The following is a 57,671-nucleotide window of genomic DNA, read 5'->3' as shown; positions in this document are numbered from 1 at the left end:
CCTTCGGATTCCAAACCTACTGCATACAAGCCTTTAACCGGTACACGTTTGTCGTTAAGCACTTGGAACTTGGTGTTAACAATCAAGCCGCCAACCGAACCCAGATTGTTGATTTCAGCTTTAATCGCATAGTAAGGACCATTGCCCATTGGGAGCAAGTAATCTTTGGATTTGCCAAATTCGGTATCAACGCCTGTCTTTGTAGCTTCATCATAGTTCTTGAAGGCATCTTTGAAAACTTGTACATCCATGCCGGCGTTTTTAGCCAATTCTTCGATCGAATTGCCTTTAAACCCGTCGCCATTTTTCACCATGGAATCGAATACTTTTTGCGCATCTTTCCAAGGAGTATCTACTTTGTACTGATCTTTGAAGCTTGCATAGAATTCTGGAGGCATACCTGGCACTTTAGCTGTATTTAATCCAGCCATGCCTTTAGCCGTCAGAGCATCGATTTGCGATTGCGAAACGATAACCAAATGGTAAGGTCCGTTAAATGCACTAGTGTTAGCTGCAGCAACTGGAACTAAAGTAGCCGCTTCATCCCGGAATCTAGCGCCGGAAGGACCAACGTTCATCAAGGTTGGAAGATATGTGAGCATCAAAGGATAGCTCGATTCAAAAGGAGTATATTCTTTCTTCAACTGAGCTGTAGCTTTTGCCAACGTTTGGTGCAGCATTTGTCCGCCGAAGTTGTCAGGAACTTTAGCGCCTGCAGCCCAAGCCATCTTCAAGCCTTCGCCGATGTTTTGAGCCAATCCGCCGTTCACGCCTTCGAAACCAAAGGCTTCTTTAACCATTTCTTTGTTGCCTGCGTAACCACCTGTTGCCATTACTACGCTTTTAGCCGTAATTTCAACAGTCGTTCCGTCTTCTTTTTCTGCAACTACGCCGGTAACAGCACCCGCAGCATCCTTAATCAGCTTTTTAGCTGTAGTTTGCGTGAGGACTTTACCGCCGTTCTTTTCAACGGAATCAGCCAGCATACTGCGCAGCGTTTGTTCGCGAGTGTCATAAGCTGGCAGCAAATGCAGCTGTTCTCCGCCAAAATTCATGAACTTAGTAACATAACCTTTGTTCTTCAACCAATCATAGGTTTCGCCGGATTTCGTCACATATTGACGAAGGTCGGCAGCATCAACTCTGTAGTGGTTGTTTACGATCCAGTTTGCAATTTCTTTCTCAACGTCGACTTTCAAGCCGCCTGCCACTGCAGCGGAGGAATTGTAGAATTTGCCTGCCCAAGACAGGTTGCTTGCTCCGCCGATCGTAGCTGTTTTTTCCACGAGGATAACTTTAGCGCCTTTGTCCGAAGCCGTAACGGCTGCCGAAACACCGGAGGCACCGGCGCCAACAACTACGACATCAGTCGAATATTTCTCCGTTTTACCGGCACCCGGTTTTTTAACGGATTTCGTTTTCAAGGCAGCAACATCGCCGCCAGCTTGCTTCACGGCGTTTTCCACCGCTTTCAAAATCGCATTACTAGTAATGGTTGCACCACTTACTGCATCGACTTTCAGCGTTTGGTTAGCCAGAATTTGAGCTGTGATTTGTTGGATCGCCTTATCGCCAAGGCCTTTTGTTTCCGTTTGTCCGAGGACTTTAATAGCCTTGATTTGATCTGCTTTCTCCATCGTTACTTGGACTTTAACAACTCCGTCCTTGCCATCAGCTTCCCCGGTATATGTACCTGCTTTGAAGGTACTTGCCGCTTTAGTTGACGAAGCAGGCGCTGCCAACTGTTTTCCTGGTTCCATACAGCCGCTTAGCATGGAAACCAAAAGCACGATGCAGACGGAAAACATGAGCATTTTGTTCAGTTTTTTGTGTTTTCGCATCTTCACTCTTCTCCCCCTACAGCATATTCGAAGCCTTTTTTGTGATACTTTTCACATTATCAAAAAGGAGGCTTCACTTTGAAGTTTAAACCTTGGTGCTGCACCAAGGTCAATCATTTTTCCGCGTCAGCCCCCTGGCAAATCGGTATGTTGACTTGTAAGTAGGATCGCTTATTCCCGTCATTATTTTCCGTCAAAATCAGCTTGCCGACTACATCACCTGATATCGTATACTGGTGCTCGTCCAAATAATCAAGCATAAATTGCAGGTACTCCTTTGACAAATATTCTCCGCAAGGCGAGGTGATGACGGCCGATACGCAAGTGGATGGGGCTATGTATTCCAGATGGTCGCTGATTTCAACCTTCAATTTGGGCAGATCATCCTCCGACAGGGTGAGGCCCCAACTGTAATCAAAACTGTCCGCACCCTCCATCAGCATTTGATCCATTCCGATTCGGAAACAGTAAAAAGTAAACGGAAGCTGCTCCATCAAGCTGTTTACGATGTTTTCCAGTCCTTCGTTTTTTAGCAGATCATTTCTGTTCGTTTGCTTGAATCGATAAAGCCCAGGCACCTCTGTAATCTTACATTGGTACAAGGAGCCTTCGATTGAGTGGATCTCCTGATTCAGCTCCTCCAGCTTGTTTAAAAGCATGGTGCTTCTCTGAATTTCCTCTTCTAGTTGTTCTATGCTTTCCCCGATTTTCTCAGTAATCGTTTCCAAAGAGGAGCTCTTCATTAGACCTGCTACATCATGCAGTGGGATTTGCATGCTCCGATACCACCGGCTCATCAGCAAGTCTCTGGCATCCAAATCGTTAAAATATCGATATTTATTATGATGATCTTTTATGGGCTTGACGATATCGTGCTTTTCGTACAATCTGAGCGTATCTCTTGTAATTCCGAGGATTGAAGAAAATTCACCAATACAATATTTCACTTTGCTCCCTCCAATCTGTTTGGCTCCTAATTAGCCATATCATGATCTTGCACTATGCTTAAAATGATACGGGTCGAAGTGAAATAAAAATATGGATTTCTTCACAAACCGCGATGTTTGATGGAGATTTTTACCTGATGAAAAAAAATAACAGGCAGTACGTTTGAACAATAAGTTTGGCATTATATGTAAATGACAGCACCGAAAGAGAAATGAAGGTGCAATAAAAACGGTCCCCGCAGGGACCGTTTATTTAAGACTTCACATGTTTTTGCATTTGTAAAATGGCGGATTTCTCTAGCCTCGATACTTGTGCTTGGGAGATTCCAATTTCATCGGCAACCTCCATTTGCGTCTTGCCTTCAAAGAAGCGCATGGAGAGAATCATTTTCTCGCGGCGGCCCAGTCTTTGCATCGCTTCACGCAGCGCGATTTCCTCGATCCAGGAGACGTCCTTATTCTTATCATCACTGATTTGATCCATCACGTAAATCGGATCGCCTCCGTCGTGATAAATCGGTTCAAATAAGGAAACCGGGTCTTGAATTGCGTCCAAAGCGAACACCACGTCCTCCTTTGGCAAACCAAGCGCTTCCGATATTTCAAAAATCGTTGGTTCCCGCGAGTTTTTATTGGTCAAGCTGTCCCGCATTTGCAGCGCCTTATAGGCGATATCTCGAAGACTGCGGGAAACGCGAATCGGATTGTTGTCCCGCAAATAGCGCCGGATTTCACCGATAATCATCGGGACGGCATACGTGGAGAATTTGACGTTTTGCGATAAATCAAAATTATCGATGGCTTTCATGAGTCCGATGCAGCCAACCTGAAACAGGTCGTCTACATACTCCCCCCGATTGTTGAACCGCTGGATGACGCTCAGCACGAGTCTCAGGTTGCCATTCACTAACTTTTCTCTGGCTGATCTTACGTGGTCTTGCTGCAGCGAGTGGAACAATTCACGCATTTCTGCATTGGTTAGAACGGGCAGTTTTGCAGTGTCGACACCGCAAATTTCGACTTTGTTTCGGGTCATCGTGTCTTAACCTCCCAAGGAGAAACATTAATGATCATTATCTCCTCGGACTGTATTTTTATTCCTATACAACGTTAAGCTGGGGGTGACCTACACCATCTTATTGAATTCCTTGCGGAGCCGTTTGATGATCCGTTTTTCCAAGCGAGAAATGTAAGATTGCGAGATGCCTAACAGGTCAGCAACGTCCTTTTGTGTCTTCTCGTCGCCGTCGACGAGGCCAAACCGCAGCTCCATAATCATCCGTTCCCGCTCGCTTAGCTTATCAAGCGCCTTATGCAGCAGCTTTCGGTCAACCTGCTCTTCAATGTTGCGGTAAATTGTATCGTTCTCCGTGCCGAGAACGTCGGACAAGAGCAGCTCGTTACCGTCCCAATCGATGTTCAACGGCTCATCGAACGAGACCTCGGTGCGAATTTTACTGTTGCGCCGTAAATACATCAATATCTCATTTTCGATGCAGCGCGAGGCGTATGTCGCCAGCTTAATCTTTTTCTCCGGGTCAAACGTATTGACCGCTTTGATCAGGCCGATCGCCCCAATTGAGACGAGATCCTCGATGTTGATTCCCGTGTTTTCAAATTTTCTGGCGATATACACGACGAGCCTTAAGTTTCTTTCGATCAGCATAGCCCGTATCGCCGCATCACCACTAGACAGCCGCTGCAGCAAGTATTCCTCTTCTTCGCGCGTCAATGGAGGCGGCAGCGCTTCGCTTCCGCCAATATAATAGATTTCCTCGCTTTTTAGTCCAAAAATAAACAACATTCGGTAGTACTGAAGCTGCAGCATCAGTTTCCATTTTACACGCATGTTCTCTTTCCTCCCATATTACGTTCCCGTTTTACTGATAGAGTCCGAACGGTTCTCTGTGCCCGATGCCCAAGCGGGGCTCATATCCGTATCCGTATGCAATGTGGTCTGTTCCGTCGAAACTGCTTCCGCCCCTTCTGTCAGCGCCGGATGTACGATAGCCTCATAAGAGCCTTCTGCCGATAATCGTCCCCCGTCCAAACCGATAAGGACTTTCGCCGTACGATATTCCCGACCATCCCAACTGATAGTAACCTCATCAGGCTTTAGTGCCAGCATAAACTGCGTACCTTTGTTAATTCCCCGATAAGGCACTAGCCGCAGCCGATCAGGCCACGGGAAAGAGCCGGCCTCCGCCGCCCACTCCAAAATAAGGTTGTCCGCACGTTCTGCGGTAAGCTGCCCACGGAGTGCTGCCGGGAAGTGCTTTTCCCACAGCTTAGCTTCCATCACCATAACTGGCAATCGGCTTAACGGGTCGGTCAGTTGATTCCCCGTATCGATCAAACCTTTGCAGTGAACTACTGCCTCCCCTAAGATCGCCTGAACATCAACCAGATAAGTGGCCATCTTTTCCTGCCTTTGCCGTGTGCCAATGACCCTTTTAAACCAAAACAATACGACAAAGAACAGAATGAGCGTAAATAGCGTGCCAACTTTTAGCGAAAACCCAAGTCCACCGGATGCCGTGTACCACATTCCGTTCCAAAGTTCTCCAGCATCCTGCAGCAAATAATGCACACCCAGGATACCGCCGGCCGCTGCAAAATTTACGATATAAAATGCGCCCATATTTCTTAAATAGTGCTGCAAGCTCTCAAACCCAAAAGCGATCCACAGCATGACAACGGAAAACAGAAATTTTACGAGAAACGTAAACATGAAGCTGAGCTCAGGCATAAACATCATCACCACGTATAGTGCACCCACTACCGCGGAAACAATAATCCGCCAAATGATAAGCTTATGCTTCCGCATCCATGCCGTCACGAGCAGAAGGCTAGCATCAATAACCAGATTCAGTAAAAATACAAGATCAATATAAACAACCACCCGCATTCACCTGCCTGGGGAGATGGTTATCAGTATAAAGATGTCTCGCTATGAAGTCTGTCTAATAATGGGGGCAGAATCCCACTAGTTTTGTCGACCTCTCCCGCCCAAATCCAAGAACATTCAGGTTTCATAGAGTTTCTGCGATTTTTGGCAAAAAAAGACCTTGTCCTATTTAATAGGACAAGGTCTTTGGGGAAGACGTACGTCTAAAATTTTCGATTACTCGTTATTGTGCCGTGAACGGTTACGGAGAAACGTAGGAATATCTAGCTGATCTCCACTAGGCTGATTGCCGAAAGGTCTCAGAGTTGAAGCAGACCGCGTATCTTGTGGTTCTGGAGCACCCGGGCCCGGAGCAGCCGTCGGCTTACGGCTCGGGTGAATCGTTGCTTTACTCTCAAAACCTGTAGCGATGACAGTTACTTTGATTTCTTCTTTCATATCTTCCTCGATAATAGCACCGAAGATCATATTCACATCCGGATCGGAAGCCGAAATGACGATTTCAGCCGCCTCATTAACTTCGTACAAGGACAGGTTTGCTCCACCTGTGATATTCATAATGACCCCGCGAGCTCCCTCGATGGAAGTTTCGAGCAACGGGCTCATAATTGCCTTGCGTGCAGCTTCGGCTGCACGATTCTCGCCGGTTGCCATGCCGATCCCCATCAAAGCGGATCCGCGCTCTGTCATGATCGTCTTCACGTCGGCAAAGTCAAGGTTAATCAGACCCGGTACTTTAATCAAGTCCGAAATCCCTTGAACCGCTTGACGAAGCACGTTGTCCGCTTCGCGGAACGCTTCCAGCATCGGCGTCTTCTTATCGACGATTTCCAGCAGTCGATCGTTAGGAATTACGATCAGCGTGTCTACCTTTTCTTTCAAAGCTTCAATTCCTTGCAAGGCTTGGGAGGAACGCTTCCGACCTTCAAAAGTAAACGGTCGGGTTACCACACCCACCGTAAGCGCACCGCATTCTCTGGCGATTTCGGCAATCACCGGAGCTGCGCCAGTTCCTGTACCCCCGCCCATACCGGCAGTAACGAATACCATATCTGCGCCTTTTAACGTATTCGCAATCATATCGCGGGATTCTTCGGCCGCTTTTTTCCCGACCTCCGGATTAGCTCCGGCGCCGAGTCCGCGGGTTAATTTATCGCCAATCTGTAATTTATGTTCGGACTTGGCCAAATGAAGCGCTTGGGCGTCCGTATTCACCGTAATGAATTCAACCCCCTTTACGCCGTTCTCGATCATTCGGTTTACAGCGTTGCTTCCCCCACCGCCTACACCGATGACCTTAATTTGAGCCAAGCTCTCCATATCGAAATCAAATTCCAACATACTCTTCCATCTCCCCCTCAATGTGCAAGGATGGCCCGTTCATCATCCCTGTACCCACTATATAAATTCGCTGAATAGATTTTTTAGGCGTTCTATCAAACCAGGTTTCTTGACAGTCTCTTGGTTGCTAGTGGCTTTGCTTCGATTTGATGACTTTTTAGTTCCTACATTGCGGACACGAATATTTTTGATGACTTTATACAAAATGCCAACGCCACCCGTAAACCCAGGATCACGAACACCGATATAATCCGGCACCGCAATCCGGACGGAAGCGGCAAGCTCTTCCTGCGCTATCTTAAGCAACCCCGGCATCGAGGCAGTCCCACCGGTCAAAATATAACCTCCAGGCTGTTCCCCGTATCCAAGCCGCTTGACTTCCTGGCAAATAAGCTGAAAAATCTCCTGCACCCGCGGTTCCGCAATAGCAGCGAGATCCTCCTGCGTAAATTCTTTATCAACATTGCTGCCGATCCGCGTAACCTTAAAGGTGACGTCAGCCGCTGCATCTTCAATACAAGCACAGCCGTATTTAAGCTTGGCTTTCTCGGCCTGATCGGTTAGAGTGCGGAGTCCGTAAGCAATGTCATTCGTTATAAATTCTCCCCCTATCGGAAGCGTAGATGTCGCCACGATCGTGCCGCTTTCAAAAACAGCGATCGTTGTGGATCCAGCACCGATATCCACCAGTACAGAACCCATCGTCTTTTCGTCTTTTGACAGGGCAAGTTGACCTGCACCAAGCGAAAGTAATACTAAATCCCGGACTTTTAGACCAGATTTCTCTACACAACGGAGTAGATTGTGTATTGCCGTTTTCGCTCCGGTAATGATGGTGGCTTCGACCTCAAGACGAACCCCGATCATTCCCCGAGGATCCTGAATCCCCTCTAACCCGTCCACCACATACTGCTTAGCAACAACATCGATAATTTCGCGTTCCGGTGGAAGCGCAATCACCTCTGCAGCCTTCATCACACGGTCGATATCCTCTTCGCTAATTTCACGATCCTCATTCTGTACAGCTACAACTCCGTGGCTCGTTTGGAGTCCGATGTGGTTTCCCGAAATGCCGACATATACTTCCGATATTTGAATACCTACCATCCGTTCCGCATGATCCACAGCGCTGCGGATCGATTGAACCGTTTGGTCAATATCTACAATCGCGCCTTTTCGAATTCCTTCCGAGTCGGCAGATCCAACCCCAATAATATTAAAGGTTCCATTATTAATTTCCCCAATAATAGCACGAACTTTGGATGTACCGATGTCCAAACTAACAATGATGTCATTGTTGCTCAAGCCCCTGGCACCTCCTATTTCCCATTCAAAATATACTTACCATGTTAGATGCACTCTCTACATATTCAACGCAGTTCAATCTTTCCCTCTTTTTTCTACAAATTTTTTGGCTTCCAACTTTTACATGGAATTAGGCAAAAGGGACCTAAAAAATACGAAAGTAGACCTGTTGCCCTACGCAAAAATAATAAGAAAAAAGAGGGAGTCAGGAAACTAGTCCATAAAACGTATTTTAACATTGTTTTTCACTCATGAGTAGTATCATTTTGCTCGTTATCTTCGGCCTTAGGCGGGTTATACGGAACATAAGAATCAGCATCAAGCATCGTCAGTTTTCCGGGATCCTGAGACTCCAAAATCTCGTTCATATACTCCGCTTTTTTAGCAAGGAGCGAGATCGCCGAAGTAATCTCAAAGCGTGACCGGGTGTACATTTTGATACGGTCCGGATAGGACAATGACGGCGAAGGAACGATCTCGGATATGTCTGCAGTGAGCGTATCCGGAATTTGGGACAACGTTGCACATAGCTTGGCTAAATTCGGATCTTTCGCCTTCCATCCGGTCAATATAGGCTTGTCCACCTGAAGAGAATCGTTATGCAATGGAATCTCCGTTCCGTTTGCCAACAGACCTGTCATTTTCCCGTCTTCCTTGAGTTCAAAAGCAGCCAGCGGATACTCCTCAATCTTAATATCCACGTTTCCGGGAAACGTTTTGTTCACGATAGCATGTTCAACTGAAGGAACGGCCTCCAATCTTAGCCGAATATTGTCCGCGCTCAGAGCAAAGTACGGAGAACCCACCTTTAATCCGGCTACGTCCAACAACTGCTGATCCGTTGAATACGTATTGCCGTGAAAGGTAATGACGGATATTTTACTGAAAGAGGAACGAAAAAAAAGGACGCTAAGTAAAGAGAGAAACAGCAAAAGGAGAATAATCCTAATTTTTCGCCCATGCTTCTTTTTCGGTTTCGGATTTGGCTCCTTCAAGGCAGGCACATTCGTTTTTGGCATGTCATTACTCCGCAACTTTCTGAATAGATATTACAAAGCCTATTATCCCCTCCAGTGGAGGGGACACATAATATGGGCAAAATAGAATCGATATAAAAACGAAGTATCAACTCAGGCTAAATCAAGCTGCTTCAGTGCGGGGGATTCGCGATGCATAGCCCCTCCCAGACGTTGAAACATCATTTCAATGCGATCATAGCCGCGGTCGATATGGTGGACCTGTTCAACGATCGTTTTCCCCTGAGCGGCCAGACCGGCAATCACGAGCGCAGCACCAGCCCTTAGGTCAGTCGCCTCGACAGTGGCTCCGTAAAGCCTAGGCACTCCCCGTATATACGCGGAATTTAGGTCTACAGAAATGTCGGCTCCCATACGGACCAATTCATCCACATGCTTAAATCGGCCCTCAAATACGGTTTCCTTCATCAAGCTAAGTCCGTCCGCCAAAGCTAAAAGAACCATAATTTGGGATTGCAAGTCAGTTGGAAAAGATGGGTAAGGCGAGGTAACAATCCGCTCTACTGCCTTCGGACGGCCAGAACTGATTATCGTTATTATATCATTTGTGGCTCCTATTTGAATACCAGCCCGCCTTAGTACATGAAGCAGCGCTACTAAATGCGCGGGATTGCAATGTGTGAGCGTTACGGTACCACGGGTTGCAGCCACTGCAATTAGTGCGGTTCCGGCCACGATCCGATCCGGAATGATTTCATAGTCGCATGGCTGAAGACGTTTTACTCCCCGAATCGTAATCGTATCTGTTCCAGCTCCGATCACACTTGCCCCCATAGCGTTCAAAAAATTTTGCAGGTCTTGAATTTCCGGCTCGCGCGCAGCATTGGAGAGAATTGTGGTGCCTTCGGCCAGAGCAGCTGCCATCATGATATTTTCTGTAGCACCAACGCTGGGAAAATCCAGATGAATGTCAGTGCCGACCAGTTTACTGGCCCTGCACCAAATCTGCTGGTCTTTCTCTTCAATCTTAGCACCAAGTGCTTCTAGCCCTTTTAGATGCAGGTCGATTTTTCGCTCCCCAATCGCGCACCCTCCAGGCTGGTAAATGCATACCTCCCCGAACCTGGCTAACAACGGTCCCATGAGAAAGATGGATGAGCGCATCTGTTTCATTAGATCCTCTGGCACGTGGCTCGAGTCTGCGCTCCCCGTATCGATGGTTACGACGTCCCCTAGGTGGACGGCTTTACAGCCCAGCCTGGCGAGTATGCCCAGCATGACATCAATATCGAGCAGACGGGGGACATTTCGAAGTTGCATCTTGCCTTCGGCCAGCATGCTAGCCGCCAGAATCGGCAGTGCTGCATTTTTAGCTCCATGGATACGAATGGTTCCTGATAGGGGGGTCCCCCCTTCGATCACCAATTTGTCCAATGTATCACCTCCGAGTTTACCGTTCACCCACGAAGAAGACCTCAGGCACCAGATTTACGCCAAATTTAGCGGCAACGGTGCCTTTAATTTGCTCCATGAGCGCTAGAACGTCCTCTGCTGTCGCTTGCCCGGTATTGACGATGAAATTGGCGTGTAGCGTGGAAACCTCGGCCCCTCCGACCCTTAGGCCCTTCAGCCCGGCCGCTTCAATCAATCTTGCCGAATGATCTCCAGGAGGGTTGCGAAAAACACTGCCAGCACACGGCTGCTGCAGCGGCTGCGTTTTGCGGCGACGATCTTTATAGGCCGCCAGGGCCGCAGCAATCTCCAGCCGATCTCCCTCTGCAAGCTTGAAGGTGGCTTTCGCCACAATGCCACGCTTTTCATGCAGGATGGAATGTCGATAGGCAAATTCCATTTCCTCTGCGGTATAAGTGACCAACTCACCTGTCTCCAGAACAATGTCAGCGGATTTAAATATACGTGACACATCGGACCCGTGAGCACCGGCGTTCATATATACGGCGCCGCCTACCGAACCCGGAATGCCGCCAGCAAACTCAAGGCCGGTTAACCCCTGTTTGCCCGCCATTATGCTCAGTCTCACGAAAGGAGCGCCTCCACCAGCTTCTACCTCTACTCCATTAAACTCAATTTGCTCCAGCTCAGCGCCTAATCGGATGACGGCCCCCCGTATCCCTTTGTCGGAGACAAGCATGTTTGAACCCTTGCCGACCACCATCCAAGGAATTTGCGCTTCGTGAAGCAAGTGAATGAGCTTCGTTAGCTGCCGGGCATTTTCTGGTACGATCATGGCGTCAGCGGGACCGCCGATTTTCCACGTTGTATATTTTGACATCGGCTCGTTAGGGATAATTTCCCCGACTTCCTGCCGATTCAAATTCGATATCCACTGCTGCATCGTAAAATCCCCCCCTTGACTTATATGGCAAATAGTAACCGCCCGACTTAACGTTTGCCGGCCATCCGGTTACCGCCGCAAACAAAGCCGGTTGCCCGGGTCCGTTGGAGCATCAGGACATTAGCTTTCCTTTTCTTGCTCCACATGGATTGTCACGAATTATAAAGTATCTTATGCCTTCCTTACGAAGAATGTGACAATCGCCCAGGTCCAAAACCGGCTGCTGTTTTCAAGCAATTTCTCGTTGCTTTCCGGCAATTACCGGCTTTGAATCAACCTCCGCATCTCCTCGACTACCAAATGGGCGGAGTCCGGTTTGCCAAGACGGCGTGAAGCCTCCGACATGGATGCATGCACCTCTAAGTCGCCCATAATGCGTTTAATTGCGTCAAACAGGCTTTGCCCCGTTAACTCCGGCTCCAAAATAACCTTAGCTGCTCCGGCCCGCTCCAGCGTCCGTGCATTTTTCTCTTGGTGGTTGTTCGTTACGTTTGGCGATGGAATAAGAACCGACGGAATCCCGAGCGCCGTAATTTCGGCCAAAAAAGATGCGCCGGCGCGATTGACGATCAGCGAGGTGCTGGCCAGCACCTCAGGCATATTGTGCACGTAAGGAAGAACTAGCAAGTTATCGGGCAGTTCCCCCACCTGGCTTTGAATCGTGTTCATCGTCGAGGCATAATAGCTCTCTCCGGTTACATAAACAAAACGCAAATGCTCCGCCTTGTTTAACAGGGGAGCCATTTGGATCATCGCTTCATTGATTGCTTTAGCGCCCCGGCTGCCCCCAACGACAAGCACGACGGAGCTGCTTTTCGGCAGTCCAAGAGAATCGTAGCCTTTATTTTTATCGGCCGCAAATACGGTTGTGGCACGCGGGTTTCCGGTGTAGACAATATTTTTGGCACCGGGAAAGGCCGAATTCATATTGTCAAAGCTGACTGCAACGGTCGATACATACTTGCTTAAAAAACGATTCGTCAAACCCGGAATGGCATTTTGCTCATGAATGATGCTTGGAATGCCAAGTTTGGCCGCAGCGTAAACGACCGGACCACATACGTAGCCTCCGGTGCCGATGACCACATCCGGTTTAAATTCACGGAGCAGCTTTTTGGAGGTTCGAACCCCTTTAAGAAACCGCATGATCGTTTTTACATTTTCTAAAGATAGCTTTCGACGAAAACCGGTGATATCTATTGCTTCAAAAGGAATATTTTCTTTGGGTACCAGCGAGCTCTCCAAACCTCTTTGTCCGCCGATGTACAAAAACTTGGAATTTGGAAATTCCTCAGCGCATTGGCTTGCGACGGCCAGCGCAGGATAAATATGTCCTCCGGTTCCGCCGCCGCTTAGTACGACGCGCATATTCTCACCTCGCATAACGTGATAAATTAAGTAAAATGCCTAATGCCGTAAGAATGAGCGTAAGCGAGGAGCCCCCATAGCTGATCAAAGGCAGTGTAATTCCGGTAACCGGCATCATTCCAATGACAACGCCGATATTAATGACCACCTGCACCCCGACCATTCCGACGATCCCCACAGCCAGCAGGCTGCCAAACGTATCGTCAACGGTCATCGCTATCCTCATGCCACGCCAAATTAAAATTAGAAATAGCAGTAAAACTAGGAGTCCCCCAATAAAGCCCAGCTCCTCCGAAAGGATCGAAAAAATAAAATCCGTTTGGGGCTCAGGCACATAGCTGTACTTCTGCCGGCTCATACCGAGCCCAAGTCCGGCCAAGCCGCCCGGACCGATCGCATACAGGGATTGAATGATCTGATAGCCGGCCCCGAGTGGATCCGACCACGGATCGAGAAAAGCGGTAATCCGCTGCAGCCGATAAGGCGCTGCCAGGATCAGCCCTATAAAGCCAACCACGCCAATTGCGGCAAGCCCCGCCAAATGCTTTATTCTCGCACCAGCGGTAAAAACGATAAATAATGATGCCCCTAACATCACCGTGCCTGTCCCTAAGTCGGGCTGCAGCATAATGAGTCCAAACGCGGCCCCGATACAGCCGAGCGGAGGAAGCAGGCCCTTTGTAAAGTGCGTAATCTTGTAATCTTCCTTGCTTAAGAGATAGGACAGAAACAAAATCATGCCGAGCTTCATAAACTCGGAGGGTTGGATCCCAAAAGAACTGATACCCAGCCAGCTTCTTGCCCCGCCCCTTACATCCCCAATACCGGGAATCAGCACGATTACTAGCAAGCCAAAGCAAATGATTAGCGCTAGCTTGGCGTAATTTCGCAAAAGCCGGTAATCGAAGTTCATCGTAAAAAACATTGCAATCAGGCCTAGCACGGCGAACAGCAGCTGCCGCTTTACGAAATAGAAAGAATCGCCGTAATCATGAAAGCCGAGTACCGAACCCGCGCTGTAAACCATCACAATTCCGATCGCTAGAAGCCCGAGTATACTGGCTAGAAGCCAAAAGTCCGGTGCCGTACGGGTCTTGCTCATCGTGGATGCCACCTCTTAACAGAAAGTAGGGGCTTTTCCACCCCCCTACTTAAAGGGTATGCACCGCCTCTTTAAAAATGCGTCCACGCTCTTCATATGACTTAAACATGTCCCAACTAGCGCATGCTGGAGAGAGCAAAACGACATCCCCAGACACCGCCAGACTGGACGCCTCCTTGAGCGCAGTCCGCAGCGTTTCCGCGGCGCTGTCTTCAGTATCGACAACCACAATATCGCTTAGACCCGCAAGTCTTGCGACATGAGCTATTTTTTCCTTCGTTTGGCCCATGACAACTAGAGCCTTTACCTTTCCTTTGAGGAAAGGAACGAGTTCCATATAATCTGAACCTCGGTCAAGTCCTCCGGCGATCAGCACAATTGGAGCCTTCAAAGCACCAAGGGCCATGATGGTCGCTTTCGAGTTGGTCGCCTTTGAATTGTTATAGTAAGCAACTCCCTGCTTCTCTTCCACATATTCCAAACGGTGCTCTACGCCCCGAAATGTTCGTAGAGGCTGCACTAGTGCTTCAGGAGCAGCCCCTGCGGCAATCGAAGCCGCAATCGCTGCGAGGGCGTTCCCTACGTTAAAGCGACCAGGCAGCGCAATTTCATGTACATCGACAATTTTCCGCTCGTTGCCCTCGGAATCGCGATAAACGATACTCCGTACAAGCTCATCATCCTGCCCACGCACATAAGACGGACGGACATACACACTTTCCATATCCAGCACTTCGGTCAGGGAGAAAGGAAACAGCTTCGCCCGAATATCGGGAATGAGCTTGCGGCAAACAGGGTCGTCCCAATTAATAACAGCCGTATCGGTCTCATGTTGATTGGCGAAGAGCTTGGCCTTGGACGTTATGTAGTCCTCCATAGATCCATGGTAATCCAAATGGGTCTCCGCCACATTTAGCAAGCAAGCGATCGCTGGACGGAAGTCTTGCGTCCCCTTGAGCTGGAAGCTGCTTAGCTCAGCCACCAGCCACTCTTCCGTACTGGCGTCCTCCGCAGCCTGGCAAAGCGGGGTACCAATATTACCTGCTACAATGGGGTGGAGTCCAGCGGATTCCAGCATCTTTCCGATCCACGTCGTTGTCGTCGTTTTCCCGTTTGAGCCGGTAATGCCTATTATCGGGGCATGCGTAAGCAAATAGGCAATTTCCACTTCGGTCACAACGTCGATGCCGAGCTCCAAGGCCTTGGCGACAGGTGCTACAGTATATGGAATGCCAGGGTTTTTCACGACAAGCGCTACGTCCTCATGAATGAGGTCGTCCGGATGACCGCCGCATACAACAGAAATTCCCAAAGCCTCCAGTTCGGATGCTTCGGGACATTGTTCCCTTTCCTTCTTATCGTTTGCCGTCACGACGGCTCCATGCTTATGCAGGGTTTTCGCGACCTGAACGCCGCTTTTGGCTAAACCGAGGACGACCACCTGCCGTCCCCGGTATTGATCTGGATGTTTCATCTCTACAACCCCTTGTTCAAATAAAGTCCGATGCCCGCCAGCAAAAGGCCGACAGTCCAAAATGTTACCACGACGCGCCACTCCGACCATCCCGACAATTCGAAATGGTGGTGGATCGGGGCCATTTTGAAAACACGTTTCCCCCTCGTTTTGAAAGAGACGACCTGTATGACGACGGACAGCATTTCTATAACGAAAATTCCCCCAATGATGAGGAAAAGAAGCTCGCTTTTCGTGACGATGGCAATAGCGCCAATCGCTCCGCCGATGCCGAGCGAGCCGGTATCGCCCATGAACACTTTGGCCGGGTGGGCGTTAAATACGAGGAAGCCCAGCACTGCCCCGATCATGGCCGCAGCACATACAGCTGCCGGAAGCGAGGTGGCCTGCATGGCGATGACGGCATAAGCGCCTAATGCGATTGCACTAACTCCTGACAGCAAACCGTCGAGTCCGTCCGTAAAGTTGACAGCGTTGCTGATTGCCAGCAGCATAACCACAATAAAAGGATAATAGAACCAAGGGCCAAAATCAAAGGAGAACGAGGTCCCCGGAATGCCGATTGCCGTACTGTGCCCTTCCCAGATCAGCAAGGCGCATACAATACCGGAAAACAGCAGCTGACCGATCAATTTTTGCTGAGGCGTAAGCCCAAGTGATCTTTTAAACACAATCTTTATATAATCATCGAGGAAGCCAACTAGACCGAAGCCAAGTGTAGCAACCAACATTACGTAAAAATCGGTGTTAATGACCGAAAACTTCAGAAAGGAAAGTGTAAAAGCCAAAATGATGATAATACCGCCCATCGTTGGCGTGCCTGCTTTTTTAAGATGGCTTTGCGGTCCATCCCCGCGAATTTGCTGCCCAAACTTCAGTCTTCTGAGCAGTGGGATAAGCAGTGGTGCCGAGATGACGGCCAGAATGAAAGATACGCCGATCGCTAACAAAATTAGTCCAAAATCCATGAGATCACCCTCCTTTCGCCGGTTTTAGTGTTCAAGTGAGCTTTGTTTTACCGCATCTACGACTTCTTCAAGCTTCATCCCTCGGGAGGCCTTAATCAAAACGATATCTTTAGGATGAAGTATTGAGATGAGGTGACGGATCAACTCAACCTTATTAGTATATGCATGAATGGTTGCAGGTTCCAAATGTTCCGCAGCTCCATCTGCAATGTGCGCAGCCAACTCGCCATACGCAAACAACTCATCCACTTGACTCGGCATCAAGGAAGCACCAATTTCGCGGTGATATGCCTCTTCAGAGGTTCCAAGCTCAAGCATATCCCCAAGGACTGCGATTTTTCGCCGGTATCCCTTCATTTTTTCCAGCACGCCAATAGCGGCTCTCATCGACGTAGGGCTGGCGTTGTAAGCATCATTTAAAATTGTTACGCCATTATTACCGGTGATTAACTCGATTCGCATCCCGGTAAGCTCCACATGGCCTAGCCCTTCACGGATGGAGGCTTCGCTAACCCCGTAATGACGGGCAACGGTTAAAGCTGCCAACGCGTTCAAAACGTTATGTTCTCCGAGCAAAGGCAGCTCCAAAGGCTCGCCACCTCCAACGTGTGAGGTAAACAGCGTGCTGCTTGCCAAAAACATGATCCCGCTAGGATATTCATCGTTGTCTGATTCCATGCCGAATGTCGTGGTTTTCATCTTGTCCGGCTTCTTCGTCTCAGACTCTCCAAGCACCTGACGGATCAAAGGTTCGTCCCCATTGTAAATGAACAATCCCCCGGGTTTCATTCCCGTGAGAATTTCCAATTTCGCCCGAGCGATTTCCTTCCTGGACCCGAGCTGCAGCAGGTGAGACTCACCGATATTGGTGATCACTGCTGTTTCGGGCTCCGCCAGCTTCGAAAGTAATTCTATTTCATAGCGACCGCTCATTCCCATCTCCAGGACAGCGATATCCGTGTCCTCTGGCATCGATAAAATGGTCAGTGGCAAGCCGATGTGATTGTTGAAGTTTCCTTGCGTCTTGTGAACCTTATATGTCGTGGAAAGCAGCGCATACACGAGATCCTTCGTCGTCGTCTTCCCGTTGCTTCCCGTGATTCCGACGACCTTGATCCCGGTTTGGCCAAGATAAGACTTAGCCAGCATCTGCAACGCCACAAGAGTATCGTCTACGATCACGGCAGGACCGGGAGGAGTTCCTTTCGTTTTCTCCCATAACGTTGCGCCTGCTCCGGCAGCGAGACAATCGCCGGCAAAATGATGGCCGTCGAACCGTTCTCCTGCCAAAGGCACAAACAGGCATCCCTTCGTGATGTGGCGTGAGTCGGTGACCACGCCTTGTAATTGAATGTCGGAATCGCCCGCACTCTTGAGCTGTCCGCCGCACATCGCGGCAATTTCCCCTAAGTTTCTTGTAATCACTTTGTCAAACCCCTTATCGCTTCTTTTGCTACGATCCGATCATCGAAATCGAGCACTTCGGTTCCGATCAATTGATAGGTTTCATGACCTTTCCCCGCAATCAATACTACATCGTCATGGCTTGCCATTTCAATAGCCTTTTGAATGGCCTTATGCCGGTCCACAATAAGCTCGTATTGGCTCTTATCAACCCCGTCTTCAATCAGTCCGCGTTCAATATCTACTAGAATCGAATCGGGATTTTCCGTTCGCGGGTTATCCGAGGTGACGATGACGTGCTGCGAATATTTGGCGGCGATTTTCCCCATAATCGGACGCTTCGTACGATCCCGGTCTCCACCGCAGCCAAAGACGCAAATGACGCGGCCCTGAGCGAATTCATTCACCGTTTTCAGCACATTTTCAAGCCCATCCGGTGTATGAGCGTAATCGACAATGACAGCAAAGGATTGTCCTTCGTCTACAGCCTCAACCCGGCCTTCTACCCCTTTGACGGCTTCCAGGCTCGTTTTGATCTGCGCAAGTGTGATTCCCTCCAGCAAACCGGCGGCAACCGCAGCCAAAGCATTGTACACATTAAATTTACCGACCATGCGCAGCGTCATATTCGTACTTCCTTGAAACGTATCTAAGTGGAAGGAAGTCCCTTTTGCCGTGATGGATATATTCGTAGCCCGAATATCCGCTTCGTTTTCAACTCCGTACGTAATGGTCTCCACCGCGGTCTGTTTGGCAAAATAAAGGCTGGCCGGATCGTCCGCATTTAGCACCGCATAGCTGCGAGCGTTCGGATCCTCCGGGTACAGATTGCCGAGCCGGGAGAAGAATAACCCTTTAGCGCTGCGATATTCTTCCATCGTCTTGTGATAATCCAAGTGGTCCTGGGTCAGGTTGGTGAAAATGGCCGTACGGAATTTCGTCCCTTTGACCCGCCCTTGGTCGAGAGCGTGGGAGGATACTTCCATCACGCAATAAGAGGCCCCCCCATCAGCCATGTCGTGTAAATATTGTTGCAAAACAAGCGATTCCGGCGTCGTGCCGGACATCGGATACGTTTGCCCAGCAAAACGCCGTTGAATCGTACCAATAAGTCCTACCGACTCCCCACGGTCCTGCAATATCTTTTCGATCAAATAAGTCGTCGTCGTTTTTCCGTTTGTTCCCGTAACACCAATCACTTTTAACCGTTCGCTAGGCTTTTGAAAGAATACATTCCCCAGCACAGCCATCGCTAAGCGGCTATCCTTCACTTTGAGCTGAGGAAGCGAAACTTCGTCCACCCACCGTTCCACAACTAGCGCCGCGGCCCCTTTCTCGGCAGCCTGCTTCGCATAATCGTGTCCGTCTACCGTGTGGCCTGGGAGGCATATGAACAGATCGCCCGGTTCAATCTTGCGAGAATCAATGGAAATCCCCCGGCAATTCGTATTTCCGTCACCATGAATTTGTGAAGCCAGTAAGTAAGATGATAGTTCTTTTAGCAGCATAGGTACCCCTCCGTCAGTTTCTACAACAAAAACACTCATTCTATATTATCACCAAAAAAGGCAGCGTTCAGGAAAATTATTCACTGTGATCATGTAATTCCTCCGCTTCGGCTTCGCTGCCCATATAAATACGTATCGTTGAGCCTCGCTCCACCCTTGCTCCAGCCTTAGGAGCTTGATTAATCACGGTGTTTCCAGCACCAGACTTCGCCAAATTGAAATTCATGTTCAAATCCTCATAAATCTCCTGTGCTGTATGCCCGACCAAATCGGGAACCGTTACAATCGGTGTCTCTCCGTATTTGTACTTTTTGGCGACCTGGTCCTTCCTAGGCGGCACTTTCATATATTCCAGAGCATCTTCGAGAATGTTGCGCACGATCGGTGCAGCTACGACGCCACCAAACTGAATACCCTTCGGATTGTCGATAGCGGTATAGACGACGATTTGAGGGTCGTCCGCCGGAGCAAAGCCGATAAACGACACGATATGCTCACTCTTCGAATAACGGCCGTTAATTACTTTTTGAGCCGTCCCTGTCTTTCCACCAACTCGGTAGCCGTCAATGAATGCGTTGCCCCCAGTACCGTTCGCTACGACACTCTCAAGTGCGGAACGAACCTGTTTGGATGTTTCCTCTGAGATGACTTGCCGCACCAATGTAGGAGCATTTTCCGAGACAACTTCACCTGTTTCCGGGTTGGTCCAGGCCTTAGCTACAAAGGGCTTGTAAAGCTTGCCCCCGTTGATGGCGGCCGAAACCGCAGTTATCTGCTGAATAGGCGTGACGGATACCCCTTGCCCAAAGGAAGTAGTCGCGAGCTCAACAGGACCAACCTGAGGGAGTTTAAATAAAATTCCGTTCTCCTCCCCGCTTAAGTCGATGCCAGTTTTGCTCCCAAACCCAAAATTTTTGATGTATTTAAACAAAGTTTCTTTCCCCAGCCTTTGGCCGAGAGTGACAAATCCAGGGTTGCAAGAGTTCTCCACCACTTGCAGGAAAGTCTGACTTCCGTGTCCGCCCCGCTTCCAGCAACGCAGCGTAGCCCCGCCGACCTTTACATATCCGGGATCAAAAAATTGCTCATTTAGCAGATCTACCTTTTTCTCTTGCAGAGCGGCTGCCAACGTAATGATCTTAAACGTAGATCCGGGTTCGTAAGTCATCCAAATCGGCAAATTGCGGTTATATACTGCCGAATCATATTCTTGATACTGTCCGGGCTCGTATCCGGGCCTTGCAGCCATTCCCAAAATTTCGCCCGTCTTCGGATTCATCGCAATGGTGAGTGCAGAATTGGCCTGCAGCCGGTCCATCGCCTGATCCAGCTCACGTTCAATGATACTTTGGATGGACTTGTCAATTGTAAGCGTAAGATCGAGTCCATCTTTCGGATTTACGAACTTTTCCGAGGATCCGGGCATTAGCCGTCCTCCAGCATCGGACAAATAGGATACACTGCCGTTCATTCCGCTCAGCAGTTTGTCATATTTGCTCTCCATCCCGGTAAGTCCCTGATTGTAGCCACCGGTAAAGCCCAGGATATGAGCGGCAAGTTCTCCATAAGGATAATATCTTTTGTTATCCTCGGCAACAACAATACCCGGGAGACCCAAATCACGAATTTGCTGCGCCTTGTCCATCGTAATTTTACGTCCGCCGGGTTGTAGTCTGACTATAGATTGCTTCTTAGTGATCGTCTTAAGGATCTTATCCTCGCTCATTCCAAGCAAAGGAGCTAGGCTTTTGGCCGTTTGCTCTGGATTTTTGATTTGTACCGGTATCGCCATAACCGTTGGCGTAGTAATGTTGTAAGCGAGAACACTGCCGCTCCTGTCGGTAATTTCGCCCCGCTTCGCTGAATAAGGAATATTCCGACGCCACGAATCCTCCGCTTTAGCGGAGAGCTCAGCACCTTTTCCAATCTGGACATAGGCCAAACGCACAGCAAGAGCTACAAACAGCAAACAAAGCAGCAGTAACAGCCAGAACAGTCTTCGTCTGACGGTGAATTTTGAAATTTTCATAAGTTGCCCCCCTATCCATCCTGACACATGAACGTTTTTTATCATGAATATTCAGGACAAACAGGGGTTAGAACAAGCTATGGAGAAGCTCCGGTATTATCTTTCTTTGACTCTCCGTCATCATCTTGCCCAGCCGTCTCCTGATCCGCTTTTTCGGCAGGGGGCTGAAGCGTTAAAATAACTTTCCGTTCACCGTTCTCCTTGGTCACTTGCTGCGAGACAATATAGCCCTGGCCTTTCGCCTCAACCTGAACTTTAAGCACAGATAGCAGTTCCATAGCATCGCGCAGCGATTCGCCCTTCAGGTTCGGAATATTAATGTTGCCTCCGTTCTCCGTCAACAGGTATATAAATTGGCCCGTCTTTAGCGTACTTCCAGCCTTAGGAAACTGCGAGATCACTTCCGTCCCTTTTCCTAGTGTCGAGTAAGAGATGCCTTTGCTTGCCAATGTGTTTTTTGCATCCAGTACAGACATCTTCACCAGGTCAGGTACCTGAATTCCGTTAGTAGGTTGCTTATCATTTTCTTTTTCGCTAGGCAGCTTTTTCGGCACACCCATGTATTGCAAAGATTGGTTTACAATTTTCTTAAATATTGGAGCCGCTGCAGTTCCACCGCCAAGCTCGGAGTCCTTCGGTTCGTCAATCACAACGATAACCGCAATCTTCGGATCGTCCACTGGGGCGTATCCAATAAATGAAACCACTTGCTTCGTATAGTCATATTTTCCGTTAACAACTTTGACTGCAGTACCGGTTTTGCCGGCTACACGGTATCCTTCGATATAGGCATGCCGTCCGGTACCGATCTTTTGGTCCGATACGACCTGCTCCAAGTAACCGCCAACTTCCTTTGCTTTATCCGGTGAAATGACCTGGCGAACAACCTTTGGTTCCGTCGTTACCGTTTTTCCGGTTTGCGGGTCGGTAATGGATTGGACGATATGCGGCTCCATCAGCTTTCCGCCATTGGCGATTGCTGAGACCGCAACGATTTGCTGAAGCGGAGTAACGAGCAGTTTGCCGTGTCCATAGGCCATGGCCGCAAAGTCCGCCTGTTGTACCGGATCCACGATACCCGCTGCTTCTCTAGGAAGCTCGATGCCTGTCTTTTGACCAAATCCAAATTGATCAACATAGTTTTTAAGTCGTTCAGGCCCTAGCATTTCATACCCTAACTTGACAAAAGCTACGTTACTAGACCGTTTTACGCCATCCAAGTATGAAAGCGTGCCCCAACCGGATTTTTTAATATCATGGATCGTTCGTCCGGGTACTCGAATTCTCCCGGACATATAGGTCGCATTTGGATTGAATACCCCCTCCTGCACCGCACCTGCAAGGGTTACGATTTTGAATGTAGAGCCTGGCTCGTACACAGAATAAACCGCATGGTTGTAGAAGTTTTTCTGATCGACATTGTTCCAATATTCGTTGGGATTATAGGTTGGAAGATTCGCCATCCCCAGAATATCCATCGTTTTCGGATCTGCCGCAATGACAGTCATACTGATCGGCTTCAGCCGGTCGAAAGCTTCCTGCATTGCCCCTTGGATGTAATACTGAATCGTATCGTCAATCGTTAGCTGCAGGTTTTTCCCGTTTTGCGCAGGCTTGTAAATTTCGCTTGCTTTCGGAATCTCAATGCCTTTGCCGTCTTTTTTATATTGGATCGACCCTTCTTTTCCTTTAAGCTCTTTGTCATAATACGCTTCAAGACCGGATTTCGCATTTCCGTCCCGGTCAGTATAACCGAGAATATGCGAAGCCAGACTGTTCTTAGGATAATAACGTTTCTCCTGCTTAACCAGATAAATTCCAACGTCATCTAGATCTTCATGCTCTTTCAGCAATTGATCTTTAAAAGCTTCTACCCGATCGCTAAGCTCCTGATCAATCTTCCAGCCTTCTTTGCGCACTTCACGCTGTGAAAAATATTCGCCGTCTTCCATCTTGGCATTCACGAGATCGCGGAGTTCCCCCTCATCCTTGCCGAGAAGCTTGCTTAAGCCTTCTACAATCTCATCCTGCAGACCAAATTTATTAATGATTTTCGGATTGATCGCAACCGTATAGGCCGGTGCGTCTACCGCCAGCACATCGCCGTTACGATCGGTAATCGTTCCCCGGGTGGCGGGCAGCTTTTTCTCCGTGGACCAAAGCTTTTCCGCATACCCCTGCCAAAAATCAGCTTCGACAACCTGAATCCAAAACGTTCTACCCATCAATACAGCAAAAAAGAGGGTAATACATCCCCCTATTAGCAGTGTTCGAAGCTTTATTCTTTTAATCATGGCATTACCTCTTCATATCATGATTTATTGTCCGAACCAAACCTCCGCCTGCTCAAAGATATCTGTTCTCTACTCTATTACCGACTAGTTATCAGTCCCAGCAGGCAGCTTCACATGAAACCCTTCTTCTACAGGTTCAACGTATCCAAGTTTGGCAGCTTCTTGAGGTATTTGCTGTTCCAGCTTTTCTTTGCGGATCGACATTTCCTTGACCTGAACGTTAATGGCCTGAATTTGCGTATTCAAATTATACATTTGCCGTTTAATGTTGTAGAGTGTTGAATTTTGCAACAAAAGACCGCCCATGATGGCCACACAAACCACGACTGTCATCATATATAGCAGCTTCTCACGAATCGGAAGCGTAGAGCGGCGAGTTACGACCTTCGTAGTTTCACGATAGCGCTGTGACGGATAACTGCGTTCTGCTACTTTCTCTTTAACTGCCAGATTGCCCCGTGTATATGCCATTTCACATTTCCTCCACTACGGTTTGCAATTTCTCCGCCACGCGTAACTTAGCTGAACGCGCCCGGGTATTGTGAGCCAATTCCTCTTCGGTCGGAACAAGCGGTTTCCGGTTAACCAATTTCACCAGCCCCTTGCCTCCACACACGCACATTGGGAAATCAGGAGGACAGGTACACTTCTCAACATAACTGGCAAAAATCTGTTTACAAATACGATCTTCCAGAGAATGAAACGTGATGACCGATACTCTTCCCTCCGGTGCTAAACATCGAATGGCCGCATGCAGGCCCTCCTCAAAAGCACCTAATTCGTCATTGACAGCAATTCGCAGAGCTTGGAAGCTTCGCTTAGCAGGATGTCCCCCTGTACGCCGGGCTGCCGCTGGAATGCCTTCCTTGATCAGCTCGACAAGCTGACCTGTCGTTTCAACAAGAGCTTGCTGCCGCTTCTCTACAATGACTTTGGCGATACGCCTTGAGAACTTCTCTTCGCCGTATTGAAATAAAATCCGTGCAATTTCCCGTTCAGGCCACTCGTTAACAATCTCTCTTGCCGTGAGTGAGGCCGATTGATCCATTCGCATGTCGAGCGGGGCATCGGCATTGTAGCTAAATCCCCGTTCCCCCTCGTCAAACTGTGGAGAGGAAACACCGAGATCAAACAGGATACCGTCTACTTGGGGAACACCATTAAGCTGTGGGATTCCTTCCAGTTCAAGTAGTTTTTGCTCCAAGTAACGGAAATTGCTTTTTACAAGGGTTAATTTGTCCGCATAAGGAGCTAGCCGCTCCTTAGCGTTGTCCAGCGCCCAATCGTCCTGGTCGAAGGCAATAAGCCTTCCGCCACTTGTTAGCTTGGACAAAATGACTGAGCTGTGACCTCCGCCCCCCAGAGTACAGTCCACATATATGCCGTCCGGCTTAATGCGCAGCCCTTCTGTTGCTTCTTCTTTGAGTACCGTGATGTGATGAAACAAGACTTACGCCCTCCAGACCTAGAAACAAATTTTTAGACAAACCTACTTGGCAACACATCATATGACTTTCCGACTAAATGACATTACAGGTCGAAGTTGAAGTCGACCAGCTTCTCGGCGATTTCGTTAAACGTCTCCTCCGATTGCTGGAAGTATTGTTCCCATGTATTTCTACTCCAAATTTCAACCCGGTTAGATACGCCGAGAACGACGCAATCCTTCTCCAGCTTGGCGTACTGGCGCAAATTACTTGGCAGGTTTACCCTTCCCTGTTTGTCCCACTCGCATTCCGTGGCACCAGAGAAAAAAAAGCGAGTAAACGCGCGCGCATCAGCTTTCATCAGCGGTAAAGCCTTAAGCTTCTGTTCCAGCACTTCCCACTCCTGCATCGGATAAACAAAAAGGCACTGGTCCAAGCCGCGGGTCACAACAAAAGAGGTCCCGAGGAGATCACGAAACTTAGCCGGTATGATAATCCGACCTTTATCGTCAATGCTATGTTGGAATTCCCCCATAAACATTGGATGACTCACTCCTTACCTCTTTCCCCCACTTTACACCACTTTACACCACTGTAAAAGTATCTATTCTGCATTTAGTCGCAAAATCCTTCTAAAGTTCATATTTTTTTTAAAACGTGGGAGAGAAGACGGAGGTCGCTTGGTAACTTAAAAACGTTTGGGCCTCCGATCGCTGTTGCCGCCGGATGATTGAATCTGATGACACCTGACAAAGGTGATCATCCGGCGGCAAAGGCGAACGCTTCGCTTCTTCAGCTCCAAACGTTCTCTGCGTTACTCTCCCTCCGTCTGAGTGGAACAGCAAAAAGCCCTCTTTCCCAGACCAATTCATTGGGAAAGAGGGGCTCGTTTAGCTTAAACTCGCGGAGGTTGCCCTTTTAGAGCTTCCGCCTAGCACATTTTAATGCTCCTGCCAGCTATCCAGATACGCACTCTGTTCGGCGGAAAGCGCGTCAATACCCACGCCAAGGCTTTCCAGCTTGAAGCGTGCTACTTGCTCATCCAGCTCGTAAGGCACGTTTACGACCGTATTGCCGATTTCTTTGTAGCAATCGTTGACATATTTCAGCGACAACGCCTGAAGCGCAAACGTCATGTCCATAATTTCGGCCGGATGGCCGTCGCCTGCTGCAAGATTGACCAAACGGCCTTCCGCCAGCAGATACATTTTCCGTCCGTCTTTAAGCTGGTACTCTTCGATGTTGCGGCGAACGGTCCGTACAGAACTGGAGCGTTCCTTTAACTCCGGTTTATTAACCTCTACGTCAAAATGCCCGGCATTGGACAATATCGCCCCGTCTTTCATGACATCGTAATGTTCGCCACGAATGACATCACGGTTACCAGTCACGGTCACAAAGAAGTCCCCGATTTTGGCAGCTTCGAGCATAGGCATAACGCGGAAGCCATCCATGTAAGCTTCTACGGCTTTGATGGCATCCACCTCGGTAACGACAACATTTGCCCCTAAGCCTTTTGCCCGCATTGCTACGCCCTTACCGCACCAGCCGTATCCCACGACAACGACAGTTTTTCCAGCAACCACTAGGTTTGTCGTACGGTTGATCCCGTCCCAAACCGATTGGCCCGTTCCGTAGCGGTTGTCGAACAAATATTTGCAATATGCATCGTTCACCGCAACCATCGGGAATTTCAGCTTGCCCTCTTTGTCCATCGCCTTTAGGCGCAAAATGCCGGTAGTCGTTTCCTCCGCGCCGCCGCGTACATTTTCCAGCAGGTCCGGCCGTTCGGAGTGCAGGATAGTAACAAGGTCGCCACCGTCGTCAATGATCAGATCCGGCTTCGTTTCCAGCGCTTTGATCATCAAAGCTTTATATTCCTCGGGTTCCGGATTGTATTTGGCATATACCGTTACCCCATCCTCAACGAGAGCAGCGCACACATCATCTTGTGTCGACAAAGGATTGCTGCCGGTGATCGTTACATCGGCGCCGCCAGCCTGAACAACCTTTGCCAGGTAAGCCGTTTTTGCCTCCAAATGCAGGGAGATTGCGACCTTGAGCCCTTTAAAAGGCTGCTCCGCTTCAAACTGCTTACGGATTCTTCCCAAGACCGGCATATGCGCTTCGACCCAATCGATTTTCAAATGCCCCTCCGGTGCCAGCTTCAAGTCTGTGATGATACTGTTCTGAAGTGAACTCATTGAATAATCCTCCTAGAGATAAAGTATTCGGTGCTTGCCTGTAACTTCATAAGGTATATCTAATAAACCGTCGATCCAGTCCATGCCGAATCGGTTCAAATAATAGAAGATATTGTATACCCTCTCCTGCGGCTTGTGCAAGGGGAACAGAGATAACTCGATTCGATCCCAGTGTCTCAGACCCGCCTCATTACTCTTCTCCAGCGCATCCATCGCCTTACTGCGTAAATACTCGATCTGATCGATTATTTTGTCCCGGTTCGCAGCGCCGAGTTTCAGAAGCCCGTTTTGGATTTCGCCAAGCTGCTCGATGAGCGGATCATACATACCTGCAAAGCTCAGCTTGATTTCATCGAACCGGGAGTCGATATGCAGCGAATCCTGCTTGGCTAGCCAAGCTTCACGTTTTTGATGAAAAACGTCCCGATCCCTAACCTCATCCCAAGTTAAACTATATTTCTCCATATATTTTTGAAGCGTTCCCTCTACAACGGTAAATGATTCCCTGGGCAATAATAGTGGCATTTTTAGTTCTAGCTGGTGAAAGGCCTTGCGCGTTAACGCCCAATAAGCAATCTCACCCGGCCCCAGAACGGCACCGAGCACGGGAAGCACACTGTCCTGCATCAACGGACGGGTTAGTACATTGTTGCTGAAGCGCTCAGGGTGATTACGCAGCTCTGCCAGCAATTCCTCGGCTGAAAGAGATACTTTGCCCTTTCTGTCGCTGAAACGCCCTTCCCGCTTAAACAGCAGCAGCCGCTCCTGTTCGCTTATGTAAAAAATGTTAGCCCCATCCTCAGCAACCTCAGCTTGCGGCTCATAGCCCAGCAAACCGAGATCACGAGCAGATTCGTGATAAGCCGATCTAAGCGCATCGTTCTTGAGAATCATCGACTCAAAAATAGGTGCCTCCAGCTTGCGCAGCTCAGGATCGGCCGAATCCATTAACACTAAACCGTGTTTTCCGAACCAGTTCCCCATCAGCTTGGCAAAGCATTCGGACAGATTTGATGAGCCTCCCGAATAATCCTTGAGGAGCTCCATTAACCCTGACCTGAATTCGCTGCCTGGCAATAATTGCTCTATCTCAGCCAGCGCGTATTCCCATTCCTCTGTACTCACCTGGGTTAAGCTGACGGAGAGCCGGGTTTCCTCCGCGCGTGAAATACGTGTGCGTTTTACCTGCAATTCAGAGGATAAAAAATAAGCATGATTTACTTCATCCCAGTCATGGTCTTCTCCAGCAATCCAAAACACCGGAATGACCGGTCGACCCAGCTTGCTCGCCACAGCTTTAGCCGCTTTAATAATCGTCACCGCCTTGTAGATCACAAGCAGCGGCCCGGTAAACAATCCGCTTTGCTGCCCTCCGACAATGACACTCGTTCCCTGTTGCTCGAGCTGGTCCAGCGACTGCTGAACCGCTTGATGAGGATTAAAGCGTAAATTATATTTCCTAAGCTGACTGACTAAAGCCGTTCGGGCTACCCGCTTATGCTCTGATTCATCAAGCCATTTGATCCGCTGGAGCCAGCTTTCCTCCGACGTCGGATCATTTTCATACAAAGACTCTACCGCAACGAAGTTATCAACATATGCTTCGGCCAGCGGCTGTGTAGACGGCAGTAGCTCCCGCTTAATATTCATCAGGTTATTTTCCTCCTGTTCATTCCCATAAAACCTTACTTGATTGTACCGGATGTTCCGCTCCTGCGTCAAAGGTCAAAGCTTATGCAAAAAGATAGAATAGCTCCGCTGACGATCCTGCTCAATAAGGAAAACTGGGCCGGCGGCTAAGTCCTTGTCTGAACCATACGTATTCGCAGAGGAAAGTGAATTAGACATAAGGCTCTAATCGACTTTCGCTTACTCACTCCATGCCCATCGCCTCTTTTGTTCGGCGACCCGCTCTATCACCACCAAGCAGATCTAGGTCCCAATTCTTGTGTTTATTTACTTAAGCATACTCCCATGAACTATATTCATTTTTGCAAAATAAAAAACTCCTACAGCCACTAAACATGCTGCAGGAGTTTCTATCTGACATAAGATTAGCCTTTTTTAGGCATCGATACGAAGTGACCTTTGGACACTTCAACCAGTTCGGAATTTTCCAGATCGAACATACCTCCACCGACTCCACTAACTTTAGCCGATTGAATCGGACCCTCCGCGTTGTCTTCCAGAAGAATCCGTTTCTTGTTCTCTTCAACTTCCGGATCTGGTATCGGAATCGCGGATAGAAGAGTCTTCGTGTATGGATGGAGTGGGTTCGAGTACAGCTCTTCACTTTCCGCCATTTCCACGATCCGGCCCAAATACATAACGGCGACCCGGTCGCTGATGTGCTTCACCATCGACAAGTCATGCGCGATGAACAAGTAAGTTAAGCCGAGACGATCTTGCAAATCCTTCAACAGGTTGACAACCTGTGCTTGAATGGATACGTCCAGTGCTGAAATTGGTTCGTCACAAATAATAAACTTCGGGTTCACCGCAAGCGCGCGAGCAATCCCGATCCGTTGACGTTGGCCCCCTGAAAATTCATGCGGGTAGCGAGTCGCATGGTCCGGATTCAAACCGACCATATCGAGCAGCTCTTCAACGCGTTTTTTTCGTTCTGCCCGAGACCCGGCCAAACCGTGAATGTCCAAAGCTTCACCGATAATATCCGTAACCGTAAAACGTGGGTTCAAAGAGGCATAAGGATCTTGGAAAATCATTTGCATATCGCGGCGCATCGCTTTCATTTTTTTCGGAGACAGCTTATTGATGTCCGTTCCGTTAAAATGAACGCTGCCGGCAGTCGGCTCATACAGACGAAGAATCGTCCGACCTGCAGTCGACTTGCCGCAGCCCGATTCGCCCACGAGGCCTAGTGTTTCACCTTCGGCAATCGAAAAGCTGATGTCGTTGACAGCCTTCAGAACATTGCCTCCGCCAACATTAAAATACTTCTTAAGTCCTTCTACTTCGATCAACGTTTTGCCAATACTCATGATGACTGCCCCTCCTTGGCCATCGGATGAAGTTCCCAGCAGCGAGCCATATGTGTTTCGCTAAATACGGTAGCACTAGGATCAATACGGGTGCAAATCTTCATCGCATGGTCGCAGCGTGCGGCAAACGGACAGCCAAGCGGCGGCTTAATCAGGTCAGGCGGCGTTCCGATAATCGGAATGAGTGGCTCACCCTTCTTTTGGTCCAACCGAGGCATAGAACGCAGTAAGCCTTTTGTGTATGGATGCTGCGGATTTTTGAATATTTCCCACTTCGTTCCGGTTTCCACCACTTCACCAGCATACATAACGATGACGCGATCACACATGCCAGCCACAACACCAAGGTCATGAGTAATCAAAATAATAGAAGTACCGAGATGCGATTGCATTTCTTTCATAACATCCATAATTTGCGCCTGGATCGTAACGTCAAGCGCTGTCGTTGGTTCGTCTGCAATGAGAAGAGCCGGCCGGCAAGCAAGAGCGATGGCGATCATAACACGCTGCCGCATGCCCCCGGAGAACTCATGAGGGTATTGGTTAAAGCGGGCTTCCGCATTTTTAATGCCAACAAGCTTCAGCATCTCAATGGCCTTTTCTTTCGCTTCACCCGCTGCCATTTTCTGATGTTTGATTAATACTTCCGTGATTTGTCGGCCTACTTTAATCGTAGGATTCAGTGATGTCATCGGGTCTTGGAAAATCATGCCAATATCTTTACCGCGAATCGATTCCATTTGCTTGTCGCTTTTTTTCAAAAGGTCTTGCCCTTGGAAAATAATTTCACCTTGCTTAATGATTGACGGAGGGGACGGAATCAGACGCATGATCGTTTGGGCCGTGACGCTTTTGCCGCTGCCGGATTCGCCGACGATCGCAACCGTTTCCCCTTTTCCTACTTCAAAGTTCATACCGCGGACAGCTTTCACTTCTCCGCCTCTGACTGAGAAGGAAACATGCAAATCTTTAACTTGTAATATCGGCTCCATCATTCCACCTCCTATTTCTTCAATTTAGGATCCAGCGCATCGCGCAGACCGTCGCCAAAAATATTAAATGAGAGCATTGTCAAACTGATCAGAACCGCTGGGAACAGCATACGCCAAGGATAATACAACCAGCCGGTCAAGGCATCGTTGATCATCGAACCGAGCGAAGCAACTGGCGCCTGTACGCCAAGTCCAAGGAAGCTCAGGAATGCTTCCGCAAAAATAGCATTAGGCACAGACAACGTTACGGTTACGATAATCGGGCCTACCGCATTCGGAAGCAGATGGCGGAACAGCAAACGTCCGGAGCCGGCACCCATCGAACGGGAAGCCAGAACGAACTCGCGATTCTTCAGCTGCATAATTTCACCGCGCACAATCCATGACATATTAATCCATCCTGTGATCGTCAAGGCCAAGATAATCGTTCCAAGGCTTGGCTCCATAACAACCAACAGCAAAATAGTAACCAGCAGGTAAGGAATGGAGTACAGGATTTCGGAAAACTTATTCATGATTTCATCAACGCGGCCTCCAAAGTACCCCATGATGCCGCCATAAATTACACCGATCAACAGGTCAATACAAGCTGCAGCCAAACCTACAACAAGTGAGATTTGGGCTCCCCTCCAAGTACGAACAAACATGTCTCGTCCTAGGTCATCCGTACCGAACCAGTGCTGAGCGGATGGTGCTTTGTTTGTGGCGAGCAGATCGTTGGAATAGTAGTTGTAGCCGGAAACCTTCCAAGCGATCCACGGACACACGAGCGCAGCAATCGTAATTAATGCAAGGACGACAAGAGCCGTCATCGCCATTTTATTACTGCGAAGCCGCTGCCAAGCATCGCGCCAAGCTGAAATACTTTCACGGGAGATTACTTCCGCTCCCTTCTCATCGGTTCCGATTTTGCGAAAATCGTCAGGAGTCAATTCGACATTAGCCGCTAAATTATTCACCGTTTTCGTATCCATTCTTACCCCTCCTTCCCTTTGTTAAGTTTAATGCGAGGATCTACAAATACGTAAGCGATATCCGTGATAAAGCGAGCTACCATGAGCAGGACACCGTAGAAAATGGTAATCCCCATAATAACCGGGTAATCGCGGACACCGATCGCCTGAACAAATTGTTTACCGATACCGCCAATCCCGAAAATTTGCTCGATGACGACCGAACCGGTAACGATGTTGGCTGTCATCGGACCTAAGTAAGTAACGACTGGCATAATCCCGTTACGTATAACGTGGCGGAACAGGATCGCGATCCAGCCCAGACCTTTAGCTTTAGCCGTTTTGATATAATCGGCATGCAGCACCTCAAGCATGCTCGAACGAGTCAGGCGAGCAATAAACGCGATTGGCTGCGCGGTCAAGGCCACCACAGGTAGAACATAATAAATCGGTCCGTTAAAGCCCATCGTTGGAAACCAATGAAGCTTCGAAGAGAAGACAAACTGCAGCAGTGATGCCACAACAAAGCTTGGTACTGCAATGCCCAGCACCGCTAACACCATCGCCACATTATCAATCAATTTTCGATGATACAGCGCTGCCAACATTCCGAGCAGAACCCCTACCACAACAGCTACAACGATTGCAACCGCGCCCAGCTTCAAGGAAGCCGAGAATGTTTGTCCGATAATTTTGGATACATCCTGGTTGATCATCTTCATAGATATTCCAAAATCACCTTGGACCACATCACCTAAATATTTGAAATACTGCTGATAAACGGGCTTATCAAGTCCATATTGTTCATACAGACGCGCTAGAATTTCCGGCGGCACCTTTTTCTCCGCTGTAAATGGATCGCCTGGAATGGCTTTCATCAGAAAGAAGGTGGCCGAAATCAAAATAAATAGCGAAACCAACATATAAAAAAACTTATTGGCTATATAACGCACCATGCCCGTTAACACCTCCTCTTTTATAATTTCGACATATATCGATTTTAGGTGAAAAGGAACGCTTTGTCTATTCTATATATTTGCAAATCGACGAAATGCCTGGAAGAAAAGTACGCACAAAAAAAACGGGATATATATGGAATGCCCACATATATATCCCGAAGTTAGTATATGCTTCGTTCTAACTTGCTCAGTTCCTGATCTTAGTGCTCAAGAAGATATGCGCGAGTATAGTCGATCGCACCACTGAAGTCAAGCACTACGCCCTTCAGGTATGGTTTTTCAGCTGCTACGTTAGTATAGTAATAGAGCGGCATCAGGGCTTGATTGTCCTTGATCAGAATTTGTTCGGCTTTAACGAAGTTTTCGTTACGTTTAGCGTTATCCGTAAGTGTTTTGGTTTCGTTAATCAGCTTGTCATATTCTGGGTTTTTGAAGCCATTATCGTTATTTCCGCCGCCAGATAGCCACATATCCATGAAAGTCATCGGGTCGTTGTAGTCAGCTGTCCAGCCAGCGCGTGCAATTTGATAGTTCAGGTTTTGACGATTTTCGATAAATACGCCCCATTCTTGGTTTTCCGTCTTCACGTCAACACCAAGATTTTTCTTCCACATATCAGCTACAGCTAGAGCCACTTTCTTGTGAGCTTCACTGGAGTTGTAAATCAAAGTGATTTCAGGAAGTTTCGTGTAGCCTTCTTCTTGCATACCTTTTTCAAGCAGTTTCTTAGCTTCTTCTACATTCTCTTGGAAGTAGTCGTCTTTATGTTCCGTACGGAACTCCTCTTTTGCCCCCATAATACCTGGCGGTACATAACCGAAGGCAGGAATTTGTCCACCAAGCGTTACGTTGTCAACGAGGGCTTTACGATCAACAGCCATCGCAAACGCTCTGCGGATGTTGAGGTTGTCGAAAGGTTTAGCCGTTACGTTAAATTCATAGTAGTAAGTACTTGCGATACCTTTAATTTGCAGCTCGTCTTTCAATTCTTGTTTCAAAATTGGAATTTGGTCGGTAGGAATTTCGCCGTTTGGCGCACCTGCGCGATCCAATTCGCCGTTTTTGTAACTTGTCAACTCAGTAGCACTACTGTTAACAAGGGACATCGTAATTTTGCTCAGCTTGATGTTTGCTTTATCCCAGTAGTTTTCGTTCTTCGATACTTCAATGGATTGACCTTTGACCCAGTTGGTCAAAGTAAATGGTCCGTTCACGATCATTTTGCTTTGATCTACAGCCCATTTTGGATCGTCCTTAACCGATTGGTGAACCGGATATAGCGTATAGAAGGAAGTCAGGCCCAAGAAATAAGGCGTTGGAGTTGCTAATTCAATTTCCAGGGTGTAATCATCTTTTGCTTTTACACCAACTTGGCTGAAATCCTTAATTTTTCCATCATTATATTCTTTACCGTTTTTCAAATACCACAATTGGTAAGCATAAGGTGCAGCAGGTTTTGTGTTGGGGCTTAGCACCCGTTCCCAAGCAAAGACGAAGTCTTTCGCCGTTACCGGGTCGCCGTTGCTCCATTTTGCATCTTTACGAAGATGGAACGTATATTTTGTACCATCAACTTCCCATTTTTCAGCAGCTGCCGCTACAGGTTGACCTGATTCATCAATACGAGTAAGGCCTTCATACATCGTTTTTAGAACCGTATTGGCTTGGCTGTCTTTCGCTTGTGCAGGGTCAAAAGTAGGCGGTTCTGCACTCAGGTTAATTCTCAGCGTTTGGTCTGCAGCCAGTTTCTCACTGCCGCTGTTTCCACCGTTGGAAGTAGCGCTGTTGCCTCCATTGGAAGCGCCTTTGTTCGAGTCACCAGATCCGCAGGCCGACAGCAAAGTGCCGACAGCAAGAACGAGCGTCAAGAGCAGCAATAAGCTTTTACTCTTCTTCATCTAGCAAATCCCCCTTAAAATTTTGTGGTATATGTTTTTAGATTATACAACCAGCGGTCAAAAAAATCCAACATAAATTTAAAGATTTCGCCCCAGAATTGATGAAAAGGGCGAAATCTTTTAACAAAATAGACCGTTATATGATATTGACAACTATTTTTCTTAACAATTAACTTCGTATGTCATGAATTTATTCGTTATTTCCCATTTATACCATTGTAAATTTATGCAGCTGAGATGTATGTAATAAAGCTGATCAAGAACAGCAAGATATAAGCTAACCCCGTTCCAGCAAACGCCAGACGCCAAACCGCACGCAGCAACCTTTTTACATCCACTTTTCCTTTCATGCGATTCTGGGCTCCTCCAATCAAGCCTCCGGAGATTAATAAGACCAGCAAGATTAAATAAAAGCCAAAATTAGAACCAGACACATTGTTAAACAGAGCCGAGACTGACAATATAAGGAATAGTGTCGTAACGTCCATCGCTATCATGATCGCGGCCTTTTTATCATGCTTGATCGAACGGTGAATCACGTACACGAGCATAAACGGTAGGACCGGCAGCATGGAAAATACGATTACAGGAGTAGTGAATACAGTACCCAAAGCCTCACCTCCTAAATTGATTAGAGAAAACCTTACTTGAAAAGTAAGTAACTATAATTTTATATGTATGTTAGGTTATATATTCCGTACCAGCTTCCATATAAACTCCAGCCCGGGCACATAGACATTCGAGTCTTTAGCCATCTGGACCAGACGTCCATTAATGTAATCGATTTCGGTAGGATCACCATGAAGTACATCTTTCAGCATAGAGGATGTATTGGTTGCCGTAGATTTGCATGTAGCTATTATCTGTTCAAGCATATTTGAATCAAAAGAGATCCCATTCGTCCGGTAAATGAGTTCGCCTTCCTCAGTCAGCTGTCTTAGTAATGCTCTTCGTTCTTCAGTAGCAAGCAATTGACCATTCGGAACTCGCCAGAGTGCCGTTAACGGATTAATCACCGCGTTAATTAGCAGCTTTCTGAAGATTTCTCTATCGATGTCTTTCGACAAAAAGGCCGGGAATCCTGCTGTCTCAAGCCGTTTTACGAAACTTTCTCCGCATTCGTCATGCTTTTCAGCACCCAAAATCTGTGGTTCTGTCTGCCGATTGCCTAATCTTAGACTAATGCCTATCCGAGTCTCCCCCTGACCTGACCTGCTAACACTTCTGCCGCTTAGCCGCTTTGCTCCTTCAGTCGTAATCGCCGCATAAATTGGCTGGCTCATAAGAGCCTGCTGAATATTTTCGAGATGACCAATACCATTTTGGAAGCAGACGGCCACTGTATTGTCCCCAGAGATGCTGCGAATCCCGTTCAGCAGTTTTTCGTCTATATGTCTTTGCTTTGTCGTAATTAATAAAAAGTCAGGGCTACTTAATCCGAGTGCTTCATGATGTCCATACAAGCTCATCACATCGAACCGGGCTCCATCAATAATTCGAGCTCCAACCTCTGGTTCTATAAGTTCAATCCCCTCCATTTTAAGAAGCGCAGCCTGCTCAGCCGTTCTTGTCCAAAACCGCACCTGTTCCCCGGAGTCAGCTAGCTTAGCACCAAACAACAGCCCCAGCGCCCCTGCCCCAACGATATCAATCTTCATTATAATAACTCTTCCTTTCCCGATTGTTATCAATTAACGCTCTTCCATCTTTTCCTACTACCTTTATACCAAACCCTCCCCCTAAAACACAAAAATCCCGCTTTATCGGCGAGATCCTTGTGTTTTCCCTCTTCTATTCGATTCGCTCTAGATTTCCGTTCGCATCCATCTTGAATCTCGATTTGCTTTCTTCTTCCTCTTCATTGAGAAAAGCGAGACGCCGCGCCCGATCCATAATTTGAATCAACGCCTTATAGTCGTCATTGACTACCCTGTAGTCGGTTTGAACTTCGTTAACTTGGGCCGAGAGCCGTTCATTTTCTTCGCGAAGGACGGCGATTTCCTCATCCTTCTCACGCAGCTCCTTCTCCAGTGATTTCATCTGTCTGTTTGTGTCCTGTACCGTGTTTTTCCATCCACGTAAAAAGCGAATCACGGCATCGATGGAAATCGTCTCTTCCGTTACACTTTCACTTCTATAGAGACTGTCATCCATCTCGACGGAAGTTAATGAGGCCATTGCGGAATTAACCGATAACGGAGTTTGCTTTTTCATATAATTACGTTTCTGTCTTTGCGCTTTGGCAATACTAATGGCCGCCTCATATTTTTTACGTACACAGCTATTCCAGCGGAACCCGCATGCGGCCGCCGTTCTTCCAATCCGTTCTCCTACTTCCTCGAAAGCGGTCAGTTGGGTACTGCCTTCACGTATATGGCGGAGTGTAACTTCGGCCAAAATCAAATCGTCCTCCGCGCTCCATGCATCTTGTCTCACTGCTGTCATGCTAAAAAAACCTCCTAACGAGCATCTAATTCTAACCGACTTCCTACCGGACGGTCTCCGGCGATATATGGGTAAATTGCATCTTACTCCATTTCTATGCCTCTCATAGAGTTCATAGAATCTATTTGATACTAAAATGTATTTCCAAAATTACCTCTCCCCATACATGAATTTCTGAAACGGTAGAAATCAATATCGGATATCTTGTTGCCATTAAATAAATCACATATTACGGGCTAAATATCCAATATTTGTTGACTTTTCATTTACACTTTTGGGGCTAGCAGGTATAATGAGGAAGTAATATGGGATGTTTGTCGATACATATGAAAGGGGGATTTATTCGTGGCACGGATGTTCCGCGTCCTTGGTTTTTTTACCCTTGCCATTGGGCTTATGGCCTTTGCCGGCGATATGACGGAGATGGCTCTGTTATTTTTCCTGCAAACCGCCTTTTTCGTTATTTTCGGGTATCTGAAATTTACGGAGAAAACCTACATCCTGCTGTTCTGGGGGTATATGATCGTAGCCTTTACCGGCTTCAGCTATTGGACAGTCTTCATAATGGGTCTGCCACTTTAATCCACATAACGATGCACGTTCAAAAGGCGATTCGGCTGTAAGCCGGACCGCCTTTTTTCATATGCCAGGTTATTTTCAAACCTGTTATCATATATATAGTACAACTACTTGCGGGAGAGGATTGCTATTGAGAAAAATCATCATGCTCTTATGCCTGCTGTTGTTCCTGACAGCCGCTTACTCATACCCCCAATCGATCCAAGCATATACAGCTCCTCTCACAGCTGATGAGCAGCACGTTCTTGAACAGAGCTTGTCAATCCATGAAATCGACAGAGAGATAGCGCGAATCGAATCCCAGCAAAATGAAACAGAACGTTCCATTAGTGAGCTTAGTGAGCAGCTTGAGGGAAAAAATGAGCAAATCAAAGATATTAGAGAGCAAGCTGGTGCGAGGCTACGTGCTTACTATATGGGAGAGCGTGAAGATTTGCTTGCTGCGCTGCTATCTGTCGGAAGCCTGAGAGATTTTATCTCCGTTCTCGACTATTATGAGCTGATCATGGATCGTGACCGTACGGTCTTGAACAACTATAAAACTGAATATGCAGATTTGAAAAAGACCAAAACCAAGCTAGAGTCCGTGTCCGCTGAATTAACTCAAATTAAGACAAATTTACAGCTTCAGCGAAATCGTGTCGCCGCTCTGCAGGAGCAGGTCGATACGACGCTAGGGCACAGTACCGATCCAGAAAAACTTATGGCCATGATCGAAGAATTAACGAAGTATTGGGAAAATATCGGGCTTTATGAGGTTAGGCGGTATTTCCGTGCGCTATCAACGGCCATGTCGGACTTCTCCGATTTTCTAGATGACCATAAAGACAGCCTCGTATCGGAGAAAGGGGGCTATCGCCTTGAAGTTCGTGAGGAAGATATTAACGCCTTTCTTCGCGACAAAAATGAGCGGCTTCAGGACGTTTCGTTCGAGTTCGGGCAGGACAAGATTATCGTCCACGGCAGCAGAGAAGGGCTGAGACTGGAGGTTGAGGGTCATTACACCGTTGAGAATGAACCGGAGAACTCCATTACTTTCCACGTCGACCGTTTGTTCATTAACGGTTTTGAGCTTCCTGACACCACGCGAAAGGAATTGGAGGAGGATTTTGACCTTGGATTTTATCCTAAAAAAATAGTCCCCTTCGTCGAAGCTACTGAGGTAGACATCGCGCAGGGAACCCTTACGGTCAAATTGAAATTATCCTTCTAACTTCTATTGCTAAGGTAAATTGTTATTTCCCGATGCTGCCAAGCGATTCTTTGAACTGTTTGAGGGTCATAGATCCGTTTAAAAAGCTTTCCGACAGCTTGCTGAATTTCTCCATTTTTCTAGGAAGCGAGGCTTCAGCAGGCATAGAAATTCCCGACCCTGCGGGTAATGATGCTGGAACCCATTTAGGTAGATCACTCATATCCGGGTCATAATAAATCGTCTTTATGACGGGAAGATTTCCAGTAAACTCATACCAGCGCAGCTGGTTCTGCTGCGAAGTCATGGCCGATATCCATAGACCGGCTGCTTCAGGATTTTGCGTTTGAGAAGACACGACATAACTTCGTCCGCCAATCCAAGTCGTCATCCGGTCTTGTTTTAATTTTGGAAACGAGATAGAAGCCCGCGGGAATTGGTGTTTCTTCGCCTCCGAAGCTTTCGTTAAAATAAATGCTACATCCCCGTTATAGAACTGATTCCAGAGGTCTTCGGCAGCCGTCGAAGCGAGCCGTGCGTTCCAAAGAATGGGACGAATTTGCTCCAAACGCTGAAGCGAGTTTTGTAGTTCCCCGGTCATAGCGAATAATGAGCCATCTTGTTCACCCGGTTTTAGACCGCCTCCCATTTGCCATAGCAACGTCATCACCGCATTAGGATCATCAAAGTTTAACGCAAGCAAATGTTGGGCAAATGGTTGTTTATGATAGAGTGCAAACAGTGTCCCCCATGCTTCCGCCGAATCTGGAGGATGCTCTATACCGTACTGCTTAAGCAAAGTAGGATTATATACATACACATATGGATCTGTATCCATAGGAACTCCCCAAACGTATCCGTTCCATTCGTTCGGAGTTAAGGAAGCGCTTAACACTTCACCCGAAAGAGAGCCTGAAAAATAGCTTTCCGTAGGAAGCAAATACCCGTCGGCCGCAAACCGGCGAATCCAACCATTGTCGAGCAGCAACACATCTGGCGAATTCCCCAGCTTAAGCTGCTCCTTCTGATAGGTCGCATATCTCTTCTCTGGTGGTATGTTGACCAACTCCACCTGAATCAGATGATCCTCCATAAACTGCTGATTCATTTTTTGAAGATAAAGAAAATCGGACTCGTCCATCTGAACCGCTACTTGAATATGCCCCTTTTCTTGTAAAGTCACCCGCTGCGGGGGAGTCATTGGCTGCACGTCACCGTCATTGTCCGAGAGGACCTGCGCCGTTTCCTCACTCGGTGACAGATTGATTAAAGCGAGTAATAGGATGGCAAATAGCACCCAGTGATTTTTTCGCTTCACACCTGTTCTTCCTCTCCACAAGTTAAACCGCAAGATAACTACTCGCTACACCCTATTGTAGCAAATTGTCCTTTGTATTGTCCCGCAAAAAATTAGGTAAAGCCGGATGAAGGTCATCCGGCTTTTTGTCATCAATAGATTTATCTAGATCAAAACGTACTTACAACAAATCGGCGGCTAATTGGGCGAGCTTAGAACGTTCCCCTTTCTCTAGCGTAATATGTCCGCTAATTCCTTGGTCTCTGAACCGTTCAACCAGACCCGTCAATCCATTGCTGGAAAAATCGAGGTAAGGATGGTCAATTTGCTCCGGATCACCCATAAGAATAATTTTACTGCCTTCACCAACACGCGATACAATTGTCTTAACTTCATGTCGCGTCAGATTCTGAGCTTCATCCACAATGATGAATTGGCCGGGGATGGAGCGGCCACGGATGTAAGTTAGTGCTTCAACCTGGATACTGCCCAGCCCCATCAGGATTTTATCAATGTCCCCGGATTTTTTGGTATCAAACAAAAACTCTAAATTGTCGTATATCGGCTGCATCCAAGGACGAAGCTTCTCATCCTTTTCCCCTGGCAGGAACCCGATGTCTTTTCCCATAGGAACAACAGGACGTGCAATGACCAGTTTCTTGTATTTATGCTCATCCTCTACTTTTAGCAGTCCAGCTGCTAAAGCCAGCAACGTTTTCCCCGTTCCTGCTTTACCGGTAATTGTGACCAGCGGAATATCATCATTCAGCAACAGTTCCAGCGCCATCCGTTGCTGAGCATTTCTGGCGCTGATTCCCCAAACGGGTTCATTACTTAAATAAAGAGGTTCCAACCTAGTGGCATCTTCGTTCAATTTTAACAAAGCGGATTTCCCTGTGCCCATCTCGTCTTTCAGAATCACAAACTCATTAGGATATAAGCTATAGTTCAAACCTAGCGGCTTAACAGGTAAAAAGCGGTAGGTGTAAAACTCATCAATTACTGAAGGATGCACCTTAATCGTCGAGTACCCGCTGTACATATCACTCGGTCCTACCGTCCGATCGGAGAGGTAATCTTGAGCGGTTAATCCGAGTACATCCGCTTTGATTCTGACCAGCACGTCCTTGCTGACCAAAACAACCGGACGAGGTGAAGACAACTCCTTCTGTTCGAGATGATAATTAAGCGCCACTGCTAAAATACGATTATCATTCGTCACTTCACCGAACATTTCTTGTACCTTGATAAAGCTTCGGTGATTCAGTTCCACTTTCACTCGCCCACCGCCTTCCAGCGGTACACCGTCATGAAGATGCCCCGTCTCCCGGAGACCATCAAGCAGACGTGATACGCCCCGAGCATTGCGGCCGAGCTCATCTGCATTGCGTTTCTTCGTATCTATTTCCTCCAGCACAACGGCCGGAATGACCACATCATGCTCATCAAAGGCAAATATTGCATTGGGATCATGCAGCAGCACATTGGTATCCAGTACAAATATTTTCTTCACAATTATCCCCTCCAACGCGGTCATTGCAGCCTTCTCTTATTCATACATATTTTTTTCCGCCCAGGGAAATCTAACAAGCATCATGGTCAGTGGTTACGCTAGCATATGATTATTTTTCGAAAGGGCGGATCCAACATGCGAATATGGCTGTGTTTGTTATTAACGGCATTCCTGCTCACCAGTTGTGGAACTGCTTCTAGACAGGCATCACCCTCTCCACAGAATCAAACGGAGAATGTTCCTAGAACGCAAAGCACTGACTACAACATGTATGGGAATGGGAACAGCGCTGGAATTTTGACGGATCGTGATAAGCAGATTTATTTAGAGAAACTTGTTATGAAAGTCCCAGGTGTCAAGGGCGCCCATTGTGTCGTTATGGGTAATACTGCCGTCGTCGGTATCGATGTCGACAGCAAGCTGGAAAGAGCACGTGTCGGAAGCATCAAATATACAGTGGCCGAAGCGCTTCGCAAGGATCCTCACGGAGCCGGTGCTATCGTTACGGCGGATATGGACATCAATCAAAGGATTACTGAAATAGGCAAAAAAATACGTGAGGGTCACCCCGTTTCCGGATTAGCAACCGAACTCGGAGATATTATTGGGCGTATCGTCCCGCAAATGCCTAATGATACGCGTCAACACGATAGCGGTAACCGGATGCAAATGGCCCCAGGAAAAGGTAATCAGCAGCAGAACCGCTAAAAGTTTGTCCCAATCATCGAAAAAAGCCCAGCGAATTATCGCTAGGCTTTTTTCATTGCGGCAAAAACTTGACTATCCAATTTGTCAGCAGCACGCTTGTCATAAATTTTGGCGTATTCCGGCGCGGCTACGAGCTGTGCCCCATAGAACAAAGCATTTCGAACCGCGTCGATATGCACATCGAAACAGCACATCTTAAATGGAACTTCAGCCAAAGGGTCCTGCGTGACAGTCGCGCTGCCGTTGATGGCATAAATCGTATCCTGTCCAAACACCGTGACCGTAACTCTAGGATTGGCTTTAATATTGTCTACGAGCCTTGACCGATGATCCAAGGCTAGCCTAAGCGTTGAATGATCAACGGCATAAACCCAGGATATCGCACTGGACGTAGGACCTCCGGATTCCTGATCGACCGTATTCAGCAATACGAACGTTTCGGACTGGAAAACAGCATAAAGCGAATCGGATAATTGGGAAACGAACTCAGACATAGAACCCAGCCCTCCTGTACATTCATATCCCTTTTCGGGACTGAACCTCAAGACACTTTAGCAACCCTGTAACTTAATTGTATTATACCATCTCAGAAAACTTGCATTCAATCGTCAGCGGCCTGTGGCTCCTTCGGTTTCTGCCTGTGCTGCAGCAGGCTTAATGCCCGCAATTTCATCCTTTAAGGCCTGCTTCGCCTTATCCAGTTCATCGTCATTCAAATAGACGTACGGGCTTCTCCAGGTTCCGGTTACCGGCATAAAAGCAACATTTTCTTTGGAGATGTTCCAATATGCCGAGATGATATTTTTCATTTGCTGTGATTCCAGATCCGTCTCCATGTTCTTGCCGACAGATTCGATCACTTTTCCCGCTCCCATAACCCCGTCAAGCGATTTCGCTTGATCAATCAGGGCATGCAGCACTTCGTTTTGCCGTTTATTACGGCTGAAGTCATCAGAACCCTTCGTTCTCGGGCGACAGTTCGATTTCCGATAACGAACGTAACCAAGGGCTTCCTCTCCTTTTAGATGCTGAGCCCCTGCTTTGAGATTAATATCGGTCCCGTCAGCTCTGTCGCGGTAGCACATATTCGCGTCCACATTGACGTCAACCCCACCCAAAGCGTTCACAACATCCCGGAAGCCTTGAAAGTTGACCACAGTAACATAGTCAATCTGAAGATCAAAAAACTTGCTCATCATCGTCTTCATTTCTTGCTTGGCAGAGGTGCCGGTTTTTTTCTCGGCGGCTAAAAAATTTGGATAGAATGCATTGATTTTGTTCGTTTTATAGCCGTCCATATCGAGCTTGGTATCACGAGGCAAGGAAACCACCGTTGCAGATTTCGTTTCCGGGTTCATCGAGATCACCATAATGACATCACTTAGATGAGTGCCGGTCTCCGGACGATAATCCGTACCGAGCAGAAGCATCGTGAGCGGTTTGACTTTGGCAGATTTTTCAGCAGGGACATCCCCAGATGTACCCGTCGCATCGATCACTTTATCCGCAGTGTAAAGCAAATAGCCTCCGTATAAACCGACTCCAATCACCGCAATGATGATGAGCGTCAGCATCACTTTCAAAAACTTCTTGAAGCCGCTTGACTTCTTACCCTTTTTCGATGGACCTTTTGAAGAACGTGTTGGAATTTGCCCGCGGGGCGGCAAGCCGCTGCGTTGAGAACTCATGAAACAAGCACCTTATTTCTGTCAAAAATTAAGTCGTATTTATAATGACGTTTGGCGAAGCAAAAAGGTTACCGGAAAGGGAGACCCTTCATACTGCTTTGTCCCCCGAAGCCGGTGAAGATTCATTTTTTTTTCGTTGACGGCCTTCCACAAAATAGCGGATCCGCACCATCAGCATCAAAATGACAGCGACAAGCAAGCACTGAATGATCGGTAGTTTGTCAATTTGAAAAATGAGCAGAAGGAAAGAACCGCTCGCCATCAGAAGATACAGGATGATCTCTTTAATCAAAGAAAGCTTCTGCTGTGCACGAAATACTTTGTTGTACACAAATACAATCAGCACAAAAATCATCAGATAGGCAATGACAGGATGCTCTGCAAACCAAGCCTGCAAGGCGGACCCTCCTTCAATTGTCAATGAATAGCTACATTATAAATTGGCTTCGGACATTTTACGATGCTTCTCAGCCCGCTCGCGTTCGCTCTTGTTCAAGATTTTCTTACGCATGCGAACCGATTTTGGTGTAATTTCGCAATACTCATCGTCATTCAAGTATTCAAGCGCCTGCTCCAGAGAAAAGAGCAGTGGCGTTTTCATCTTAACGGTTTCGTCCTTCGTTGCAGAACGAACGTTGGTAAGCTGCTTTTCTTTACAAATGTTTACGACAATATCGTTATCACGTGTATGTTCCCCGACGATCATGCCTTCGTAAATCTCAGTTCCTGGCTCAACGAACAAAATCCCACGATCTTCGATCGAAAGAATACCGTACAGCGTCGACATCCCGTTTTCACTGGATACCAAAACTCCCTCGTGACGTCCGCCTACTTGACCGCCGATCAAAGGACCGTAGCTGTCAAAGGCATGGTTCATGACGCCATATCCACGCGTTAAGGTCAAGAAATTCGTACGGTAACCAATCAAGCCACGAGCCGGGATGAGAAACTCCAGACGCACTTGACCATTCCCGGTATTCACCATGTTGACCATTTCAGCTTTTCGGGAACCAAGGCTCTCCATGACTGCCCCCATACTCTCCTCGGGAACATCGATCATCAGACGTTCAAGCGGCTCCATCTTCACGCCGTCAATTTCCTTAACGATAACCTCCGGTTTGGAAACTTGCATCTCATATCCTTCACGGCGCATGTTTTCGATCAAAATCCCCAAATGGAGCTCACCGCGACCGGAAACGATAAATGCATCCGGGCTGTCTGTTTCTTCAACACGAAGCGACACGTCTGTCTCCAGTTCCTTGAACAACCGTTCACGGAGTTTACGAGAGGTTACCCATTTACCTTCGCGGCCAGCAAAAGGACTGTTGTTCACGAGGAACGTCATTTGCAGGGTAGGCTCGTCAATTTTCAAGACAGGCAGTGCTTCAGGCTGGTTCGGATCGGCGAGGGTTTCCCCGATATTGATATCCTTAATCCCGGAAACAGCGACAATGTCCCCTGCACCAGCTTCAGGAATTTCTATACGACGCAAGCCTTGAAAGCCAAACAATTTCTCGATACGCGCGGATTTTTTTCCTCCGTCACGTGTCATGACAGTAATAGCCTGCCCTTCACGAATAATTCCACGGTTGACACGACCGATAGCGATCCGACCCAAATATTCGTTATAGTCCATCAGTGTAACGAGAAATTGGAGTGGCTCATCCACTTTTTCTGTAGGTGCCGGAATGTGATCAATGATCGTTTCATACAAAGCCAGCATGTTGTGATCTTGTTTTTCCGGGTCCAAGCTCGATGTTCCTTCAAGCGCGGAAGCATAAACAACCGGGAATTCCAATTGCTCATCACTTGCTTCGAGCTCGATAAACAGATCAAGCACCTCATCGATAACTTCCGCAGGACGAGCTGCAGGTCGGTCGATTTTATTAACGACAACAATCGGAACCAAATCATGCTCAAGCGCTTTACGTAAAACGAACTTGGTCTGCGGCATGCAACCTTCATAGGCATCAACAACGAGCAGTACGCCGTCAACCATTTTCATAATCCGTTCCACTTCGCCGCCAAAGTCGGCGTGCCCTGGTGTATCGACAATGTTAATTAAGTAATCCTTGTACGTAATGGCCGTATTTTTGGCCAAGATCGTAATACCACGTTCACGTTCCAAATCGTTTGAATCCATAGCGCGTTCTTGAACAGCTTCATTTTTCCGAAAAATACCCGATTGCTGCAACAGCTTATCAACTAGTGTCGTCTTCCCATGGTCAACGTGGGCAATAATCGCGATATTACGGATGTGACTTCTTTCATGCATAAGTTTATCTCCATATCCTTTCGTCTCTTTAATGTTTTATAAAAGATTGCGCCTCAGGCGGTTATTTAAGCATGCCTAAAAACGAAGCGCAATGCGGTTAGCCACAAAACAAAGCGTCGGACTTTAATGCCGACGCTTGACATATCCCTTATATTATACGCTAAATATTGAATAATTCAAGAACTTCCCAGCCGTCACCATAATCCCCTTCTATTCCCTCGAGTCCCTTTGGAGGCGATTAACCAGACTCCCCCAATAATCAGCAGAGCCGCAAGAACGTATACGATCTGTAAGGAGAACAAGGTGAAGCTCAGAAACAGAACTGAGACCGCTCCAACAATAAGCGAAGAAATTAATATTCCTCGCTGAGGCTGGGGTGAGAACAAATAGAACTCAAACAAACCGACAGCAATTCCAAGGAAGAACAACGGCCACGTATATTTGAGGGTGCTCCATCCTCCAATGATTCCGGCAAAGAACACGATGCTGTATACGACGAGAATTCCGCCGGGAATGAGCAGCTCCGAAGGTCCCTTTCTCCAAAAATGCCAAAGATGCAGCACAATGCCCGGAATCAGCAGTATTAGCGGCCATAGCGTCTTTCCTAGGAAGCTGAAAACCCCTAATTTTCCTAGTAAAATGATGACACCGGCGGCGAGGATTAATACACCTGTCATTATTTTATTATTTTCGGACATATCCATCACACACCTTCCAGAAGACAATGAAGGACAAGTCGCACCAAAAAGCGACATTTCCTTCTCACTTCCAGTTTAAATGAAAAACGGTCAAAAAACCACTCTTCTCCTTCAAGGTGAAGATGATTTTTTAACCGCAGCCATTTAAAACACTATTCTGAAAATTAATTTCGCTTGACTCTCGATTTTTTATACCAGCCGAACAGCATAATTAATCCGGCTATAAAAACAGGAATCATCTCCGATAGCCTCGGAGCAGCAGCTACCAGCAGTGGGCCAAACTGAGGATCCTGCAGCACCATATCTCCCGCGGTAAACCCTAAAATGCCTGCTCCTGCATAGGTTAAAATCGGCAATCGTTGCAGCCAATCAGCGATTAAATTACTTCCCCATACGACGATCGGTATGCTGATGGCGATCCCGATGACAAGGATAGATAAATCTCCCTTCGCCAAAGCGGCGATAGCGAGTACATTGTCCAAGCTCATGATAAAATCAGCCGCCAGAATTGTTTGAACCGCCTTCCACATGGAGCCTGCGCCAGAGACACGGGTATGTTCCTCCTGCGGCAATAGTAGCTTCAAGGCAATTGCAGCAAGAAGAAGGCCTCCAGCTGCATGAATAAACGGAATTTGCAGCAAGATAACGGCTACCCAGGTTAGCACACAGCGAAGAACGACTGCCCCCATCGCTCCCCACCAAACCGCTCGCTTTCGCTGCTTTAACGGCAAATTTTTACTGGCCATTGCGATGACTACGGCGTTATCGCCACTAAGAACTAAATTTATGATCAATATCTCCGTTAATAGAAATAGCTGCTCCACCTTCGATCCCTCCCATACAACTTGTATGAGCGGATTAGCCAAGCTATGCCTTTTTTGAAAAAATACACTGGACAAATGAATCCTTTTGATCAATAAATACGTATATACATCCGAAGAGGAAGTGACATACGTGGAATTATTTAGTGCAACATTTTTTCTCGCCTTGATCAATATTGTATTTATTGATTTAATTTTAGCGGGAGACAATGCAATCGTAATCGGAATGGCGGCAAGAAAACTCCCCCACTCGGTGCAAAAGAAAGCGATCATATATGGTACAGCAGGTGCCGTGACCCTTCGGATCCTGGCTACTGTCGTTGTCGTTTGGCTCCTTGGGATTCCATGGTTGCTTGCCGTAGGCGGCTTACTGTTAATCTTCATCGCGTATAAGGTGTTGGCTGATGACGGAAACCACGATTCGGTCGAAGCCAAGGACAAGCTTTGGCCCGCCGTACGGACGATAATCATAGCTGATGCAGCGATGGGCCTTGACAATGTCATCGCGGTAGCAGGCGCAGCCCAACAGCATATCATCTTGGTCGTAATAGGCCTGCTTATCAGCGTACCGATTGTTGTCTGGGGAAGCACCCTATTTATAAAGCTGCTGGACAAGTTTCCGTGGATCGCTTATATCGGCTCGGCCGTCTTGGCTTATACCGCAGGTAACATGATCACCGAAGAACCGCATTTTCTTCCTTTCTTCGAGGACAATCCTGTACTGCGCTACCTGCTAATTTCCGTTGTTATTATCGGAGTAGTTCTTGCAGGTTTCTTGAAAAAGAAACGCCAAATGCAAACCGAAGAAGACAAAGGCCATACACATCCGGCTACGCATTAAAAAATCCGTCAGGAGAATCCTGACGGATTTTTTAATTTGTAATCGTCTATCGCCAAGCTACTGTTAAAACCATTTATCCTGTATGACATCCTCGGACGTATCAGAGGCGCTTCGAACAATAGGTTGCCCCGGTCTGATGAGGACAGTTTCCGTCCCATTTACAGCCCGCTCAATCTGCTCCTCCAAATCCGGAAGCGACTGCTCGATTCGTTCGACGATGCGGAGATTCGGATTGGTTGAAGGCGACTTGGGCACAAACAGAGTGCAGCAATCCTCATATGGCAGTATAGATAAGTCGTAAGTGCCGATCCGCTGCGCTAATGAAATGATATCTATCTTATCGCTCATAACTAACGGGCGAAGTAGCGGCAAGTCCGTCACCCGGCCGATGACATTCATGCTTGACAAGGTTTGACTCGCTACTTGACCCAAGCTATCCCCCGTTACCAAGGCAAGCGCTCCACTCTGTTCCGCCAGCTTGGTGGCGATTCGCAGCATTGATCTTCGCATAAGAGTAATGACAAGGTTCTCCTGTCCCGTTTGTACCAAAGATGTTTGAATCTCTGTGAAAGGAACGAGGTGAAGCTTGATCTCTCCAGCATACCTTGACAGCACGGCAGCAAGATCAATAACCTTCTCTTCAGCTTTTTTACTCGTAAACGGATAACTGTGAAAATGCACGCATTCGATTTCAAGTCCACGACGTAGTGCCGACCAGCCGGCTACGGGACTATCGATACCGCCGGATAACAGCAGCATGGCTTTACCGTTGGAGCCTAAAGGGAAACCTCCTGCACCAGGAATAATTTCGGAGAACAGATATGTCCCATGCTCCCGTATTTCTACTCTCAGTTCAATCTCTGGATGGTGAACATCAACTTTCAACTGCGGGCAGGTGCCAAGTATCGGTCCACCTACGAGCCGGTTCATATCCTGAGAGGAGTGCGGGAACTCTTTCCAAACCCGGCGAGCACTCACCTTAAAAGTGGTCCCATCAGGCGCAGGTTCCGCCTTCATAAAAGAAACGGCGGTTGAAACGATATCCTCCAGTTTTGATGGAGCCACTTTCACTGGACAAATAGAGGTTACACCAAACACTTTTTTCATTTCGACAATAATATCATCCATCGGTTCTCCGTTAAGGATGAGGTAAATCCGGCCGAACTCCTTTTGAATTTCCGTTCGGGGATACGGCTTAAGAAGCGTTTGAACATGCTTATAAACGACTTTCTCAAACTTAGATCGGTTACGTCCTTTCATCATAATTTCCCCAAAGCGAAGTATTAACAGGTCATAATCTCTCACTCGGCTGTCTCTCCTATCGTAATCTTTGCAAACGCCGAACAGCATCGTCCAAGGCATTAAGCAAAGCGTCAATATCTTTATCCGTATGCTCCTCACCAAGACTGATACGTATGCCGGAGCTTGCTTCATCTCGGCTCTTTCCCATCGCCAGCAACACACGGCTCGGCTCACTTCGTTTGGAAGAACATGCTGAACGGGTTGAAACGAAGAACCCTTTCTCCTCGAGGATATGAAGGAAGGCCTCTGCTTTCATGCCTGGATACGAAAACTGTACGATATGTGGTGCCCCATCCACAGGCGAATTTATACTAAGCTCGGGTATCGCTATAATTCCCCGAATAAGTCTTTCTCTAAGGCCGGAAAACTTCGTTCGCCGAGCGTCTAAACCTTCTCTTGCCATCCGAAGAGCTTTGGCAAATGCCACGATGTAAGGAACGTTCTCAGTTCCGGAACGCAAGCCTCCCTCCTGGCCTCCTCCAGCCAGCAGCGGAGCGAGTTTAAGCCCCTCACGGACGAAGAGTAGTCCAACGCCTTTTGGCCCTCTTATTTTATGCGCGGATAGGCTATATAAGTCAATGCCGCTCTCCTTAATCGACAGCGGAACCTTTCCGAACCCTTGAACCCCGTCAACATGAAACAGTACACGTGGTGCCTGTTCCTTCAACGCCTGCCCGATTTCAGATACCGGTTGAATCGTCCCCGTCTCATTGTTGACGTGCATGATCGATACGAGCACCGTCTCCTGACGAACGGCCGCCAATACTTGCTGTGCGGAAACTTTGCCGTCCTCATCTACAGGAAGGTACGTTACCTCCCAGCCAAGCTCCTCAAGCTGCTTGCAGCTCTCGAAAACGGACGGATGCTCCGTTTGCGTCGTAATGAGGTGCTTACCGCGGCTGATATATTGCACAGCAGCTCCTTTTATCGCCGTGTTATTGCTTTCCGTTGCCCCTGCCGTAAAAATAATTTCTCTGGGTTTAACCTGCAGCGCCGCCGCGCAAACCTCCCGGGCTTTGCTTAGCAGCTTTCCGCTAGTTTCCCCTAGTTGATGCAGAGACGAAGGATTGCCATAATGTCTGCCCATAACTTCAGCTACGGTTTGGGTCACTTCCTCATACGGAGGCGTCGTAGCCGCGTGATCAAAATATAGCATTGCCTTCACCTTACCTTAAAAAAGACCAAAAAGAAAAAACGCGGAAAACCGAAAGCGAATTTCGGAGCGTTTTTCCTTTTTTGCTCTTAAATTTGTGATCTATTTCAAGCTTCGTATTTCGAAAGTGCGGTTAAAATTTTGCCGATGTACTTCTGCGTCTCCTGCGGGAGTAGATGCAGTTTGTCCATTAATTCCTGGTCATTGCTGATGCCGAGCTTCTGCAATCTTCCCGGCCCGGCATTGTAAGCCGCTAGCGCGGTCTTGAGCTCGCCGCCATAACGTTTAAGCTGGTAGGACAAATAACGCGTCCCCCCATCGATATTTTGCGCAGGATCAAACGCGTCGCTTAAGCCCAGTCCACGCGCCGTTCCGTCCATCAACTGCATTAAGCCTTTCGCCCCTGCGGAAGACACCGCTTGTGGGTTAAACGAGGATTCCGTATCAATTACGGCCTTTATCAAGCTTGTTGGAACGCTATAAGCCTGACTCGCTTTAGAAATGAGCGACTCCAACCCACCAGTTGTCCCGGCAGCGACTTCCGGATTTTTAACTTCAGCAGCAGTAGATATCTTCGGTACGTCTTGCAATGTCTGCAACAGCATACTGTCCAGTGATCCGGATAAATCCGAACCGGCAGATAAGCTTCCTGTCAACCGAGAACCTAAATCGGATGAAGTTTTCCCTTGCTCGGACAGCAGCATCTCCTGCAGTAAAATATCGAATAATGATCCATTCGTATCGCTAGATGATCCTTGCACCGAAGTGCCATCAAGATTCATTCCATTCATCGTCTGGAGTTGTATGTACTGCGACATTGTACGCGGGTCAATTTGCATGCTTAAAACTTCTCCTCTTATAAAGTCAAAACTGATAATTATATTCTACACATAAATATCGGCAATAACCACCACTTTTTGTATAAAGGTGTCGAAATTAAAACAGGCTAACGTCCTCATATTCTGACGTTAGCCTGCGGTGGGGTTATTTGAGTTTTGGCATTTTACCATTCAAGCTTGGGAAATTAACGGGTAAAAGGCATGAGAACAAAATAACTGAGCGTGGAAACAACTCCAAGTCCAATGGCCCAAGCTCCAGAAGTTTTGTTACCTTGACTATACGCATAAAATCCCAATACCGCAGCGAGCGGTCCTAAAAAAATAGACCACATAAACAACGATGCAATTCCCAAACCGACCCCTACATAACCTACCGTTCGTCCTCCCGTGGCCATTCTCGTACTGGTATCGGTACGATCAACTCCGGACATTTCCCTTTTCTCACCCGGTGAGCTAGGCTTACGTTCTTCACGAATCACATTCCCACTAAAAGTACCTGCCGGTGTCACTTCAGCTGCATATTCCTCCCGATGAGCTTTTCGGGGATAATCTGCACGTTTCTGTTCCTCAGTTGTTGAAGAGTCAGGGATGTCTTTTTTGGAATCAGTCATGATAGCACCTCCGAAATGAAATTCATTTTCCGGGTGTCAATTCCCCGTGACCTCCGGGTGTCAGTTAAGACGATTTGGCCTTCGGCTTAAAGGTGTGGCAGCAAGTAACCGAAGACGTTGCAGCCGAATCCTGATGCTCGGAATCAAATGTCTCCCCAGCAAATTCGGCATTGTATTGACGGGTTGCGTGCTGATCGATATCGATCATGATGACATCGGCATTACATACGTTTTGTGCTCCCCAATAGGAACAGTTGGATACACTACATTTTACCAAGGGCTTTTCCTTGTTTGGCATTATGATCACCTCGGATTTCATTTTCCCCTTTCCCCAGACGCACTATTCAGCCGTAAAGTAGAAAAAAGTGTAAATAAACAAAAAAAGATGCCTGATCGAAAAGATCGGCATCGTTATAATAATCGTTTAATCAAGTTATTTGGCGCTCGCCTTGTTCAAGCGTAGCTGAGTTAGATAATCACTCTCGTAATAGCTTAAATCGTCGCGAAGCTCCTCGAACAGACGGGTCACATCCAGTACAACGTCACGGGCATCTCTGGTCGGTTTCTTGCGGAACCGAATGGCGTCCTGTCCCGTATAGGCATACCTTCCATCTTCGGAATAACTCTCATTTTTGGGATAGAAGAAATTATTAACACAATCATGGTATACATGGTACAACACTTTCTCAGCCGACTCCTCCTCGAAGGTACCACGGCGTAAAATCACACCAAGCTTCTCGTAGCATCCTTCGGAGTAAACAAGCAAATGCCGCAGGTCAGACAAAAATCCTTGGTAGAACAAGGTTAAATCTTCATCATGTCCTTCCATAAGCTGTGGCAATGAATAGTAATTCAAAAACGACTCGATTCTGCTGGCCGCGCTCTTCAGCTTTTCCCTAGTTGTTTCACACAGCTGCCTGATGTTATTGGCTTGTGGCATGCGAACAATTCTCCTTCACCTGTAATGATCTGTTTTGTCATTAACGAAATTATCGTATCACAATTTGTTCAAATACGGTATCCCTTAAGAATAAAAACAAGGACAACACCTCACGCTATACACATAAGTTTTAAGCATAAAGGAGGTTTACCCAATGAAATGGCGTAGATGGGCCGCAATTGGACTTTCTGGTGCTGCAGCCATTGCAGCGATATCCCTGTTGTTTCCGCCCTCAGACACGTCCCCCCGGGAGCGGGTATCCAAGCTGGCCGTCCCTAAGCCGGCTCAGGAACAACAGATTAAACAAAAAATTCTCCAACGCGACATGTCGGCGACCGAACGACTCAATCGACTGGATGCCAAAGGTCATGTCCGTACCCTTGCAGCCTCATTGATGCAAAACCCACGTAAAAGCTTACCTGCCACTGTCCGGGAGCTTCAAAAGGACCATAAGCAGTTTCAAGCCATTTTGTGGTTTGATGCGGCAAGCGGGAAAGAAAAGCAATTTCGTCGGGCGGATTTTCATCCCGATCATACTGTAAAGAAACAGATGGATTCCTACCTGAGCTTTGCCCGTAAGGCGATTAAGCAGACTAAGTCCTATGAATCCCCTGCCTTTCCCGAGAAGCAGCCGAAATATTTTATAACGGCGGAGCCGGCAAAATCTGGAAAACAAGGCGTTATCGCCATTATGGACGTGAGCATTCTTGGTCAAGTCCAGGCGCATCAAGACAAAAATTTACGGCTTATCCCTTATCCTAAGGAAGGCAAGTACAGGGTAGAATCCGTTCATGCCGATACGCTTCGCGACATTACGGTTAAAACAGGCCACGATAACGAGAACGCAAGTCATTATTATGAAAATGAAATCGTGGTAACGTTTCAGCGAACACCGACCGCTCAAGAGCTAAAGCAGATGCAGGAGGATATCGGCAGTCGCCCGGCGCGCCGCATCAACCACACGTACATTTTCAGTGGGGCAAAAATGGACATGAAGAAGCTAAAAATCTATTTCCAGCGCAAATGGAACCCTAAATATATTGAGCCGCATTACCTGTACCTCACCAACGAAAATACAGGGTATTTTAATGATGAAGGTAATGGTTACTTTGATTCTGGATCGCCTGATGTTCCAAATGACCTATTATTTTCCGAATATCAATGGAACCTGCCGATCATCGAAACAAACCGGGGTTGGCAGCTCTCCAAAGGAAGTAATGAGGTAGTCGTCGCGGTAGTGGACACAGGTGTTGACCTGAAACATCCCGATTTAAAAGGGCGACTGTTAAAGGGGTATAACGTCATTAACCCGAAAAAGCAGCCTCTGGATGACGTTGGCCACGGCACACATGTAGCCGGTATCATCTCCGCTAACGTCAACAACAATGAAGGGATAGCCGGAATGATGTGGGGCGGCAAAATACTGCCAGTTAAAGCACTGGATAAATCCGGATCTGGGACAACCTATTCTGTAGCCCAAGGAATTATTTGGGCGGCCGACCATGGAGCTAAAGTCATCAATATGAGTCTGGGAAATTATGCGGACTCCCAGTTCCTGCACGAAGCGATCAAATATGCTTACGATCGGGACGTCGTCTTAATCGCTGCCACCGGAAATGACAATACAGAGCGCCCTGGCTACCCAGCGGCCTATCCTGAAGTGCTATCCGTTTCAGCAACGGACTATAATATGCAAAAAGCTTCATTCTCGAATTACGGGGATTATATCGATGTTATGGCACCGGGGGAAAGCATTGCGAGTACGTATCCGGGCAATCAATACGCCGCATTGTCTGGCACCTCCATGGCTAGCCCGCATGTGGCAGCGCTGGCTGCGTTGATAAGGTCGGTCAATCCCGAGCTTAAAAACACCGAAGTGATGGACATTATCCGAAATAACGTCATCGATCTTGGTGATGCCGGACGTGATAAATATTTTGGATTTGGACAAATCGATGTATATACAGCCCTTCAGGCCGCCGGAAGCGGCGGAGCGCCTCTACAGTTCTGGCCGCAGTCGATCCAACGAAAAATGGACCATGTCCTTGAGCGTAGTAAGTGACTTAATTGAAATTGACATAACTACGCTAAACAGCGGACAATAAAAAAACACGGCAGTCTAGGACAAAAAAAATCCTGGACTGCCGTGTTTTTTATTATGGGATATTCCCCCATCTTTTTTTCATACGATAAGCGGGTGATGGGAATCGAACCCACGCTACCAGCTTGGAAGGCTGGAGTTCTACCATTGAACTACACCCGCAAAAAACATAATCGGGATGACACGATTCGAACATGCGACCCCCTGGTCCCAAACCAGGTGCTCTACCAAGCTGAGCTACATCCCGATAATGAAGAAAAAAATGGCGCGCCCTAAGAGATTCGAACTCCTGACCTTTTGATTCGTAGTCAAACGCTCTATCCAGCTGAGCTAAGGGCGCAAATTATGGAGCGGACGACGGGAATCGAACCCGCGACCCTCGCCTTGGCAAGGCGATGCTCTACCGCTGAGCCACGTCCGCATAATAATGGTGCGCGTGGAGGGACTTGAACCCCCACGTCAAAGACGCTAGATCCTAAGTCTAGTGCGTCTGCCAATTCCGCCACACGCGCACATTTCAAAGTGAGCCATGAAGGACTCGAACCTTCGACACCCTGATTAAGAGTCAGGTGCTCTACCAACTGAGCTAATGGCTCTTACTGGTGCCGGCGAGAGGACTTGAACCCCCAACCTACTGATTACAAGTCAGTTGCTCTACCAGTTGAGCTACACCGGCATATGAATATGGTGGAGCCAAGCGGGATCGAACCGCTGACCTCCTGCTTGCAAGGCAGGCGCTCTCCCAGCTGAGCTATGGCCCCACATTCAATTTTATGATGGGCCTAGTGGACTCGAACCACCGACCTCACCCTTATCAGGGGTGCGCTCTAACCAACTGAGCTAAGGGCCCTCATAAAAAATAGCCCCATTAAGGGGAAGTGCTTGGCGGCGTCCTACTCTCCCAGGACCCTTCGGTCCAAGTACCATCGGCGCTGGAGGGCTTAACGGTCGTGTTCGGGATGGGTACGCGTGGAACCCCTCCGCCATCGCCACCAAACGTTTTCTCCGGTCGTGTTACTCCCGGATACTTATTCAAGGTGTTAATCCTTGAAAACTGGATACGAAACTTAATTTGCGTGTTAGCCCTTACTCAGTTCCCGGGGTCCCCGAAAAGTATTAGGAATACTCTCCGAAGCCTCCGCTTCACTTTTTGGGGTAATTTTGGATAAGCCCTCGACCGATTAGTACCTGTCAGCTCCATACATTGCTGCACTTCCACCTCAGGCCTATCAACCTCGTCGTCTTCAAGGGGTCTTACTAATTGGGAAATCTCATCTTGAGGGAGGCTTCACGCTTAGATGCTTTCAGCGCTTATCCCGTCCGCACTTAGCTACCCAGCTATGCTCCTGGCGGAACAACTGGTGCACCAGCGGTGCGTCCATCCCGGTCCTCTCGTACTAAGGACAGCTCC

The 57,671-nt window shown here is 47.7% G+C and carries 50 protein-coding genes, 9 tRNA genes and 2 rRNA genes (1 of these 61 running past the window's edge); 5 read left to right on the top strand and 56 right to left on the bottom strand.

Features of this window, described 5'->3' with window-relative positions; translation table 11 throughout:
• The 31 genes from ACFQ3W_RS07085 to ACFQ3W_RS06935 form a co-directional block, all read right to left on the bottom strand.
• On the bottom strand, positions 1-1,841 hold the 5' portion of the coding sequence (locus tag ACFQ3W_RS07085; protein WP_379318075.1) for an FAD-dependent oxidoreductase. It extends 109 nt beyond the left edge of the window; 1,841 of the gene's 1,950 nt are visible here — the first part of the coding sequence; its start codon is at positions 1,839-1,841; its stop codon lies beyond the left edge, outside the window.
• A gap of 113 nt (positions 1,842-1,954) precedes the next feature.
• On the bottom strand, positions 1,955-2,788 hold the full coding sequence (locus ACFQ3W_RS07080; protein WP_379318073.1) for a MerR family transcriptional regulator: 834 nt from the start codon (positions 2,786-2,788) through the stop codon (positions 1,955-1,957).
• Positions 2,789-3,041: 253 nt separating this feature from the next.
• A complete protein-coding gene (gene sigG / locus ACFQ3W_RS07075; RefSeq protein WP_379318071.1) occupies positions 3,042-3,824 on the bottom strand; it encodes an RNA polymerase sporulation sigma factor SigG in 783 nt (260 codons plus the stop codon).
• Positions 3,825-3,914: 90 nt separating this feature from the next.
• Complete coding sequence (sigE, locus tag ACFQ3W_RS07070; RefSeq protein WP_379318069.1) at positions 3,915-4,637, bottom strand: RNA polymerase sporulation sigma factor SigE; 723 nt, start codon at positions 4,635-4,637, stop codon at positions 3,915-3,917.
• 18 nt (positions 4,638-4,655) lie between these two features.
• Entirely contained in the window at positions 4,656-5,696 is a 1,041-nt protein-coding gene (gene spoIIGA, locus ACFQ3W_RS07065; protein WP_379318067.1) for a sigma-E processing peptidase SpoIIGA, read from the bottom strand.
• Positions 5,697-5,912: 216 nt separating this feature from the next.
• Positions 5,913-7,037, bottom strand: coding sequence for a cell division protein FtsZ (gene ftsZ, locus ACFQ3W_RS07060; RefSeq protein WP_379318065.1), 1,125 nt, complete (start codon positions 7,035-7,037; stop codon positions 5,913-5,915).
• 57 nt (positions 7,038-7,094) lie between these two features.
• Positions 7,095-8,342 carry a cell division protein FtsA gene (ftsA, locus tag ACFQ3W_RS07055; protein ID WP_379318063.1) on the bottom strand — a complete coding sequence of 416 codons (1,248 nt, stop codon included), beginning with the start codon at positions 8,340-8,342 and terminating at the stop codon, positions 7,095-7,097.
• A 245-nt stretch (positions 8,343-8,587) separates the two neighbouring features.
• Complete coding sequence (locus ACFQ3W_RS07050; RefSeq protein ID WP_379318061.1) at positions 8,588-9,361, bottom strand: cell division protein FtsQ/DivIB; 774 nt, start codon at positions 9,359-9,361, stop codon at positions 8,588-8,590.
• A gap of 111 nt (positions 9,362-9,472) precedes the next feature.
• Positions 9,473-10,753 carry a UDP-N-acetylglucosamine 1-carboxyvinyltransferase gene (gene murA / locus ACFQ3W_RS07045; RefSeq protein WP_379318059.1) on the bottom strand — a complete coding sequence of 427 codons (1,281 nt, stop codon included), beginning with the start codon at positions 10,751-10,753 and terminating at the stop codon, positions 9,473-9,475.
• A gap of 16 nt (positions 10,754-10,769) precedes the next feature.
• Positions 10,770-11,675, bottom strand: coding sequence for a UDP-N-acetylmuramate dehydrogenase (gene murB / locus ACFQ3W_RS07040; RefSeq protein ID WP_379318057.1), 906 nt, complete (start codon positions 11,673-11,675; stop codon positions 10,770-10,772).
• A 258-nt stretch (positions 11,676-11,933) separates the two neighbouring features.
• On the bottom strand, positions 11,934-13,043 hold the full coding sequence (gene murG, locus ACFQ3W_RS07035; protein WP_379318055.1) for an undecaprenyldiphospho-muramoylpentapeptide beta-N-acetylglucosaminyltransferase: 1,110 nt from the start codon (positions 13,041-13,043) through the stop codon (positions 11,934-11,936).
• A gap of 4 nt (positions 13,044-13,047) precedes the next feature.
• Positions 13,048-14,145, bottom strand: a complete 1,098-nt coding sequence (gene spoVE, locus ACFQ3W_RS07030; protein ID WP_379318053.1) for a stage V sporulation protein E — start codon at positions 14,143-14,145, stop codon at positions 13,048-13,050.
• 49 nt (positions 14,146-14,194) lie between these two features.
• Positions 14,195-15,619, bottom strand: a complete 1,425-nt coding sequence (murD, locus tag ACFQ3W_RS07025) for a UDP-N-acetylmuramoyl-L-alanine--D-glutamate ligase (RefSeq protein WP_379318051.1) — start codon at positions 15,617-15,619, stop codon at positions 14,195-14,197.
• A gap of 2 nt (positions 15,620-15,621) precedes the next feature.
• Positions 15,622-16,587, bottom strand: a complete 966-nt coding sequence (gene mraY / locus ACFQ3W_RS07020) for a phospho-N-acetylmuramoyl-pentapeptide-transferase (RefSeq protein WP_379318048.1) — start codon at positions 16,585-16,587, stop codon at positions 15,622-15,624.
• Positions 16,588-16,611: 24 nt separating this feature from the next.
• Entirely contained in the window at positions 16,612-18,009 is a 1,398-nt protein-coding gene (locus tag ACFQ3W_RS07015; protein WP_379318620.1) for a UDP-N-acetylmuramoyl-tripeptide--D-alanyl-D-alanine ligase, read from the bottom strand.
• On the bottom strand, positions 18,009-19,499 hold the full coding sequence (locus ACFQ3W_RS07010) for a UDP-N-acetylmuramoyl-L-alanyl-D-glutamate--2,6-diaminopimelate ligase (protein ID WP_379318046.1): 1,491 nt from the start codon (positions 19,497-19,499) through the stop codon (positions 18,009-18,011). Before ACFQ3W_RS07010 ends, ACFQ3W_RS07015 begins: the two co-directional genes overlap by 1 nt.
• 76 nt (positions 19,500-19,575) lie before the next feature.
• Positions 19,576-21,528: a stage V sporulation protein D gene (locus tag ACFQ3W_RS07005; protein ID WP_379318044.1), complete on the bottom strand. Its 1,953-nt coding sequence runs from the start codon at positions 21,526-21,528 to the stop codon at positions 19,576-19,578.
• Between the two features lie 77 nt (positions 21,529-21,605).
• Positions 21,606-23,822, bottom strand: coding sequence for a penicillin-binding transpeptidase domain-containing protein (locus ACFQ3W_RS07000; protein WP_379318042.1), 2,217 nt, complete (start codon positions 23,820-23,822; stop codon positions 21,606-21,608).
• 84 nt (positions 23,823-23,906) lie between these two features.
• Positions 23,907-24,293 carry a hypothetical protein gene (locus ACFQ3W_RS06995; RefSeq protein WP_379318040.1) on the bottom strand — a complete coding sequence of 129 codons (387 nt, stop codon included), beginning with the start codon at positions 24,291-24,293 and terminating at the stop codon, positions 23,907-23,909.
• A gap of 1 nt (position 24,294) precedes the next feature.
• Positions 24,295-25,269, bottom strand: coding sequence for a 16S rRNA (cytosine(1402)-N(4))-methyltransferase RsmH (rsmH, locus tag ACFQ3W_RS06990; RefSeq protein ID WP_379318038.1), 975 nt, complete (start codon positions 25,267-25,269; stop codon positions 24,295-24,297).
• Between the two features lie 83 nt (positions 25,270-25,352).
• On the bottom strand, positions 25,353-25,790 hold the full coding sequence (mraZ, locus tag ACFQ3W_RS06985) for a division/cell wall cluster transcriptional repressor MraZ (protein WP_379318618.1): 438 nt from the start codon (positions 25,788-25,790) through the stop codon (positions 25,353-25,355).
• Positions 25,791-26,190: 400 nt separating this feature from the next.
• Positions 26,191-27,453: an adenosylhomocysteinase gene (locus ACFQ3W_RS06980; protein ID WP_379318036.1), complete on the bottom strand. Its 1,263-nt coding sequence runs from the start codon at positions 27,451-27,453 to the stop codon at positions 26,191-26,193.
• Positions 27,454-27,465: 12 nt separating this feature from the next.
• Complete coding sequence (gene bshC, locus ACFQ3W_RS06975) at positions 27,466-29,103, bottom strand: bacillithiol biosynthesis cysteine-adding enzyme BshC (RefSeq protein ID WP_379318034.1); 1,638 nt, start codon at positions 29,101-29,103, stop codon at positions 27,466-27,468.
• 404 nt (positions 29,104-29,507) lie between these two features.
• Entirely contained in the window at positions 29,508-30,455 is a 948-nt protein-coding gene (locus ACFQ3W_RS06970; RefSeq protein WP_379318032.1) for an ABC transporter ATP-binding protein, read from the bottom strand.
• Positions 30,452-31,447: an ABC transporter ATP-binding protein gene (locus ACFQ3W_RS06965; RefSeq protein ID WP_379318616.1), complete on the bottom strand. Its 996-nt coding sequence runs from the start codon at positions 31,445-31,447 to the stop codon at positions 30,452-30,454. Before ACFQ3W_RS06965 ends, ACFQ3W_RS06970 begins: the two co-directional genes overlap by 4 nt.
• Positions 31,448-31,458: 11 nt before the next feature.
• Positions 31,459-32,421 (bottom strand): ABC transporter permease, encoded by a 963-nt coding sequence (locus tag ACFQ3W_RS06960; RefSeq protein WP_379318030.1) that lies wholly within the window; start codon positions 32,419-32,421, stop codon positions 31,459-31,461.
• A 2-nt stretch (positions 32,422-32,423) separates the two neighbouring features.
• A complete protein-coding gene (locus ACFQ3W_RS06955; protein ID WP_379318027.1) occupies positions 32,424-33,356 on the bottom strand; it encodes an ABC transporter permease in 933 nt (310 codons plus the stop codon).
• Between the two features lie 203 nt (positions 33,357-33,559).
• Positions 33,560-35,257: a peptide ABC transporter substrate-binding protein gene (locus ACFQ3W_RS06950; protein WP_379318025.1), complete on the bottom strand. Its 1,698-nt coding sequence runs from the start codon at positions 35,255-35,257 to the stop codon at positions 33,560-33,562.
• Between the two features lie 224 nt (positions 35,258-35,481).
• Entirely contained in the window at positions 35,482-35,829 is a 348-nt protein-coding gene (locus tag ACFQ3W_RS06945) for a DUF3397 domain-containing protein (RefSeq protein ID WP_379318614.1), read from the bottom strand.
• A gap of 114 nt (positions 35,830-35,943) precedes the next feature.
• The gene (locus ACFQ3W_RS06940) at positions 35,944-36,915 is read right to left on the bottom strand and encodes a ketopantoate reductase family protein (RefSeq protein ID WP_379318023.1); all 972 of its coding nucleotides are present in this window, start codon (positions 36,913-36,915) and stop codon (positions 35,944-35,946) included.
• Between the two features lie 133 nt (positions 36,916-37,048).
• Entirely contained in the window at positions 37,049-37,702 is a 654-nt protein-coding gene (locus tag ACFQ3W_RS06935) for an RsfA family transcriptional regulator (RefSeq protein ID WP_379318021.1), read from the bottom strand.
• Between the two features lie 345 nt (positions 37,703-38,047).
• On the opposite strand from ACFQ3W_RS06935, the gene ACFQ3W_RS06930 reads away from it, so the two are divergent.
• The gene (locus ACFQ3W_RS06930; protein WP_379318019.1) at positions 38,048-38,284 is read left to right on the top strand and encodes a DUF2626 family protein; all 237 of its coding nucleotides are present in this window, start codon (positions 38,048-38,050) and stop codon (positions 38,282-38,284) included.
• Between the two features lie 127 nt (positions 38,285-38,411).
• The gene (locus tag ACFQ3W_RS06925; protein WP_379318017.1) at positions 38,412-39,494 is read left to right on the top strand and encodes a coiled-coil domain-containing protein; all 1,083 of its coding nucleotides are present in this window, start codon (positions 38,412-38,414) and stop codon (positions 39,492-39,494) included.
• A gap of 22 nt (positions 39,495-39,516) precedes the next feature.
• Here the strand turns inward: ACFQ3W_RS06925 and ACFQ3W_RS06920 are convergent, their stop codons facing one another.
• Both ACFQ3W_RS06920 and ACFQ3W_RS06915 read right to left on the bottom strand, forming a co-directional pair.
• The gene (locus ACFQ3W_RS06920) at positions 39,517-40,791 is read right to left on the bottom strand and encodes a sugar ABC transporter substrate-binding protein (RefSeq protein WP_379318015.1); all 1,275 of its coding nucleotides are present in this window, start codon (positions 40,789-40,791) and stop codon (positions 39,517-39,519) included.
• A gap of 160 nt (positions 40,792-40,951) precedes the next feature.
• On the bottom strand, positions 40,952-42,283 hold the full coding sequence (locus tag ACFQ3W_RS06915; RefSeq protein ID WP_379318012.1) for a PhoH family protein: 1,332 nt from the start codon (positions 42,281-42,283) through the stop codon (positions 40,952-40,954).
• A 135-nt stretch (positions 42,284-42,418) separates the two neighbouring features.
• Here ACFQ3W_RS06915 and ACFQ3W_RS06910 point away from each other — a divergent pair, with 135 nt between their 5' ends.
• Entirely contained in the window at positions 42,419-42,991 is a 573-nt protein-coding gene (locus ACFQ3W_RS06910) for a YhcN/YlaJ family sporulation lipoprotein (RefSeq protein ID WP_379318010.1), read from the top strand.
• A gap of 41 nt (positions 42,992-43,032) precedes the next feature.
• Here ACFQ3W_RS06910 and ACFQ3W_RS06905 read toward each other — a convergent pair whose 3' ends face one another.
• The 6 genes from ACFQ3W_RS06905 to ACFQ3W_RS06880 all read right to left on the bottom strand — a co-directional run bounded on the left by ACFQ3W_RS06905 (position 43,033) and on the right by ACFQ3W_RS06880 (position 48,476).
• Positions 43,033-43,485, bottom strand: a complete 453-nt coding sequence (locus ACFQ3W_RS06905) for a pyridoxamine 5'-phosphate oxidase family protein (protein WP_379318008.1) — start codon at positions 43,483-43,485, stop codon at positions 43,033-43,035.
• Positions 43,486-43,599: 114 nt separating this feature from the next.
• The gene (locus ACFQ3W_RS06900) at positions 43,600-44,679 is read right to left on the bottom strand and encodes an LCP family protein (protein ID WP_379318006.1); all 1,080 of its coding nucleotides are present in this window, start codon (positions 44,677-44,679) and stop codon (positions 43,600-43,602) included.
• An 88-nt stretch (positions 44,680-44,767) separates the two neighbouring features.
• Complete coding sequence (locus tag ACFQ3W_RS06895) at positions 44,768-45,076, bottom strand: YlaH-like family protein (RefSeq protein WP_379318004.1); 309 nt, start codon at positions 45,074-45,076, stop codon at positions 44,768-44,770.
• Between the two features lie 36 nt (positions 45,077-45,112).
• The gene (gene typA / locus ACFQ3W_RS06890) at positions 45,113-46,954 is read right to left on the bottom strand and encodes a translational GTPase TypA (protein WP_379318002.1); all 1,842 of its coding nucleotides are present in this window, start codon (positions 46,952-46,954) and stop codon (positions 45,113-45,115) included.
• 194 nt (positions 46,955-47,148) lie between these two features.
• Entirely contained in the window at positions 47,149-47,631 is a 483-nt protein-coding gene (locus tag ACFQ3W_RS06885; protein ID WP_379318000.1) for a hypothetical protein, read from the bottom strand.
• A 185-nt stretch (positions 47,632-47,816) separates the two neighbouring features.
• Positions 47,817-48,476: a TerC family protein gene (locus tag ACFQ3W_RS06880; RefSeq protein ID WP_379317998.1), complete on the bottom strand. Its 660-nt coding sequence runs from the start codon at positions 48,474-48,476 to the stop codon at positions 47,817-47,819.
• A 130-nt stretch (positions 48,477-48,606) separates the two neighbouring features.
• Between ACFQ3W_RS06880 and ACFQ3W_RS06875 the strand changes: the two genes are divergently transcribed.
• Positions 48,607-49,314: a TerC family protein gene (locus ACFQ3W_RS06875; RefSeq protein ID WP_379317996.1), complete on the top strand. Its 708-nt coding sequence runs from the start codon at positions 48,607-48,609 to the stop codon at positions 49,312-49,314.
• A gap of 63 nt (positions 49,315-49,377) precedes the next feature.
• On the opposite strand, the gene thiI is transcribed toward ACFQ3W_RS06875, so the two are convergent.
• The 6 genes from thiI to ACFQ3W_RS06845 form a co-directional block, all read right to left on the bottom strand.
• On the bottom strand, positions 49,378-50,664 hold the full coding sequence (thiI, locus tag ACFQ3W_RS06870) for a tRNA uracil 4-sulfurtransferase ThiI (RefSeq protein ID WP_379318612.1): 1,287 nt from the start codon (positions 50,662-50,664) through the stop codon (positions 49,378-49,380).
• Positions 50,633-51,772, bottom strand: a complete 1,140-nt coding sequence (locus ACFQ3W_RS06865; protein ID WP_379317994.1) for a cysteine desulfurase family protein — start codon at positions 51,770-51,772, stop codon at positions 50,633-50,635. The genes thiI and ACFQ3W_RS06865 overlap by 32 nt, the downstream gene beginning before the upstream one ends.
• A gap of 104 nt (positions 51,773-51,876) precedes the next feature.
• A complete protein-coding gene (locus tag ACFQ3W_RS06860) occupies positions 51,877-52,608 on the bottom strand; it encodes a lytic transglycosylase domain-containing protein (protein WP_379317992.1) in 732 nt (243 codons plus the stop codon).
• Positions 52,609-52,793: 185 nt separating this feature from the next.
• Positions 52,794-53,219, bottom strand: coding sequence for a hypothetical protein (locus tag ACFQ3W_RS06855; protein ID WP_379317990.1), 426 nt, complete (start codon positions 53,217-53,219; stop codon positions 52,794-52,796).
• 64 nt (positions 53,220-53,283) lie between these two features.
• Positions 53,284-53,517: a DUF1540 domain-containing protein gene (locus ACFQ3W_RS06850; protein ID WP_379317988.1), complete on the bottom strand. Its 234-nt coding sequence runs from the start codon at positions 53,515-53,517 to the stop codon at positions 53,284-53,286.
• 135 nt (positions 53,518-53,652) lie between these two features.
• Positions 53,653-54,159: a DUF3907 family protein gene (locus tag ACFQ3W_RS06845; protein WP_379317986.1), complete on the bottom strand. Its 507-nt coding sequence runs from the start codon at positions 54,157-54,159 to the stop codon at positions 53,653-53,655.
• 154 nt (positions 54,160-54,313) lie between these two features.
• On the opposite strand from ACFQ3W_RS06845, the gene ACFQ3W_RS06840 reads away from it, so the two are divergent.
• Positions 54,314-56,221 carry a S8 family peptidase gene (locus tag ACFQ3W_RS06840; RefSeq protein ID WP_379317984.1) on the top strand — a complete coding sequence of 636 codons (1,908 nt, stop codon included), beginning with the start codon at positions 54,314-54,316 and terminating at the stop codon, positions 56,219-56,221.
• A 130-nt stretch (positions 56,222-56,351) separates the two neighbouring features.
• On the opposite strand, the gene ACFQ3W_RS06835 is transcribed toward ACFQ3W_RS06840, so the two are convergent.
• From ACFQ3W_RS06835 to ACFQ3W_RS06785, 11 genes are all read right to left on the bottom strand, one after another.
• Positions 56,352-56,422: transfer RNA gene (locus tag ACFQ3W_RS06835), tRNA-Gly, on the bottom strand.
• Between the two features lie 11 nt (positions 56,423-56,433).
• Positions 56,434-56,507: transfer RNA gene (locus ACFQ3W_RS06830), tRNA-Pro, on the bottom strand.
• A 16-nt stretch (positions 56,508-56,523) separates the two neighbouring features.
• Positions 56,524-56,600 (bottom strand) — tRNA-Arg (locus tag ACFQ3W_RS06825).
• 6 nt (positions 56,601-56,606) lie between these two features.
• Positions 56,607-56,681: transfer RNA gene (locus tag ACFQ3W_RS06820), tRNA-Gly, on the bottom strand.
• Between the two features lie 7 nt (positions 56,682-56,688).
• Positions 56,689-56,772 (bottom strand) — tRNA-Leu (locus tag ACFQ3W_RS06815).
• 11 nt (positions 56,773-56,783) lie between these two features.
• Positions 56,784-56,856 (bottom strand) — tRNA-Lys (locus ACFQ3W_RS06810).
• Between the two features lie 4 nt (positions 56,857-56,860).
• A tRNA-Thr gene (locus ACFQ3W_RS06805) sits at positions 56,861-56,936 on the bottom strand.
• A gap of 9 nt (positions 56,937-56,945) precedes the next feature.
• A tRNA-Ala gene (locus tag ACFQ3W_RS06800) sits at positions 56,946-57,021 on the bottom strand.
• 16 nt (positions 57,022-57,037) lie between these two features.
• A tRNA-Ile gene (locus tag ACFQ3W_RS06795) sits at positions 57,038-57,110 on the bottom strand.
• Between the two features lie 30 nt (positions 57,111-57,140).
• A 5S ribosomal RNA gene (gene rrf / locus ACFQ3W_RS06790) occupies positions 57,141-57,257 on the bottom strand.
• Between the two features lie 164 nt (positions 57,258-57,421).
• Positions 57,422-57,671, bottom strand: a 23S ribosomal RNA gene (locus ACFQ3W_RS06785); the annotation flags it as partial.

It is taken from the genome of Paenibacillus puldeungensis (assembly GCF_042678945.1).
GTDB lineage: Bacteria > Bacillota > Bacilli > Paenibacillales > Paenibacillaceae > Fontibacillus > Fontibacillus puldeungensis.
This window is presented reverse-complemented; position numbering and strand designations above follow the sequence as displayed.

Bases quoted from the DNA above. Each gene is read 5' to 3' on its own strand.
- ACFQ3W_RS06935 (WP_379318021.1), bottom strand. From the start codon at position 37,702: ATGACAGCAGTGAGACAAGATGCATGGAGCGCGGAGGACGATTTGATT.
- ACFQ3W_RS07050 (WP_379318061.1), bottom strand. From the start codon at position 9,361: ATGCCAAAAACGAATGTGCCTGCCTTGAAGGAGCCAAATCCGAAACCG.
- spoVE (WP_379318053.1), bottom strand. From the start codon at position 14,145: ATGAGCAAGACCCGTACGGCACCGGACTTTTGGCTTCTAGCCAGTATA.
- ACFQ3W_RS06950 (WP_379318025.1), bottom strand. From the start codon at position 35,257: ATGAAGAAGAGTAAAAGCTTATTGCTGCTCTTGACGCTCGTTCTTGCT.
- ACFQ3W_RS06940 (WP_379318023.1), bottom strand. From the start codon at position 36,915: ATGAAGATTGATATCGTTGGGGCAGGGGCGCTGGGGCTGTTGTTTGGT.
- ACFQ3W_RS06845 (WP_379317986.1), bottom strand. From the start codon at position 54,159: ATGCCACAAGCCAATAACATCAGGCAGCTGTGTGAAACAACTAGGGAA.
- ACFQ3W_RS06945 (WP_379318614.1), bottom strand. From the start codon at position 35,829: ATGCTGCCGGTCCTACCGTTTATGCTCGTGTACGTGATTCACCGTTCG.
- ACFQ3W_RS06960 (WP_379318030.1), bottom strand. From the start codon at position 32,421: ATGGATACGAAAACGGTGAATAATTTAGCGGCTAATGTCGAATTGACT.
- ACFQ3W_RS07010 (WP_379318046.1), bottom strand. From the start codon at position 19,499: ATGCTGCTAAAAGAACTATCATCTTACTTACTGGCTTCACAAATTCAT.
- ACFQ3W_RS06900 (WP_379318006.1), bottom strand. From the start codon at position 44,679: ATGAGTTCTCAACGCAGCGGCTTGCCGCCCCGCGGGCAAATTCCAACA.
- spoIIGA (WP_379318067.1), bottom strand. From the start codon at position 5,696: ATGCGGGTGGTTGTTTATATTGATCTTGTATTTTTACTGAATCTGGTT.
- murG (WP_379318055.1), bottom strand. From the start codon at position 13,043: ATGCGCGTCGTACTAAGCGGCGGCGGAACCGGAGGACATATTTATCCT.
- ACFQ3W_RS06885 (WP_379318000.1), bottom strand. From the start codon at position 47,631: ATGACAGGTGTATTAATCCTCGCCGCCGGTGTCATCATTTTACTAGGA.
- ACFQ3W_RS06860 (WP_379317992.1), bottom strand. From the start codon at position 52,608: ATGCAAATTGACCCGCGTACAATGTCGCAGTACATACAACTCCAGACG.
- mraZ (WP_379318618.1), bottom strand. From the start codon at position 25,790: ATGTTTATGGGGGAATTCCAACATAGCATTGACGATAAAGGTCGGATT.
- ACFQ3W_RS06955 (WP_379318027.1), bottom strand. From the start codon at position 33,356: ATGGTGCGTTATATAGCCAATAAGTTTTTTTATATGTTGGTTTCGCTA.
- mraY (WP_379318048.1), bottom strand. From the start codon at position 16,587: ATGGATTTTGGACTAATTTTGTTAGCGATCGGCGTATCTTTCATTCTG.
- ftsZ (WP_379318065.1), bottom strand. From the start codon at position 7,037: ATGTTGGAATTTGATTTCGATATGGAGAGCTTGGCTCAAATTAAGGTC.
- ACFQ3W_RS07005 (WP_379318044.1), bottom strand. From the start codon at position 21,528: ATGAAAATTTCAAAATTCACCGTCAGACGAAGACTGTTCTGGCTGTTA.
- murB (WP_379318057.1), bottom strand. From the start codon at position 11,675: ATGCAGCAGTGGATATCGAATTTGAATCGGCAGGAAGTCGGGGAAATT.
- ACFQ3W_RS06980 (WP_379318036.1), bottom strand. From the start codon at position 27,453: ATGAGTTCACTTCAGAACAGTATCATCACAGACTTGAAGCTGGCACCG.
- ACFQ3W_RS06995 (WP_379318040.1), bottom strand. From the start codon at position 24,293: ATGGCATATACACGGGGCAATCTGGCAGTTAAAGAGAAAGTAGCAGAA.
- sigE (WP_379318069.1), bottom strand. From the start codon at position 4,637: ATGCGTGTAAAATGGAAACTGATGCTGCAGCTTCAGTACTACCGAATG.
- ACFQ3W_RS06910 (WP_379318010.1), top strand. From the start codon at position 42,419: ATGCGAATATGGCTGTGTTTGTTATTAACGGCATTCCTGCTCACCAGT.
- ACFQ3W_RS06840 (WP_379317984.1), top strand. From the start codon at position 54,314: ATGAAATGGCGTAGATGGGCCGCAATTGGACTTTCTGGTGCTGCAGCC.
- ACFQ3W_RS06970 (WP_379318032.1), bottom strand. From the start codon at position 30,455: ATGAGTATTGGCAAAACGTTGATCGAAGTAGAAGGACTTAAGAAGTAT.
- ACFQ3W_RS06865 (WP_379317994.1), bottom strand. From the start codon at position 51,772: ATGCTATATTTTGATCACGCGGCTACGACGCCTCCGTATGAGGAAGTG.
- bshC (WP_379318034.1), bottom strand. From the start codon at position 29,103: ATGAATATTAAGCGGGAGCTACTGCCGTCTACACAGCCGCTGGCCGAA.
- murD (WP_379318051.1), bottom strand. From the start codon at position 15,619: ATGAAACATCCAGATCAATACCGGGGACGGCAGGTGGTCGTCCTCGGT.
- typA (WP_379318002.1), bottom strand. From the start codon at position 46,954: ATGCATGAAAGAAGTCACATCCGTAATATCGCGATTATTGCCCACGTT.
- ACFQ3W_RS06855 (WP_379317990.1), bottom strand. From the start codon at position 53,219: ATGACTGATTCCAAAAAAGACATCCCTGACTCTTCAACAACTGAGGAA.
- ACFQ3W_RS06850 (WP_379317988.1), bottom strand. From the start codon at position 53,517: ATGCCAAACAAGGAAAAGCCCTTGGTAAAATGTAGTGTATCCAACTGT.
- ACFQ3W_RS06905 (WP_379318008.1), bottom strand. From the start codon at position 43,485: ATGTCTGAGTTCGTTTCCCAATTATCCGATTCGCTTTATGCTGTTTTC.
- thiI (WP_379318612.1), bottom strand. From the start codon at position 50,664: ATGCTGTTCGGCGTTTGCAAAGATTACGATAGGAGAGACAGCCGAGTG.
- sigG (WP_379318071.1), bottom strand. From the start codon at position 3,824: ATGACCCGAAACAAAGTCGAAATTTGCGGTGTCGACACTGCAAAACTG.
- ACFQ3W_RS06965 (WP_379318616.1), bottom strand. From the start codon at position 31,447: ATGGAGCCGATATTACAAGTTAAAGATTTGCATGTTTCCTTCTCAGTC.
- ACFQ3W_RS07000 (WP_379318042.1), bottom strand. From the start codon at position 23,822: ATGATTAAAAGAATAAAGCTTCGAACACTGCTAATAGGGGGATGTATT.